Here is a 56,671-nt window from a genome sequence, read left to right as displayed (position 1 = left end):
AGCGCGACCATCGACCTGGTACGGCTCCGCGTGGGCAGCGGCCCCGCCCGGTACGCCAACGCCGTGCTGCGCAAGGTCGCCACCCGGACGCTGGAGGAGTGGCTGCCCATCGTCGCCCCGCCGCGCGAGGACGACCCCGTGGGGAATCTCGCGGTCACCTACAGCCACCCCGCCTGGATCGTCGCCGCCCTGCGGGACGCGCTCGGCGGCGACGTCGAGGAGACCGCCGCCCTGCTCGCCGCCGACAACGACCGGCCCAAGGTGGCGCTCGTGGCGCGGCCCGGCCGGTGCTCGCTGGACGAGCTCGTCGCCGCCGGGGCCGAGCCGGCCGCGTACTCGCCGTACGGGGCCTATCTGCGCGACGGCGACCCGGGCGCCATCCGGGCGATCGGCGAGGCGCGGGCGGCCGTGCAGGACGAGGCCAGCCAGCTCGTCGCCCTCGCCCTCACCCGGGTTCCCCTGGAGCAGGACGCGCGCTGGCTCGACATGTGCGCCGGGCCGGGCGGCAAGGCCGGGCTGCTCGACGCGGTGGCCACCCAGCGGGGCGCTCGCCTGCTGGGCGCGGACGTGCAGTATCACCGCGCCCGGCTGGCCTGGCAGGCCACCGCGGAGGCCAAGATCATCACGGCCGACGGCACCGAGCCGGCGTGGCGGCCGGGCGCGTTCGACCGGGTGATGCTGGACGCTCCCTGCACCGGGCTGGGCGCGCTGCGCCGTCGCCCGGAGGCGCGCTGGCGGCGCGACCCGCGCAGCATCCCCGAGCTGACCGCCCTGCAGCGGCGGCTGCTCGCCACCGCGCTCGACGCGGTACGGCCCGGCGGGGTGGTGGCGTACGTGACCTGCTCGCCGCACCTGGCCGAGACCCGGACGGTGGTCGGCGACCTCGTGGGGAACGGGCGGGCCGAGATCCTGGACGCCAGGGAGTACCTGCCGGAGGTCCCCGGCCTCGGCGACGGCCCGTACGCGCAGTTCTGGCCGCACCGCCACGGCACCGACGCGATGTTCCTCGCGCTGCTGCGCCGCAGGTGAGACGGGCCGCGGGCGTGGCCGGGACGGGGCCCGCCGCCGGGGGAACCCGCGGCGGGTCCGGGAGCCGACCCGGCTAAACTCGGGCATCATGGCCGTACAGATCTCGCCCAGCATCCTGTCCGCAGACTTCTCCAGGCTCGCCGACGAGGCGACCCGGGTGGAGGGCGTCGCCGACTGGTTGCACGTGGACGTCATGGACAACCACTTCGTGCCCAACCTCACGCTCGGCCTGCCCATCGTCGAGTCGCTGCTCAAGACGACGTCGCTCCCGATCGACTGCCATCTCATGATCGAGAGCCCGGACCGGTGGGCGCCGTCGTACGCGGAGGCGGGCGCGGGCAGCGTGACGATCCACGCCGAGGCGGCCAAGGCGCCGGTGCGGACGCTGCGCGCCATCCGCTCCGCGGGCGCGCGCTCCGGGTTCGCGCTCAACCCGGCGACCCCCGTGGACTACTACGAGGACCTGCTGCCCGAGATCGACATGCTTCTGGTGATGACGGTCGAGCCCGGCTTCGGCGGCCAGAAGTTCCTTGACGTGGTGCTGCCCAAGCTGTCGCGCGCCCGCGCGCTCATCGAGAAGTACGGCGGCGAGGTGTGGCTGCAGGTGGACGGCGGCGTCTCCGCCGAGACGATCGAGCGCTGCGCGGAGGCCGGGGCCGACGTTTTCGTGGCCGGCAGCGCGGTCTACGGCGCGGAGGACGCGGCCAAGGCCGTACGCGACCTGCGGGCGCTCGCCGCGGCCGCCCAGCAGGCCTAGTGCCACGGCACTAGGGAGTGTCAGACACGACCTGGCGTTGGCCGGGTCGGTCACTTCGCCGGAAGGAACCTCCGGTCATCGTGAAGCGAGCTTCGCCGGGCCTTCCAGTCCTCGCTCCCTTCCGCTCCGCTCCCTCGATCCAGGTGAACGCTTGCCGACAGCGCGTCCGTATACACCCCATTAGGTCCGGAGCCTCGGTCTGGAAATCCTCCAGCAGGAAGGACTTGATCGACATAGGGTGCGGATGTGGCAAATGGTGCATATCTGAGATACCCCCACTTGCATGACGACCTCCTCACCTTCGTAGCGGACGACGACGTCTGGCTGGCGCCCGTGGGCGGCGGCAGGGCCTGGCGGTTCACGGCTGACCAGGTCGCGGTCTCCCACCCCCGGTTCTCTTCCGACGGCACGCACATCGCGTGGACGAGCACCCGCGAGGGCGAGCCCGAGGTGTTCGCCGCCGATCTGGAGGGCGCCGAGAGCGAGCGGCTCACGCACTGGGGCAACGCCATGACGGGCGTGCGGGGCTGGACCGAGGACGGGAACGTGCTGGCCGTCACCGCCGCGGGCCACGGCTCACGCACCCGGCTGTGGGCCTACGCGGTTCCGCTGGACGGCGGCCAGGCGAAGGCTCTGCCGTACGGCAGGGTCAGCGAGGCCGCGGTCAGCGGCCCCAAGGTGGCGGCCGTCTCGGCGGTGTGGCGCGAACCGTCGCAGTGGAAGCGTTACCGCGGCGGTACCGCGGCCAAGATCTGGGTGGACGCCACGGGTGACGGCGAGTTCACCCGCCTGTTCGCCGACAACTCTGCGCAGCATTGGTCGGTCATGTGGGTGGGGGAGCGCCTGGCCTTCCTCGCCGACACGGACGGCGACGGCAACCTGTACTCCTGCCTGCCCGACGGCTCGGACCTGCGCCAGCACACCACGCACCGCGGCTTCTACGCGCGCCATGCCGCATCCGACGGCTCCCGCGTCGTCTACAGCCTCGGCGCCGAGCTGTGGCTGCTGGAGAGCCTGGAAGCAGAGCCGTACAAGCTGGACCTCACCCTGAGCGGGCCGCGCCCGGCCCGGGCCAAGCGGCCGGCGCCGAGCAAGGTCGACAGTTTCGCGCCGGACCGTACCGGGCGGGCCAGCGTGATCGAGATCCGCGGCACCGCCCACTGGCTGACCCACCGCGACGGCCCAGCGGGCGTGCTGCGCGCCGAGCCCGGCGTCCGGGTACGGCTGCCGCGGCCTCTCGACGACGCCGGCCGGGTCGTCTGGGTGTCGGACGCCTCCGGCGAGGACGCGCTGGAGATCGGCGCACCCGGCGGTGAGATTCGCACGCTGGCCGCCGGTCAGCTCGGCCGGGTGCTCGACCTGGCCGCCGCGCCGGACGGCAAGCACGCCGCGGTCGCCACTCACGACGGGCGGCTCCTGGTGGTGGACGTCGACTTCGGGAACGTCCGCGAGCTGGACCGCACCACTCACGGCGACGTGAGGCAGCTGACATTCTCGCCGGACTCGGCCTGGCTCGCGTGGGCGCATGCCTACCAAGCCGAGCGCTGCCACCTCAAGCTGGCCCGCGTGGACGGCGGCACCGCGATCGAGGTGACGCCGCCGCGCTTCAACGACTACAGCCCGTCCTTCACCGAGGACGGCAAGTACCTGGCCTTCCTGTCTGACCGCACGTTCAACCCGGTCTACGACGCCCACGTCTTTGACCTGTCCTTCCCCAGCAGCGGCCGGCCGTACCTGGTGCCGCTCAAGGCGACCACGCCCTCGCCGTTCGACCCCTCGCTGGCGGGCCGCGGTTTCAACGGGGAGGCCGACGCCAGTCCGGACGCCGGGAACGATGGCACGTCCGACACGCCGCCCGTGACCGAGGTGGATGCCGACGGGCTGGCGGCGCGGATCGTGCCTGTGCCGGTACCCGCCGGCACCTACTCCAACCTGCGTGCCGCCAAGGACGGCCTGCTGTGGCTGCGCCATCCGCTCAACGGCCAGCTCGGCGACGGCACCGAGCCCGGCGCGCCGATCCTGGAACGCTACGACCTGACCAAGCGCAAGGTCAGCGAGCTGGGCAGGGAGTTCCGGGCCTTCGAGGTCAGCGGCGACAGCACGCGCCTGGTGGCCACCGGCAAGAACGGCCTGCAGACCCGCGCCACCGGAGAGGACGGCGAGGTCGTCACCATCGACCTGGACCGTGTGGCCGTGACCATCGACCCGGTCGCCGAATGGCGGCAGGCCTACAACGAGGCCGGGCGGCTCATGCGCGACCACTTCTGGCGCGCGGACATGAACGGCGTCGACTGGCAGGCCACGCTCGACCGCTACGCCCCGCTCGTGGAGCGGATCGGCACCTACTCCGAGCTGATCGACCTGCTCTGGGAGGTCCAGGGTGAGCTGGCCACCTCCCACGCCTACGCGCGACCCAACGGCGCCGCCCGCGATCCCAAGCGCCGCCAGGGCCAGCTCGGCGCCGACCTCGCCCGGGACGAGAACGGAGTGTGGCGGATCAGCCGCATCCTGCCCGGGGAGTCCTCCGACCACGAGGCCCGCTCGCCGCTGCTCGCGCCCGGCGTCGCCGTCCGGGAGGGCGACGCGATCGTCGCCGTGGGCGGGCGCCGGGTCGACCCGGTCCGCGGGCCGCTGGCCCTGCTGTCCGGCGCGGCGGAGCGGCCCGTGGAGCTGACCGTCCAGCCCGGCTCCGGCGGCGAGACCCGCCGGGTCGTCGTCACGCCCGTCGCCGACGAGACGCCGCTGCGGTACCACGACTGGGTGGCCGGACGGCGGGCGTTCGTGCGTGAGGCGTCGGGCGGGCGGCTCGGCTACCTGCACGTGCCGGACATGGTGGCCAACGGTTGGGCGCAGTTCCACCGGGATCTGCGTGCCGAGATGGGTTTCGACGGGCTCATCGTGGACGTCCGCGACAACGGCGGCGGTCATGTCTCCGAGCTGGTGCTGGAGAAGCTGCAGCGCCGGGTGACCGGGTGGTCGCTGGCCCGGGGGTACGAGCCGATGCGGTACCCGGACGACTCGCCTCGCGGGCCTATTGTGGCCGTCACCGACGAGTTCGCCGGGTCGGACGGGGACATCGTCAGCGCCGGGATCAAGCATCGCGGCATCGGGCCGCTCGTGGGCACGCGGACCTGGGGCGGCGTGATCGGCATCGACATGCGGTACTCGCTTGTGGACGGGACCGTCGTCACTCAGCCGCGGTACTCGTTCTGGCTGGAGGGCGAGGGGTGGGGCGTGGAGAACCACGGCGTCGTCCCGGACGTCGAGGTCATCGTGACGCCGCAGGACCTGGTCGCCGGGCGGGATCCGCAGCTGGCGCGGGCGGTGGAGCTCGCCTTGGCGGCGCTGGAGGAGAGGGGTCCGGCGACCCCGCCGGAGTTGCCGCCGCTGCGGTGACGAGTGGTGAGAGTACGGGAGGCCGCGGACAGTCCGCGGTTCATCCCGTGCTCAAGAAAACACGGGCCCGGCAGGTCCGTGGACGCAGTCAGGCGAGGGCGGGGTCGAGCACCACGTCCTCGCCGTGCGTCGTGGGCGCCTCGGGGAAGTGGCAGGCGGTGAGGTGGCCCTCGCGGTTCCCGACGAGCTGGAGCAGCGGCGGCGCCTCCGCGGCGCACCGCTCCTGGGCCTTCCAGCAGCGCGTGCGGAACCGGCAGCCGGTGGGCGGGTTGATCGGGGACGGCACGTCGCCCGCGAGCCGGATGCGCTGGCGCGGCACCTCGTCCACCGTGGCCTCGGGGACGGCCGACAGCAGCGCGTGCGTGTACGGGTGCCGGGGCCGCGTGTAGATCGACTCGCGGTCGCCGATCTCCACGATCTTGCCGAGGTACATGACCGCCACGCGCTGGGAGAAGTGCCGGACCACGGCCAGGTCGTGCGCGATGAAGAGGAACGCGATCCCGAGGTCGCGCTGGAGCTCCTGGAGCAGGTTGATGACCTGGGCCTGGATGGAGACGTCCAGCGCGGAGACCGGCTCGTCCGCGATGATCAGCTTGGGGTTCAGCGAGAGCGCCCGGGCGATGCCGATGCGCTGCCGCTGGCCGCCGGAGAACTCGTGCGGGAACCGGTTGTAGTGCTCGGGGTTGAGCCCGACGGTCTCCAGCAGCTCCCGGACCCGCTTCTCGCGGCCGCCGGGCGGGTTGAGGCCGTTGATCTGCATCGGGCCGCTGATGATCGTGCCCACCGTCTGGCGCGGGTTCAGCGAGCTGTACGGGTCCTGGAAGATCATCTGGATCTCGGGCCGGATCGGCTTCAGCGCCCGCCGGGAGGCGTGGCTGATGTCAGCGCCCCGGTAGAGCACCTTTCCGAAGGTCGGCTCGTACAGCCGGGAGGCCAGCCGGCCCAGGGTGGACTTGCCGCAGCCCGACTCGCCGACCAGGCCGACCGCCTCGCCCTCGCCGACCTTGAGGTCGACGCCGTCCACGGCGTGCACGTTGCCCACCTGGCGCTTGACGATGAAGCCGCCCATCACCGGGAAGTACTTGGTGAGCCCCTTGAGTTCCAGCAGCGGTTGCATCAGCGGCCTTCCATGAGCTGGGTGAAGATCTCCTGCTTCTGCGTCAGGGTGAGATAGCACGCGTCGCCGTGCCCGCGCTCCGGCGACAGCTCCGGCAGCTCCGTGGAGCACAGGTCGGGGCCGACCTGGTTGCGGTAGTCGCAGCGAGGGTGGAAGCGGCAGCCGGAGGGCGGGTTGAGCAGGCTCGGCGGCGTCCCCCGCACCGGCTTGAGCGGCACGTCCACGGACGAGCCGAGCCGCGGGGCCGAGGACAGCAGCCCCCAGGTGTACGGGTGCCGGGGCGCGCCGAGGACCTCGCGCACCGTGCCGCGCTCGGCGGCCCGGCCGGCGTACATGACGAGGACGTTGTGCGCCGTCTGGGCGACCACGCCGAGGTCGTGCGTGATCAGGATGATGGAGGTGCCCATCTGGTCCTGGAGGTCCTTGAGCAGGTCGAGGATCTGCGCCTGGACGGTCACGTCGAGCGCGGTGGTCGGCTCGTCGGCGATGACCAGCGCGGGGTCGCAGACCAGCGCCATCGCGATCATCACGCGCTGCCGCATGCCGCCGGAGAAGTGGTGGGGGTAGTCGTCCACCCGGACCTTGGCGTTGGGGATGCCGACGCGTTCGAGCATCTCGACCGCCCGGTCGCGCGCCTCGCGCCTGCTCGCGCCCTTGTGCTTGCGGTACACCTCGCCGATCTGCCGGCCGACGGTGTGGAACGGCGAGAGCGCGGTCAGCGGGTCCTGGAAGATCATGGCGATGCGGTTGCCGCGCAGCCGCTCCAGGGCGCCGCGGCTCGCGCCGACCAGCTCCTGGTCCTCGAACCAGATCTCGCCGCGGATCTCGGCCTGCTCGCTGCTGTGCAGCCCGAGGATCGTCAGGTTGGTCACGGACTTGCCGGAGCCGGACTCGCCGACGATGCCGAGGGTGGTGCCCTTCTCGACCTCGAAGGAGAGCCCGTCCACCGCCTTGACGACCCCGTCCTCTGTCTGGAAGGAGACGTGCAGGTCCTGGACGGACAGGAACGAGTCGCTCCGGCGGCCCCGGCCGGTCTCGGTGATCGTGACGGCGGTCAAGCGATGGCTCCTAGCTGAGGCGGACGCGCGGGTCGATGACGGCGTAGAGCGCGTCGACGATGACGTTGAAGACGACGATCGCGGCGGCGGCGAGCAGGACGGTGGCCATCAGCATCGGCAGGTCGTCGTTGTTGACCGACTGGATCGACAGGCGGCCGATGCCCTGGAGGCTGAAGGTCGTCTCGGTGATGATCGCGCCGCCGATGAGGGTGGCGAGGTCGATGCCGAAGATCGTCGCGATGGGGGTGAGCGTGCCGCGCAGCGCGAACCGCAGCACGACCGTCCGCGCGGACATGCCCTTCGCGCGTGCCGTGCGGACGTAGTCCTCGCTGAGCTGTTCCACCATGGTCGAGCGGGTCATGCGGGTGTAGTTGGCGGTGAAGATGATCGCCAGGACGATCCACGGCAGCAGCAGGCCGTACGCCCAGCCGATCGGGTCCTCGGTGATCGGCACGTAGCGGGGCCGTTCGATGATCTGCCACTGGAAGACGAGGAAGTACATGGCGAGGGTGCCGACGAAGTAGATCTGCACCGAGGCGCCGATCAGGGACGACACGCTGGCGACCTTGTCGAGCGCCTTGCCCTGGTTCAGCGCGGCGATGATGCCGGTGCCGACGCCGAAGAGCAGGAAGATGATCGCCGCGCCGACGGTCAGCGAGAGCGTCACCGGCAGCCGGTCGACGATCGTGCCGAAGACCGGCTCCCGGTTCACGAACGAATAGCCCAGGCAGGGAGCCGGGCAGTGCCCCAGCTCTTCGTAGTCGCGGCCGACGAAGATCCCGGAGACCCACTCGACGAACTGGACGAAGATCGGCTGGTCCAGGCCGAGGTTGTGCCTCGCCTGGACGAGCGTCTCGGGCGGGCAGACCTTGCCGCAGGCGAGCCGGGCGGGGTCGCCGGGTACGGCGAAGAAGAGGAAGAACGTCACGGCGGCGACGATCAGAAGGATGAACGCCGCGCCGAGACCTCTGCGAGTCAGGAAACGAAGCACTGGAGCTCCTGTGCGGGGCTCCGGGGCGCCTCGCGCGAGGCGCCCCGGAGGCGTGGCCTACTGCTGCTTCACGAAGATGGTGTTCGGGGAGACGACCCAGCTGATCGGGTCGATCTCGGCGCCGCCGATCAGCGAGCCGTTCAGCTGGTTGGAGATGCTGTTCACGTCGGGGATCAGCGGCGTCACCTTCTCCATGATGGTCTTGTCGAGGGCGCCCCACGCCTTGTTCGCCTCGTTGGCGTCGCTCATGCCCTGGATGCGCTTGATCTCCGCCTCGATCTCCGGGTCCTTCAAGTGGGAGACGTTCTGCCCGCCCTCGACGACCGGTCCGAAGATCACCGGGAAGACCGTGGCCGCGTTGGGCCAGTCGGCGCCCCAGCCGCCCCAGTAGATGTCGAACCCGTTGTCGATCTTGGTAACCGAGTCGTACCAGGTCTTGGGGTTGAGCGGCTTGGCGACGACGTTGATGCCGGCCTTCTCCAGCGCCGTCTTGATCGCGACGGTGACGCGCTCCTGGGTCGGCGTCTGGTTGTAGGCGTAGACGATCGTCGGGTGCGGGTTGCTCGACTGGGCGAGCAGCTCCTTCGCCTTCTCGACGTCACCCTCGGGCTTGGCCCTCTTGTTGAAGAGGTCGTATTCCTGGTAGCCCGCCAGGGTGGGGTTGAGGATCGTGGTGGAGATCACCGAGGAGGCCGGTCCGCCTCCGATCTGCTGGATCTGCTTGGCCGGCCACGCGTAGTTGATCGCCTGGCGGATCTTGATGTCCTTCACCCGGTCGAGGTTGAAGTAGTAGTAGTCCGCGTACGGTGACGGCTGGCTCAACAGGCGCGGCTTGAGGGCGGGGTCGGACAACACCTGCTGGAGCCGCTCCGGTGCGACGTGCGTGTAGAAACTGAACGTCTTCTTGTCGTCACCCGCGTCGGCGATGAACCGGTCGGTGACCTGGAGGGCCTGGTAGCCGAACTCCAGATGCCACTTGTCCGGGTACGCGCCGCGGATCGGGTCGGTGGCCGGGTCCCAGTTCGGGTTGCGCTCCAGATCCATCGACTTGTCCGTGACGTGGTTGGCGATGATGTACGGACCGCTGGAGAAGGGCTCCTTGTCGTACTTCTCCTTGGTGTCCTTCGCCTTGGGCACGATGCCGTAGGTCGTCATCGCCAGCGCGAAGTTCGCGTCGGCGTGCGGCTCCTTGAACTTGAAGACGATGGTCTTGTCGTCGGGAGTCTCGACGTTGTCGAGGTGCTTGCCGTCGTAGGGGCCCTTGTAGGCCTTCTTGTAGTTCTCCTGCGTCAGCCACTGCTGGACGTAGGGGGCGCCCTCGGTGCTGTAGGAGGCGAAGAGGCGCTCGATGGACCACTTCACGTCACCGGAGGTGATCGGGGTGCCGTCCTGCCACTTCACGCCGTCCTTCAGCGTGAACTTCCAGGTCTTGCCGCCGTCGGACACCTGGCCGGTGTCGGTGGCGAGGTCGCCGACCAGCTTGTAGTCGTTCTTCGCGATCCGCTTGTAACCCGTGAGCTGGCGGGCGTATACCAGGGCGAAGTTGCCCTCGGTGTTGGAGTAGATGCGGCCCGGGTCGAGGTGGGCGTAGTCGTCGCGGTCGATCATGGTGATCGTGCCGCCCTTGACGACGCCCTCCGGCGCGATCGCGGGCCCCTTGGAGTCGTCGGCCGTGCCGATGGTGATCTTCGGCGCGGTGTTGGCGGACGGCCCCCGGTCCGACGCGGCGCCGGACGGGTTGCCGGCGTCGGCGGGCGTCCCGCCTCCGCCGCCCTTGGCACAGGCGCCGGTGAGAGCCAGGACGCCGACGGCGAGAACGGCCACCGTCGAACGCTTGCGGATGGACATGTCGCTCCTAATCTGGGGGATCTGCGGGAGACGCGGTCAGCGTCTGATCTTGGGGTCGAAGGCGTCGCGCACGGAGTCTCCGAGCAGGTTGAACGCGATGACGAAGATCAGCAGGGCGATGCCGGGGAACATCAGGTAGGTGATGTCGTCGGTGTAGACCTCGGTGCCGCGCAGGAACATGCGGCCCCAGTCCGGGGTCGGCTCGATCATGCCGACGCCCAGGAAGGACAGTGCGGCCTCGGAGGTGACGAGGGCGGGCAGCAGCAGCGTCGACTGGATCAGGATCGGGGTCCACAGGTTGGGCAGCAGTTCCCGGAAGACGATCCGGGCCGGCGAGGCGCCGGTGACCTTGGCCGCCTCGACGAACTCCCGTTCGCGCAGGGAGAGCACGTTGCCGCGCAGCAGACGCGCCAGCCCGGCCCAGCCGAAGACCGTCAGGAAGGTGATCAGCGCCGCCGCGCGCAGCCAGACCGGCGTCTCCTCCTCCGGCTTGACCATGATGTTCTCCAGCACCGGCATGAACGCGATGATGAAGAGCGTCGAGGGGAACGACAGCAGGACGTCGATCACGCGGCCGATGAGGTAGTCGGTCCTGCCGCCCACGTAGCCGGCGACGATGCCGATCACGATGCCGATCAGCGTGGTGGCGACCGTGGCCGCCAGCGCGATCAGTAGCGAGGTGCGGATGCCGTACACGAGCTGCATGAAGACGTCGCGGCCGAGGCCGGGCTCGATGCCGAACCAGAACTCCGAGCTGATGCCGCCGTTGGGCAGGAGCGGGAAGCCGAAGTCGTTCAGCAGGCCGGGCCGGTCCTGGCCGTAGGTCGTGTAGGGGTCCTTGCCGTACAGCAGGGAGATCAGCGGGGCGGCGACGGCGACCAGGATGAAGAGCAGGACGATGACCGCCGAGATCATGCCTGTCGGGTCCCGGCGGAAGCGCCGCCACATGAGCTGGCCGGGTGATCGTCCGACCAGGTCTCCGCCGGACGCGGCGGGTGCGATCGCCGCCGTCGGCTCTGCGGTGGTCTCTGAAGGGATCGTCATCGCGATGGAGCTCCCGAGAGGGACATCAAAGGTCGGTAGAAATCCCGACTTGAGGGAACTTTGGCAAGTTATTTTCCGTGGGTCAATGAGAGGGCGGACGTCATTTATTTCTTGCCTGGTTCGTGCTCCAAAGTAAATCACCTTGTGTCGAGGTGAGGCGTTGACCTGGGTGGATGTTGCGAGAGACCATGTCGACTATACGTATGAGCGTATGTCACGATTTCGTGACGCAATCCGGATGATGTTGCGGTGCAATTCGCCGGAATCGCGGCTTTCGGGGAATTGCCGCAGTCGAATCGGAGTGATTTAACCGCGTGTTTCGGACAGTCCTTTTCGGGGCTCGGCGTCGCGGGGGGCCGGCCGGCCCGGGTTCCCGGGTGCGCTGTCCGCGAGCGTTCGCCGGGATTGAGGGGGCGGCGCGGAAGGAAGCGAGGACCGGACGTCCGGCGAAGCGGGCTTCGCGAGGACCGGGGGTTCCCTCCGGCGAAGTGGCCCCTCGGCCAAGGTTCATGGACGCCGCGCGAGGGGCGGGGCGTCGATGCCAAAGAAGTGTTTGACACCTTGAAGCGTCAAAGATAGCTTTGGCATATGCGAGTCACCGACCCTCGCGCCATGCGGGCAGTGGCGCACCCTCTGAGACTGGATCTGCTCGACTTGCTGGCCCGTATCGGACCCGCCACGGCGGCGACCTGCGCGCGACATCTGGGCACCAGCCAGGCGTCCTGTTCCTTCCACCTGCGCCAGCTCGCCAAGTACGGCTTCGTGGCCGAGGCCCCTTCGTCGACCGACCAGCGGGAGCGGCCATGGAAGATCGTCGACGTCGAGCAGCAGTGGTCTCCGGGCACCCCGGCGGCGGCCGAGTTCGAGCGGGTCTACATCGAACGCGAGGCCGTCCGCATGCTGGAGTGGATCGAAGGCCGCAAGCACGCGCCGGAGGAGTGGCGAAAGGCCGGATTCACCTCCACCGTCACGGCTCCTATGACGGCCGAGGAGCTCGACGAACTGGGCGAAGCATTCAGGAAACTCATGGAGCCGTACGCCGATCGGATCGCCGGGCGCGCCCCGGCGCCGGAGGGCGCGCGTTTCGTCCGCATCCTGACGAACGCGTCCCCGCTTCCCTCCACCGGCGACACCGAAAAGGACGGTCCCGAGAAGGACGGTCCCGAGAAGGACGGTCCCGAGAAGGACGGTCCCGAGAAGGACGCCGGGACGGAGTGACCCGCCGGCACAGCCACGCGGGCGAGGCGAGACGCGCCGCGGTCGCCCTTATCCACCCCCTGAACGAAAGCAGATGAGCACGATGGACGACATGCGGAAGGCCGCCGAGATGGGGCTGGCCGACATCAACCGGGCCCACGCCGAACTCGTCGCGGAGACCGGCCTGCGCCGTCGCCTCCGCGCGGCGCGACGCGTCCGCGCGGGCGACGCCGAAGACCGGATGGCGGCGAGCATCCTCGGGGGTGTGCGCCATCGGCTGGCCGCCGCCATGCGCGGCCTGGCCGACGGTATCGACCCCCTGCCGCGCCCGATGTGCGAGCCCTGATGCTCAGGGCAGCCGTACGCCTCCTCCTGCGGGCCGGGAAGCGTCGGCCCCAGGCCGCCGGGCGTCGGCTTCGGGCCGGAAATCGCCCACTCCCAGCAGGGAACCTGGTGCGGAAGTACCTGCTCCGAACGGAGAACCGCCGGTTTCGGGGGGAAGCACCGACCAGGCCGCGCTCGGCCCCGAGCGTCGGGGGTGGATCGAGAGTCCCGGAGTCGTGGGAGGCGCCGGAGTGCGCCCGACTACCTCGGGGGACCGTCCGCCCGCCCGTGTTGGGCGGAGATGGGACGGGCCCCCGGCCGGGGAGGGGGCGGCCGGGGGCCCGGGTTCGGCGGATGCCTAGCTGACGGCCGTGTTGATCTCGGCGAAGTGGCAGGCCACATGGTGGCCGTCGCCGCGGTCGGTCAGCGGAGGCTCCTCGCTGATGCAGATGCTCTGCGCCTTCCAGCAGCGGGTGCGGAAGCGGCAGCCGCTCGGCGGGTCGATCGGGCTCGGCACGTCACCGGTGAGGATGATCCGCTCCCTGCGCCGCTCCACCGCCGGATCGGCCGTCGGGGCCGCCGAGAGGAGAGCCTGGGCGTACGGATGCATCGGCCGGTCGTAGAGGTCGTCGCGGTCGGCCATCTCCACGATCTTGCCCAGGTACATCACCGCGACCCGGTCCGAGATGTGCCGGACCACCGACAGGTCGTGCGCGATGAACACGTACGCGAGGCCGAGCCTGTCCTGCAGGTCCTCCAGCAGGTTCACCACGCCGGCCTGGACCGACACGTCCAGCGCGGAGACGGGCTCGTCGAGGATCAGCAGCTTCGGCTCCAGCGCCAGCGCCCGGGCGATGCCGACGCGCTGACGCTGCCCGCCGGAGAACTCGTGCGGGTAGCGGTTGCCGTGCTCGGGGCTGAGCCCGACCATGCGGAGCAGCTCGGCGACCTTCTCCGGCCCCGTGGACTTCCACAGGCCGTGGACCTTGAGCGGCTCGGCGATGATGTCGTTGACCGGCATCGTCGGGTTGAGTGACGCGTAGGGGTCCTGGAAGACGATCTGGATGTCCCGCCGTACGGCCTGCATCTGCTTGGCCGTCATCGTGGTCAGTTCCTTGCCCTCGAACCGGACGGAGCCGGAGGTGGGCCGATGGAGCTGCAGGATCGCGCGTCCCGTCGTGGACTTGCCGCAGCCGGACTCGCCGACGACTCCGAGCGTCTCGCCCCTGTCCACCTGCAGGGAGACGCCGCTGACGGCCTGGACGTGGCCGACGACCCGGCGGATGAGGCCGGTCCCCCTGACGGGGAAGCGCATCACCAGGTCCTCGACCTCCAACAGAGGCGTGTTCTCGGTCATGAGGTCTCGCTGTTCGTGCGGAAGAACGCGGTCGGGTCCGTGGCCTCGGCCAGCCGGGGCCAGTGGTGGCAGGCGGCCAACTGCGTGCCGGTGTCGGTCTCCTCCATGGGCGGCTCCGCCGTACGGCACTTGTCGTCGGCGAGCGGGCAGCGCGGGGAGAACGGGCAGCCCACCGGCAGGTTGATCAGCGAGGGCGGCGTGCCCTTGATCGGCTGCAGCCGATCGCCGGAGACGGACGCCGACGGGATCGACCCGAGCAGGCCCACCGTGTACGGCATGCGGGGCTGGGCGAAGACCTGGTCGACCTCGCCGATCTCCACCGGCTTGCCGGCGTACATGACGAGGACGCGGTGGGCCATGCCGGCGATGACGCCGAGGTCGTGCGTGATGAGCACGATCGCGGCGTCCACCGCGTCCTTGACCTCCAGCAGCTTCTCCAGGATCTGCGCCTGGACGGTCACGTCGAGCGCCGTGGTCGGCTCATCGGCGATGATCACGTCCGGGTTGTTGATGATCGCCATGGCGATCATCGCGCGCTGCCGCATGCCGCCGGAGAACTCGTGCGGATAGCTGCGCAGCCGGGCCTCGGCCTGGGGGATGCCCACCAGGTCGAGCATCTCCTTGGCGCGGGCCATCGCCTCCTTGCGCGGGATCAGCTCGTGGGCCAGCACCGCCTCGGCGAGCTGGTCGCCGATGGTGTGCACCGGGTTGAGCGCGGTCATCGGGTCCTGGAAGACCATGGCGATCTTGCGTCCACGCAGCCCGCGGCGCTTGCGCTCGCTCATGGCCAGGACGTCCTCGCCCCTGTAGCGGATGCTGCCGGTGATCCTGGCGCTCTTGGGCAGCAGGCCCATGACCGCCATCGACGAGACCGACTTGCCGGAGCCGGACTCGCCGACGATGCCGAGCACCTCGCGCTCGCGCACCGTGTAGGACACCCCGCGTACGGCCTGCACGAGGCCGTCGTCGGTGGGGAAGCTGACCTGGAGGTTCTCGACCTTCAGGATCTCGGTCTCGCCGGGGCGCTTGGAGTCCGACAGGCGCCGACCGATGTGGACACCCTGTGTGTTGGTCGTCATCAGTTGCGCACCCGGTTCTGTCGAGGATCGAAGGCGTCGCGCAGGCCGTCGCCGATGAAGTTGACCGACAGCGCGATCGCGATGATGAAGATGCCCGGCCACCAGAAGAGCCACGGCCGGGTCACCATGGCGCTGCGGTAGGTCTCGATGAGCTGTCCGAGCGAGGTGTCCGGGAGCTTGACGCCGAATCCGAGGAACGACAGCGCCGTCTCCAGCAGGATGCCGGAGGAGACCGCGAGCGTGGCGCTCACGATGATCACGCCGAGCGTGTTGGGCAGGATGTGCTTGAAGATGATCCGGTTGGCGGACGTGCCCACGGCGCGCGCGGCCTCCACGAACTCCTTCTCGCGCAGCGACAGGAACTGGCCGCGGACCAGGCGGGCGACGCTGGTCCAGGTGATGATGCCGAGCATCAGGGCCAGAAAGTACGGGCCCAGGTTGCCCGCCATCCGGCCGACGACGGCGCCGATGACGATGACCGGGATAGTGATCATCACGTCGGTGAACCGCATCAGCACCGACTCGGCCCAGCCGCGGAAGTAACCGGCCAGGGCGCCGATCACGGTGCCCACGACCGTGGAGACCAGGCCGATGGCCAGCGCCACGATGATCGAGATCTGCGCGCCGCGCATGGTGAGCGCGAAGTAGTCCTTGCCGAGGTTGTCCTGGCCGAACGGGTGCTCGCCGAGGTGGATGCCCGTGCCGCCGAGGAACTCGGGGAGCAGGCTGAGCGTGGGACGCCCACGGTCCAGGACGGTGCCGGTGCCTGTCCATGACTTGTCCCACCAGCCCGGGATCGGCCCGAAACCGATCGAGGAGAAGGCCAGGATGAAGACCAGGGCGAACAGGGCCAGGCCGAACAGCGCGCCCTTGTGCCGGAAGAACCTGCGGGTGACGAGCTGGCGCTGGGTGCGGGCGGCGATGGTCATACCCTGCGTGTCGACGCCGGGCTCGACCTGCTCTGTGTTCAGTGTCATCGAAAGTGTCTCCGCTCCGTCACGACAGCCGGATGCGCGGGTCGAGGTAGGCGTAGGCGATGTCCGCGATCATGTTCCAGATCACGATGGCAGCACCCGCGACCAGGAAGAAGCCCATGATCGGCATGGGGTCCACTGCCTTGAGCGCCTTGTTGAACATCTCTCCCAGCCCCCGCCAGCCGAAGACGTGCTCGGTGACGACCGCTCCACTGAAGACCCCGGCGAAGTCGAGCGCGAGGATCGTGGTGATCGGAATCATTCCGTTGCGGAACGCGTGCTTGATGATCACGGTGCGCTCGGGCAGGCCCTTGGCCCGTGCCGTACGGACGTAGTCGTGGTTCATCACCTCCAGCATGCTGGCCCTGCTGTAGCGCGAGTGACCGGCCAGGCCGATCAGGATGAGCGCCAGCGTGGGCAGCAGCAGGTGCATGGAGGCGTCCAGCGAGACGTTCCAGAAGTCACCGGTGTAGTTGGGGGTCTCGGACCCGATCGTGGCGACCGGACGGCCACGCACCGAGGTCACGTAGCCTCCCCATGCCTGGAGGAGCCGGTCGAAGAAGATCAGACCGCCGGTGAGCAGCCCGCTGAAGATGGCCACGGGGATGGCCTGGCGGCGCAGCAGCCCGCCCAGCATGTGACCGAGCACCCAGCTCACCACGATCGTGAGGAGGCCGAGCCCCAGGATGGAGAGCATGTTCGCGTCGGACAGCACCTGCTGCAGCGGGTAGTACAGCAGCGCGCCCACGCCCGCGGCGGCCAGCGCCGCGTACATCGGCTGGAGGTTTTCCCAGCCGGAGACCAGCACCGCGACGCCCGCCGCAGCCGCGAGCGACACCACGAGGACGAAGGGGAAGCCGAGGCCGGGGTCGGCGAACCAGCGGCTCGCGGACAGGGCGTAGAGGATGACGGCCGTGACGACGAGTCCGATGCCGAAGGCGATCAGTTTCCCGCGCCGCCCCCCGTTGTAGATCGAGGCCCAGACCAGCCCGGCGAACACGGCGGCCGCCAGGATGACCCAGGTGGGTATGACGGGGTCGCGCAGCCAGTCGTTGAACTCGATCGCCACGTACTGCTTGAGCATCGTCGCCACCCAGAAAACCGGTAGCGAGAAGCACACGAACGCTGCGAAGGTGATCCCGTGGTCGAAGCTGCTGTACTGGCGCAGCGCGGAGATGATACCGATCGTGACGCCGATGAACGCGCCCAGCAGGGTCGCCACGATGACGAGCTGGAGGGTGGCCGCGGTCGCCTGGGCGAGCTGGGCGCTGACCGGGTTGCCGCTCTTGTCGACGCCCAGGTTTCCGTGAAGGAGGTCGCCGAGCCAGCCGAGGTAGCGGACGGGGACCGGGACGTCGAGTCTCATGGCCGCGGTACGGGCCGCCATCTGCGCCTGCGCCTGCGGGGTCGACTGCTCGCGCAGATCGGCGAGCGGATCCCCTGACAGGGCCACCAGGACGAACATGATGAATGTCGCGGCGAGCAAGACGAGGCACGATATGGCCAGCCGCCGCGCGATGAATGCAAGCATTTCCCCGACCTCCTGCGGGTGACGGGCCGGCCGTGGCGGGGTGGCGGGGCGCGACCCGGTGATCCGGACCCGCCGGACCGCCTGGTGAGGCGGAGCGCCGGCGGACCGGTGGTTCATGAGATGTGGCGACGCCCTCAGGCGCCACGCGAGGCCGGGCTCGCGCCCGGCCTCGCGGCCGTCAGGAAGTCACCTGACCTGCTGTGTCGTCAGGTTGCCACCCGACTTACTGCATGGCCCACTGGTGCATGTTCCAGGTGATGGAGGCCTGGGAGGGGTTGGGCTGGACGTTCGCCAGGTTCTCGCTCCACGCGGCGAGCGCCGGCTGGGAGTAGAGCGGGATGGTGGCCAGGTCGTCCCAGAGGATCTTCTCGATCTGCTTGATGATCTCCTGCGTCTTGGCCGGGTCGGTCTCGCCGAGCATCTCGTCGGTGAGCTTGTCGACCTCCTTGTTGGAGTAGCAGCCCTTGTTGTTGCCCTTGCCCTCGGGGGTGCACTTCTTGACGGTGCTGTAGGTGGAGGTCCAGCCGCTGTTCAGGGCCGAGCCGGACCAGCCGAAGAGCGCGACGTCGAAGTTGCCGGTGGCGAGGTCGCCGCTCTCGTCGAAGAACTTCTCGCTGCCGGTGTCCTCGATGTCGAAGCCGGCCTGGTCACAGGAGGCCTTGATCAGCTCGACGACCTGGGTGCGGCGCGGGTTCGGCTGGTTGTAGCCGATCCGGACCTTCACCTTCTTGCCGCCGAGCAGCTTCTTGGCGCCCTCGATGTCGACGGTGTTCCACTTGTCGCCGCCGCTGAAGGAGACCGCCTCGGCGTAGCCCGGCTGGAACGGGGCGATGTTGCGCACGTCCATCGGGGCGGCCTGCGGGTTCTGCGGCTTGATCAGGTTGTCGACGATCTGCTGGCGCGGCACGCAGAGCGCGAACGCCTTGCGGAGGTTGATGTCGTCCTTGAACGGGCCCTTATTGAAGTTGAAGTCCAGGTGGTCGAAGAGGAACTGGTCACCCGTCTTCACCGTGACACCGCTCAGCCCGTTGAGCTGGGCCAGGACGTCGGGGTTCGACTGCGGCTCGATGATGTTGGTCTCACCGTTCTGCAGCGCCTGGACCTGCTCGTCCTGCGGGATGAAGCGGATGACGACCTTGGCGGCCTTGGCCTTCTCGCCCCAGTAGTTCTCGTTCCTGGCCAGCGTGATGGACTGACCCGGCGAGTAGGAGTCGATCAGGAACTGGCCGGAGGAGGGCATGAGCTTCTTGTCCGGCAGCTTGCCGTTGAAGAGCCAGCCCTTGTTGTAGAACTGGGCGGCCTTCTTCAGCTTGGCCTTGTCACCCGACTTGATGGCGTCGACCAGCTGCTCGACCGTGAGCCCGCCCTGCTCGGCGACGATGTGCGCCGGCTGGGTGACCATCGTCATGGCTTCCCAGTCGACGAAGGACTTCTTGTACTTGAGCGTGACCTCCTTGTCGCCGACCTTGCAGTCGGGCATCTCGACCCGGGGCCACTGCTCGGTGTCGATGAAGGAGAAATCGGGGAACTTGCCCGAGCCCGTGGCGTAGGTCAGCAGCACGTCGGCGCAGCCGATCGGCTGGCCGTCGGACCAGGACGCGTTCGGGTTGAAGGTGTACTTGACCGTCAGCGGGCTGTCGGAGACCTTCTCGTAGGTCGCCATGTCCGTGTTGCGCTGGACCGATCCGTCCGCGCCGAAGTACCAGACGTCCGGCAGCACCCGGTTGAGAACGATCGCGTCCTTGGAGGAGTACTCCTCGGACGTGTTGTTGTTGTAGGAGCCGATCTCCTGCTCGTGGGCGTGGGTGATGGTCTGGGTGTCGGCGGCGGGGGCGTTGCTCGCCGGAGCGGTGCCCTCAGCGGCGGGCGTCTTCTCGCCGGAGCCACAGGCGGTCAGCAGGATCGCCGCTCCTGTGGCAACCGCGAGGAACTTTCCGGTCCTCCGTGCGTATGACACGAATTTTCTCCTCAAAGGCATGAGCTGTCACAACTCTCCCGGATAACTAGCACCATTTCGTTTCTTGACGGAAGAGGGTAGGAACGGAACGTTGTGAATCTGATGCCTGGTTCACACGGTCTGCTGAGCTTTGTCCCGATCTATAACGACCCGATCGTCCCAGCTCACGGGATCGTGACGCGATCTTCACACAATCAAGACATTTTGACTTCTGGTGTTAGATTTTCGGATTTAGTGTGGTGTCGTGAACCGAGCGGGGACCTATCGGAGGCCGATCACGACGGCCGTCCGGGGCGGCTTCGCCTTCGGCGCCCTCGGCGTTCTCGGCACGACGGCAGGAGGCCGACATGAGCGGCAGCGGCGGCACGGGCGTCCGCGCGGGCGGGACGGAACGCGGCACGGGCGTCCGCGCGGGAGCCCGCGGGCGCGAGGACCACGGCATCTTCGGCCCCGGCTCGGTGACCTGGCGGGTGATGGGCGAGCCGATCCTCATGGTCGGCGGCTTCCGGGCGCTGCTCATGCAGGGCCTGCACCCGCGCGCCATGCGCGGCGTCCTGCAGAACTCCGCGCTCCTCGACCCGGCCGAGGCCTGGGCCCGGTTCCAGCGCACGACCGACTTCGTCCGCGTGCGGACCTTCGGGACCACGGCCGAGGTGGCCGCCGCCGGAGCCCGGGTGCGCCGCATCCACGCCGCGTTGACGGCGTTCGACCCGGACCGGGACGAGCGGTTCCGGCTCGACGACCCCGACGCGCTGCGCTGGGTCCACGTCGGCGAGGTCGACTCCTATCTGTCGGTCGCCCGCCGGGCGGGCGTCTCGCTGAGCGACGCCGACGCCGACCGGTTCGTGGCCGAGTGGCGGCGCGCCGCCGAGGTCGTCGGGCTGCGGCCGGACGACGTCCCCGGGACGGTCGCCGAGCTGCACGACTACATGGAGGAGCGGCGGCCGGGCCTCTACTTCGTTCCCGAGGCGTCGCATCCGCTGCTGCTGGCGCTCAACGCGCCGCTGCCGCTGCGTCTCGCCCCGCTCAGGGCCGTTCTTCCGATGATCATGACCCTCGCGTTCGCGTCGCTGCCCCGCTGGGCGCGCCGCCTGTACGGCCTGCCCGCCACGCCGCTGGGCGACCTGTGGGCGAGCGCCACGCTCAGGACGCTGCACCGGGGGCTCGGCCTGGTGCCCGCCCAGATGCGCTACTCGCCCGTCGCGCTCCGGGCCAGGGAGGCCGTCGCCGCGTACGAGGCGCTCCACGCCTGACTCGACGCCCCCTTGGGGGTGGGTTGGGAGCGGTTTGCCAGGCCATGGCAGACTGATAAGCGGGAGCGAACCCGGCACTCGGGTACGCGACCACGCATAAGACAGAGAGCAAGCGTGCTCCGGGGTCGGTGAAATTCCGAACCGGCGGTGACATCCGTCCCCTCTCGGGGACGCGGTGAAGTCCGCGACCCGGCCGAAGCCATCGGCCGGTGGACCTGGTGCGATTCCAGGACCGACGGTCATAGTCCGGATGGGAGGAAGCGCGCGAACGGGTGACCGGCCGTTTCACGGCGGGTCCGGCGTAGCCGGGCCGGCCGGCGGCGACGCCACCCGTGCGACGCGGCCCGCGTGGCCGCGTCCTTTCCACACCCCGGGGCCCGCCTGGCGACACAGGCGAGGAGGAGTGACCGGGGTGAGCGAGCAGATCCCCGCGACCCGCGAGGGCGCGGTCCCCGTCGACACAGCCGTGGGCGGCGCCGACCCCAGGGACGTGCCGCACATGCGGCGCGCCGTCGCGCTCGCGGCCCGCGGCCTCGGCACCACCAGCCCCAACCCCGTGGTCGGCTGCGTCGTGCTCGACGCCGCCTCCGCCGTCGTGGGCGAGGGCTTCCACGCCTACGCCGGAGGGCCCCACGCCGAGGTCGTCGCGCTGCGCGAGGCGGGGGAGCGGGCCAGGGGCGGCACCGCCTACGTGACCCTGGAGCCGTGCAACCACACCGGCAGGACCGGCCCCTGCGTGCAGGCGCTGCTCGACGCGGGCGTCGCCCGGGTCGTGGTCGCCGTCGCCGACCCCAACCCCGTGGCCGCCGGAGGCGTCGAACGGCTCAGGGAGCGCGGCGTCCGGGTCGACGTCGGCGTGCTGACCGAGGAGGCCGAGCGGGTCAACACCGCGTGGCTCACCTCCGTCCGGGCCCGCCGGCCGCACGTGACCTGGAAGTTCGCGGCCACGCTCGACGGCAGGTCCGCGGCGCGGGACGGCACCAGCAAGTGGATCACCTCCGGCGAGGCCCGCGCCGACGTCCACCGGCTGCGCGGCGAGTGCGACGCGATCGTGGCGGGGATCGGCACGGTCCTCGCCGACGACCCCCTGCTCACCGTCAGGACGTCCGAGGGAGTCGACCCCGAGCGGCCGCCGCTGCGCGTCGTCGTCGACTCGGCCGCGCGCACGCCGGAGGCGGCCCGCGTCCTGTCGGGGACGGCGCCCACCCTGGTCGCGGTGGCCGCCGACGCCGTCGTTCCGCCGCACCTCGCCGACGTCGTACGGCTGCCGCGCACGCCGTACGGGCTGGACCTGCGCGTGCTCCTGGAGGAGCTGCGGCGGCGGCAGATCGTGAGCGTGCTCGTGGAGGGCGGGCCGCGGCTGGCCGGGTCCTTCGTCAGGGAGGGCCTGGTGGACCGGGTCGTCGGCTATCTCGCCCCGGCGCTGCTGGGGGCGGGGGCGGCGGCGCTCGGCCCGGCCGGTGTCGCCACGATCGCCGACATCCACCGCTTCGAAATCGAAGATGTCACCCCCATCGGGCCGGACCTGCGGGTCGTGCTCCGCCCCGGAGTCTCCCCGGGCTCCGGGGACGCCGCCGCGTCCCTCCGGCCGGCACCATCGAAGGAGAACTGAGATGTTCACCGGAATCGTCGAGGAACTGGGCGAGGTCGTCGCGATCGAGCCGCTCGCCGACTCGGCCCGCCTGTCGGTGCGCGGCGAGATCGTCACCGCCGACGCCGTCCACGGCGCGTCGATCGCGGTCAACGGCGTCTGCCTGACCGTCGTCGACGTCGCGGACGGCGTGTTCACCGCCGACGTGATGAAGGAGACCCTGGACCGCTCCTGCCTCGGCGTGCTGGTGCCGGGCTCGCGGGTCAACCTGGAGCGGGCCGTACGCGTCGACCAGCGGCTCGGCGGCCACATCGTGCAAGGCCACGTGGACGGCACCGGCGTGGTGCTCACCCGCGAGCCCGCCCAGCACTGGGACGTCGTGCGGATCTCCCTGCCGGCCGAGCTGGACCGCTACGTCGTCGAGAAGGGCTCGATCGCGGTGGACGGCGTCAGCCTGACCGTGGCCGGCGTGGACACGGGCGGCTTCGCCGTCAGCCTGATCCCGACCACGCTGGAGATGACCACCCTCGGCCGCAAGCAGCCGGGCGACCCGGTCAACCTGGAGGTCGACGTCCTCGCCAAGCACGTCGAGAAGCTCATCGGCGCGCACGGCCTCGGGGTCCGGCCGTGAACTGGGCGGAGGCGGGGTTCGAGGTCCTCGGCCGGCACGTCGCCTGGTCCGACCTGCTGGGCAACGCGTGCGCGCTGGCCACGCTGTGGCTCGCGATGAAGCGGACGATCTGGACCTGGCCGGTCCAGTTCGCCGGCTCGGTGCTGCTGTTCGCCGCGTCGATCAGCGCGCACATCACGGGAAACGCGCTCAAGCAGGTGCTGTTCGGCGCGCTCGCGATCTACGGCTGGGTCCGCTGGTCGCGCCGCAGCCGCGACGGCGCGCCGCTGGCCGTCCGCTCGGCCACCGCGCGCGAGCGCGTCGCGCTGGTCACCGCGCTGGCCGCAGGGACCGTCGCGGTCGCCCTGCTCTTCCAGTACCTCAACTCCCGCGGCCTGAACGTGTCGTGGGCGCCGTGGCCCGACGCGTACATCTTCGTCGGCAGCGCGGTGGCGACCTGGGCGCAGGGGCGGGCGCTGGTCGACTTCTGGCTGCTGTGGGTCGCCGTCGACCTGGTCGGCGTCCCGCTGGCGTTCCACTCGGGGCTGGTCGTCTCCGGCGCCGTCTACGCCGTCTTCTTCGTCCTGGTCCTGATCGGGTTCCGCGACTGGCTGCGCCAGTCCCGCACGCTGGAGGCAGTTACCACATGAGCATCCGTCTGGACCCGATCGAACGGGCCGTCGCCGACATCCGCGAGGGCCGGCCGGTCGTCGTGGTCGACAACGAGCACCGCGAGAACGAGGGCGACATCATCTTCGCCGCGGCCAGGGCCACGCCCGAGCTCGTCGCGTTCATGATCCGGCACACCAGCGGCGTGATCTGCGTGGCCATGGAGGGGGGCGAGCTGGACCGGCTCGGCCTGCCGCTGATGGTCCACGAGAACAAGGAGCGCATGCGCACCGCGTACACGATCAGCGTGGACGCCAGGGACGGGGTGACCACCGGCATCTCGGCCGCCGACCGGGCGCGGACGATCCGTACGCTCTGCGACTCGGCCACCGAGCCGTACGAGCTGGTCCGGCCGGGGCACATCTTCCCGCTGCGATACCGGGAGGGCGGCGTGCTGGTCCGCCCCGGCCACACCGAGGCGTCGGTGGACCTGGCCCGGCTGGCCGGCCTCGCCCCGGCGGGCGCCCTCGCCGAGGTCGTCAACGACGACGGCACCATGAAGCGGCTGCCCGCCCTGCGCGAGTTCGCTGACGAGCACGACCTCGCGCTCGTGACGATCGAGCAGCTCATCGACTACCGCAAGCGCACCGAGCGCATGGTGACCAGGGTCGCCGAGACCCGCATCCCCAACCGGTACGGCCTCTGGCGGGCCTACGGCTACTCCAGCGCGCTGGATGGCGGCGAGCACCTGGCGCTCGTCTACGGCGACCTGGCCGACGGCGAGAACGTGCTGGTGCGGGCCCATTCCGAGTGCCTCACCGGCGACGTGCTCGGCTCGCTGCGCTGCGACTGCGGCGTGCAGCTCGACCACGCCATGCGGGCCATCGCCGAGGACGGCCGGGGCGTCGTGGTCTACCTGCGCGGCCACGAGGGCCGCGGGATCGGCCTGCTCGCCAAGCTCCGCGCGTACGGGCTGCAGGACAACGGCAGCGACACCGTGGACGCCAACGTGGAGCTCGGGCTGCCGGTGGACGCGCGGGAGTTCTCCAACGCCGCCCAGATGCTCGCCGACCTCGGCGTGAAGTCCGTGCGGCTGCTGACCAACAACCCCGCGAAGGTGCGCGGCATGGACGGCTACGGCATCAAGGTGCTCGGCCGCGAGCCCATGCCCGTGGCGGTCAACCCGTACAACGAGAAGTACCTCACGGCCAAGCGCGACCGGCTCGGCCACGACATTCCCAATGAGGAGGAGACGGCATGAGCGAGCGGATCGACGGGCGCGGCCCGTCCGAGCACGGGGCCCGGGAGGCGGCATGAGCGGCGTCGGACGTCCCCAGGCGGCCCCGGTCGAGGCGGCCGGGCTGACCGTGGGCATCGTGGCGGCCCGCTGGCACGCCGAGATCACCGACCGGCTGGTGGACCGGGCCGTGCAGGCGGCGCGCGACTGCGGCGCCGAGCCGACCGTGCTGCGGGTGGCCGGGTCGCTGGAGATCCCGGTCGTGGCGCAGGCCCTCGCGCGCCGGTGCGACGCGGTGGTGGCGCTCGGCGCGGTCATCCGGGGCGAGACGGCCCACTTCGACTACGTCTGCGACTCGGTGACGGCCGGGCTGACCAGGGTCGCGCTGGACGAGTCCACCCCGGTCGGGAATGGGGTGCTCACCTGTGAGACCCTCGATCAGGCGCTCGACCGTTCCGGTGTGCCGGGCGGCCACGAGGACAAGGGGTACGAGGCGACGGTCGCCGCGCTGGAGACCGCGCTCCTGCTCCGCGACCCGGCGCTCGTGCCCGCGCGGTAGCGCGCACGCGACCCGTAGGACCAACGCATCTCGGTGATCATGCAGACGCTCAGAGGTACCCCACCCGCCGGCCGCCACATCGTACGTGGGGGCGCGCGATGACGGCCGACGCGCCGCCCCCGCTGCCGGTGGTCTGGCGTCCGCGCCGGGCGCGGCTCATCGCGTACGGCATGGCGGCGGTGATGGTGGCGGGCTCGGTGGTCCTCGCGGTGATCCTGCCCGAGCAGTTCCATCTGCCGGACCGGCTCGGCATGATCGCCTTCGGCATCGCGGTGGCGGCCGTGCTGCACCTTCTCGGGCGGCTCCGCGTGGAGGCGGACGAGCGGGGCATCAAGGTCGTCAACGCGCTGCGGACCCACCGCTTCGAGTGGGCCCAGGTGCTCGACGTGAACCTGTTCGAGGGCGACCCCTGGCCCAAGCTCGACCTGGCCGACGGCTTCAGCGTCGGCGCGATGGGCATCCAGGGCACGGAGAAGGCGCGCTCCCGGAAGGCGGTCTCCGAGCTGCGCGCCCTCATCCGCGCCCGCGGCGAGGCCCCCGACCACGACTGACGTCCACGTTACGATCGTCGAGCCCCCGTGAGGTCCAGAGTGAGCGTGCTGATCGACCGGCCCAACTGGCCCGGGCCCCGCGGGCTGCTCTGGTCGCACCTCGTCAGCGATCATTCGTACGAGGAGCTGCACGGCTTCGCCCGGCTCCTCGGCGTGCCGCCACGCGCCTTCGACCGCGATCACTACGACGTTCCGGAGACGGTCTACGACCACGCCGTCCTGCTCGGCGCCGAGCAGGTGTCGAGCCGGGAGCTCGTGTCGCGCCTGCGGGCCGCCGGGCTGCGCAGCCCCAAGCGGCGTCCCCTGGCCGGGCGCCCGTCAGCCGAGTGACGCCAGCTCTCTGCTGAGGTTCTCCCTGGCCCGCGCCTCCCACAGCGCCCGGCCGGCGGCCGTGCCGTACAGGCGGGGCCGGTCCAGGAGCCCCCGCAGGACCTGCGCGCGTCCCGCCCGGAACAGCTCATCCGGCACGTCCCGGTACTCTTCGCGGATCGCCCGCGCGTACGCCGCGTAGGCCGGCCACTCCCCGCCCAGAACGGACAGGTCGGCGTCGCACAGCACCGCCGCGTCCGCGTCGCCGGGCTCGTACGCGTGCGACGCGGTCACCCGCACCAGCCGCGCCACCTCGCGGACCAGGCCGTCCGGCGCCCCGCACGCGGCCAGGCGAGACTGCGCGAGCTGGGCGCTGCGCTCCTCGTCCCACCCCGCCCGCCCCTCGTAGACCACGTCGTGGAACCAGGCGGCGAGCCGTACGGCCCGGGGGTCGGCGGCGTGCCCGGCGAGCGGCTCGATCGCGGCGAGCACGGCGGCGAGGTGCGCGGTGGTGTGGTAGCGCCGGTGTGGCTCCGCCCAGCGCGCGATCAGTTCGGCGCGCAGCGCGTCCGCGCACGGGGAGGCGGCGAGGTCCAGGGACGCGGGAGGGCGGAGGGCGGGCGGCTCCATGCTCGTGACCATATCGCTCGGGGGACAGCCGGCCACGCCACGCGGACGCCGTGCCAGGCCGTCGCCGTCCTGCCGGATCGCATCCGGGGAGCCGCCCTCAGTGCTCTCGTCGTGCGGTCGCCTCGATCAGTCGCACGAGGTCGTCCACGTCGGCCTCGAACTCGGCGGTCAGGTCGAGGGGCAGGTCCAGCCACGGCGCGAGCTCGGCGTCCTGCCGCACCGGGTCGCGGCCGTGGCCCCGATCTCCCCTGGATACTGGGCCGTCCGCGGCCTGCACGCCGCCCTCGCGGGCGACATCCGCACGTCGGTCGCGGCCTGCGGCACGCTGCTCGCCGTGGCTCTCGCCTGTGGCGCCCTGGCTTCGGTACGCCTGCGGGGCCGCGGTGGACGGCTGGTGGCTCTTTAGCGCGCCACGGCCGGAAACGCAGAGCAACTCATACGAATCCATCGGCTGTTTGGCGAAAACGACCACAGTCAGGCGAGGGGCGGGGGACGTAGCCTGACTGTGTGTCGCAGAGGACGAACCCGGACCCGGCGGCGGCCGGCGAGGTGACCGGCGCGGCGGCGGGGATCGACTCGCCGGTCAAGCTGGCCGCGCTGCTGGAGGAGCACGACTACCTGGCCGACGAGGGCCTGGCCACGGCCGCGTTCCTGGCGCTGCGGATGGGGCGCCCGCTCTTTCTTGAGGGCGAGGCGGGGGTCGGCAAGACCGAGCTGGCCAAGACGCTCGCGGCGATCCTCGACGCCCCGCTCATCCGGCTGCAGTGCTACGAGGGGCTCGACGCCGCCCAGGCGCTCTACGACTGGGACTTCGCGCGCCAGTTGCTGCACCTCAAGGCCGCCGAGGCGGCCGGGGTCACCGACGTCCGGGCGTTGGAAGGCGAGATCTACGACCGCAGGTTCCTGGTCGCCCGGCCGCTGCTGCGCGCCCTGGAGACATGGCCCTGCGTGCTGCTCGTGGACGAGATCGACCGGGCCGACGACGAGTTCGAGGCGTTCCTCCTCGAGGTCCTGTCCGACTTCACGATCTCCGTGCCCGAGCTCGGCACGATCAGGGCGCAGACGCCGCCGGTCGTCGTCCTGACCTCCAACCGCACCCGCGAGGTGCACGAGGCGCTCAAGCGGCGCTGCCTGTACCACTGGATCGAGCATCCCTCCTTCGAGCGCGAGGTAGCGATCCTGCTGCGGCGGCTGCCCGCCTGTACGGAGGAGCTCGCGGCCGAGGTGGCCGGGGCGGCCGGGCGGTTGCGTGAGGCCGACCTGGTCAAGCCGCCCGGCGTGGCCGAGACGCTCGACTGGGCCGAGGCCCTGCTCACGCTCGGCGCCGTCCGTCTCGACCCCGGCCTGGCCGCGGTCACCCTGGGCGCGCTGCTCAAATACCGCGAAGACCAGGAGGCCGTACGGCGCGGCGGCCTGCTGGGCGACGGGCTCGCCACGCGCGCGGGAGGCGGGAGCGGCCGTGCCTGAGCCGCGCCGCGAGGCACGTGAGGGACGCGAGGCGGCGGGCGACGACCGGGCCGCCCTCGTCCGGGCGATGACGGGCTTCGCCCGCACACTGCGCGCGGCGGGGGTCGCCGCCGACCACCAGCGGACCCAGGGCTTCCTCGCCGCGCTGCGCGAGCTGGGCGCGTGCGAGCCGCGCGACGTCTACTGGGCCGGCCGGCTGACGCTCTGCTCCTGCCCCGACGACCTCGACCGGTACGACCGGTGCTTCGCGGCCTACTTCGGCGGCGAGCGGCCCGCCGCCCGCCGCGCGCCGCCCGCGGTGACCGTGACCCGGTTCGTCCTGCGCCCCGACGAGGGAGCCGGAGAGCGGGACGAAGGAGGCGAGGCGAGCGCGGCGGCCACGGCGAGCGAGATCGAGGTGCTGCGCCACCGGGACGTCGCCCGGATGACCGCGGCCGAGCGGCAGGAGGTGGCCCGGCTGCTCGGGATGCTCAGGAGCGCCCGCGAGCGGCGCAGGTCGCGTCGCCGCGCGCCGTCGCATCACGGCGCGCTCGACGGCCGCCGCACCGTGCGCGAGGCGGTCCGCCGCGGCGGCGAGCCGGCCCGGCTGCGGTTCCGCGACCGCACCGAGAAGCCGCGGCGGGTCGTCATGCTCGTGGACGTGAGCGGCTCGATGGCCCCCTACGCCGACACCCTGCTGCGCTTCGCGCACGCCCTGGTCCGCGCCGAGCCGCGCGCCACCGAGGTGTTCACCGTGGGCACCCGGCTCACCAGGGTGACCGCCGAGCTGCGCCACCGCGACCCCGCCGTCGCCATGGACGCCGTCTCGGCCGCGATCCCCGACTGGAGCGGCGGCACCCGGCTGGGGGAGGAGCTGAAGGAGCTGCTCCGGCTGTCCGACCCCCGGGGAGCGATCGTGGTGATCGCCTCGGACGGCTGGGAACGGGGCGACGCGAGCCTGCTCGGACGCCAGATGGAACGCCTGTCGCGGCTCGCCCACCGGGTGATCTGGGTCAACCCGCACAAGGGGGACCCGGCCTACCGGCCGCTGACCGCCGGGATGCGGGCGGCCCTGCCGTACGTCACCGAGTTCGTCGCCGGGCACAGCCTGGCCGCGTACGAGGAGCTCGCGCTCCGCCTGGCCGGCGACGCGGCCCGCAATGTGGTGGTTCACAGAGGGAGGCCGGATGCGTGACGTGCTGTCCCAGATCGTGCGCTGGTGGGAGGCGGGGGAGCGGTTCGGCCTGGCCACCGTGGTCGGCACGTTCCGCAGCGCGCCCCGGCCGCCCGGGGCCGCCATGGCGGTGCTCGGGGACGAGGCGGCCGGCAGCGTCTCCGGCGGCTGCGTCGAGGGCGCGGTCTACGACCTCGCCCAGCAGGTGGTCGCCGACGGCACGCCCGTGCTCCAGCGGTACGGCGTCAGTGACGACGACGCCTTCTCCGTCGGCCTGACCTGCGGCGGCGTCATCGACGTGTTCGTCGAGCCCGTCTCGCGCGCGACCTACCCCGAGCTGGGGGAGGTCGCCGCCTCCATCGAGCGGCGCGAGCCGGTGGCGGTGGCGACGATCGTCGCGGGGCCGGGGCCGATCGGGGCGCGCCGCGTCGTGCGGCCCGGCCGCGGCTCCGGCACGCTCGGCTCGTCCCGGCTCGACGACGCGGTGGACGACGACGCGCGCGGGATGCTCGCCCAGGGGCTCACCGGCATCCGCCGGTACGGTCCCGAGGGGGAGCGGCGGCTGGACGACCTGCAGATCTTCGTGCAGTCGTTCGCGCCGTCGCCGCGGATGCTGGTGTTCGGGGCCATCGACTTCGCCGCGGCCGTGGCGCGGATCGGCAAGTTCCTCGGCTACCACGTGGTGGTCTGCGACGCGCGTCCGGTGTTCGCCACCTCCCGCCGGTTCCCCGAGGCCGACGAGGTCGTGGTGAAGTGGCCGCACGACTACCTGTCCACGGCCGAGGTGGACGAGCGCACCGTGATCTGCGTTCTCACCCACGACCCCAAGTTCGACGTCCCGCTGCTGGAGGTCGCGCTGCGCACCCCGGCGGCGTACGTGGGGGCGATGGGGTCGCGGCGCACGCACGAGGACCGGCTGCGGCGGCTGCGCGAGGCGGGGCTCACGGACGCGGAGCTGTCCCGGCTGCGCTCGCCGATCGGGCTGGACCTCGGCGCGCGCACGCCCGAGGAGACGGCGGTGTCGATCGCGGCCGAGCTGATCCAGCTCCGGTGGGGCGGCTCCGGCCGCGCCCTGACCGAGACCACGGGCCGGATCCATCGCGACGCGGGGCTTCCGGGCGCGCCCGTCGCGGCGAGTCCGGGCAGGGAGGGTGCGGATGGCGACGGCTGATCCCGGCGACGTGGCGGGCGTCCTGCTCGCGGCCGGTTCGGGCCGCAGGATGGGCACGCCGAAGGCGCTGGTGGAGTTCGAGGGGGAGCGGCTCGCCGATCGCGGTGTGCGGCTGCTCGCCGAGGGCGGCTGCGACCCGGTGCTGATCGTGCTCGGCGCCGCCGAGGTGCGGGTCCCGGGCGCGGTGGCGGTGCGCAACCCCGAGTGGGCGACCGGCATGGGCTCGTCGCTGCGCGCGGGGCTCGCCGCGCTGCCCGCCTCCGCCGGCGCCGCGGTGATCGCCCTCGTGGACCAGCCGCTGGTCCGGCCGGAGGCGGTACGCCGCCTGATCGCGGCGTACCGCGCGGGCGCCGCGGTCGCGGTGGCCTGCTACGGCGGCGCGCCGCGCAACCCCGTGCTCATCGCCCGCGAGCACTTCGTGGAGGTGGCCGCGCTCGCCCGGGGCGACGTGGGGGCGCGGCCCTTCCTGCGGGCGCGTCCCGAGCTGGTCACCCGGGTGGACTGCGACGGGGCGGGCGACCCCGCTGACCTCGACACGCCGGACGATCTGCGCGTGCTCGGATCCCGCTGATCCTCCAGGTTGGCCGTCGCCGGTCCGGTCGTTAGCCTGGGAGCCCCAAAAGAAACGGAACATCATTCGGTTCCGGTGCTGCACGCGGAAGGACGTACGGGATGCGGATCGGGATGGCCCTGAACTACGCGGGCGGGTTCAAGGAGACCGTGGCCGAGCTGGCCGACTACGAGAAGGCCGGGCTGGACATCGTCTTCGTCGCCGAGGCGTACAGCTTCGACGCGGTCAGCCAGATGGGCTACATCGCGGCCAGGACCGAGCGGTTGCAGATCGCCTCGGGCATCCTGCCGATCTACTCCCGCACCCCGGCGCTGCTGGCGATGACGGCCGCCGGGATGGACTACGTGTCCGACGGCCGGTTCACGCTCGGGCTGGGCGCCTCCGGCCCGCAGGTCATCGAGGGCTTCCACGGCGTGCCGTACACCGCGCCGCTGGGCCGGACCCGCGAGGTCATCGAGATCTGCCGCAAGGTCTGGCGGCGCGAACGCCTGGAGTATGCCGGAAAGCACTACACCCTGCCCTTCCCGGGCGGCACCGGCCTGGGCAAGCCGCTGAAGCTGATCAATCACCCGGTGCGCGACCGCATCCCGATCGTCCTCGCCGCGATCGGACCGAAGAACGTCGAGCTGGCCGCCGAGCTGGCCGAGGGCTGGGAACCGATCTTCTTCATGCCGGAGAAGGCCGCCGACGTCTGGGGCGCCTCTCTGGCGGCGGGCAAGGCGAAGCGTGACCCGTCGCTCGGCGAGCTCGACGTCATCGCCCAGGCGTTCCTCGCGATCGGCGACGACGTGGACGGGCTGCGCGACCTGGGCCGTCCCATGGCCGCGCTGTACATCGGCGGCATGGGCGCCAAGGGCAAGAACTTCTACAACGACCTCGCCCGGCGCTACGGCTACGAGAAGGAGGCCGAGCGGATCCAGGACCTCTACCTGGAGGGGAAGAAGGACGAGGCCGCCGCGCTCGTCCCGGCCGAACTGATCGAGCGGATGTCGCTGATCGGCTCCGAGGGCTTCGTCCGCGACCGGGTGGCGGCGATGCGGGAGGCCGGGGTGACCACGATCAACGTCGCGCCGATCGCTCGTACTCACGAGGAGCGCCTCGCGCTGATCGAGAAGATCAGGGACATCGCCGGCTGACCCGGCCCGCCCCTCTCATGGCGCGCTCGCGGACCCTTGCCGCCGATGCGGGAGGTGCCGGTGAGACAGCCGGAGCAGGGGGCATGACTTATCCGTGCATACGGAACAAATCACCACTCAAGGACGGAGGCATGCGGCGAAGACGGCGGTCAGCCGGGCCTCCACCGCCGCCGGGTCGGAGTCGTGGAGCGGCTCCGGTCCGAGCAGGCGGCGCAGCGAGCTGACGCCGAGGATGAACGTCACCGCCAGCGCGGCCCGCTCCCTCGGACGCGGGCCGCTCAGCCGTGCCGCGATCGCGCCGATCATGGCGTCCTCGACCCGGGCCCGGAGCACCGCCCTGATCTCGGGGCTCGTCCCCGCGCGGTCGATCGTGCGGGTGAGCTGCTCCACCGTCCCGGTGTGCAGCCGCAGCGCCATGCGCGCCGCGAGCCGCGCGGGCAGGCCCTCGGGATCCCCCTCGATGACCGCCTCCAGAGTGGAGCCGGTCGCGACGACCTGGGCGAACAGTCCCGCCTTCGTGCCGAAGTAGCGGTTGATCAGGGAGACGTTGGCGTCGGCCGCGGCGGCGATCATGCGCATCGTGACCTGCTCGTAGCCGTGCTCGGCGAACAGCTCCCTGGCGGCCTCCAGGATCCGCCGGCTGGTCGCCGCACGATCTCTCATGGGGCGCAACCCTAACGCGTTTGACATGTAAACAAGCGACTACTAATTCTTAGAGAAACTAACTAATCTGGGGGATCCGTGACTGACGTCGTGAATCGGGCGGGAACCCGCCGGACGTATACGCACCGGGAGGTCATGGAGATCCTCTCGGGGCTGCTCCTCGCGCTCCTGACCTCGATGATCTCGACGTCCGTGGTCGGCACCGCGCTTCCCACCATCGTCGGCGACCTCGGCGGACAGGATCAGCTCTCCTGGGTCGCCAGCGCGACGCTGCTCACGATGACCGTCTCGACCCCGCTGTGGGGCAAGCTGTCCGACATCTTCGGGCGCAAGCTCATGTTCCAGACGTCCCTCGGGCTGTTCGTGGCCGCCTCGGTGGTCGCGGGGATGTCGCAGAACATCGGGATGCTGATCGCGGCCAGGGCGGTGCAGGGCCTCGGCACGGGCGGGCTCTCCGCGCTGACCCAGGTCATCCTCGGCGACGTGGTCGAGCCGAGGGAGCGGGGACGCTACTCCGGCTACGTCGGCGCGGTCTTCGGCGTCTCCACCGTCGCCGGCCCGCTGCTCGGCGGGTTCATCGTCGACGCGTCCTGGCTGGGCTGGCGGTGGTGCTTCTACGTCTGCGTCCCGCTCGCCGTCGTCGCCTTCGCCGTGATCCAGAAGGTGCTGCGCCTCGACCACGAGCACCGCGACGCCCGCCTCGACTGGTGGGGCGCCTTCACGATCACCGGCGCCGCCACCGCCTTCATGCTCGTGCTCTCCCTGGGCGGCCACGAGTTCGAGTGGAACTCCGGCTGGACATACGGCCTGTGCGCGCTGGGCGTGGCGTTCGGCCTGCTCGCGGTGGTCGCCGAGCGCCGGGCGGCCGGCCCGATCCTCCCGCCCCGGCTGTTCCGCGACCGGACCTTCCTGCTGGCCGGCCTGGCCTCCCTCCTCGTCGGCATCGCCATGTACGGCGCGATGATCTACCTGCCGCAGTACCTGCAGATCGTCAAGGGCATGAGCCCGACGGCCTCCGGACTGATGACGCTGCCCATGGTCGTGAGCCTCTTCCTCGGCTCCATCGTCTCCGGCCGGATCGTCACCAGGACCGGCCGCTGGAAGGCCTATCCCGTGGCCGGGATGCTGCTCGTCGCCGTCGGCCTCGGCCTGCTCTCCCGGCTGCACGTCGACTCCGGCGACCTCGTGATCGGCATCGACATGGCGGTCTTCGGCGTCGGCCTCGGCCTCACCATGCAGATGCTGATCCTCGCCGCCCAGAACGCCGCCCAGTTGCGCGACATGGCCGCCACCACCTCCGGCGTCTCGTTCTTCCGCAGCCTCGGCGGCGCGGTCGGCGTCGCCGCGTACGGCGCGATCCTCACGAACAAGGTCAAGAGCGAGCTGACGTCGATGATGGCGGCCGCGCACATCACCCCGTCGGGCGGCGGCTCCACCCTCAGCCTCGGCACGCCCGAGGCCATCGCGCAGCTGCCCGCCCCGATCCACGCGATGGTGCTGGAGGCGTACGCGCGCGGCATGCAGACGGTGTTCCTCGTCGGCGTGCCCGCCGCGCTCCTCGGGTTCGTCGCGGTGCTGCTCCTGCGCGAGGTGCCGCTGCGCTCCTCCCGCACCGCCCAGGCCCAGCGGCCCGCGCCCGCCGAGAGCGCCTGAGCCCGGGAGGCGGCGCGGCTCGGCGCGGCTCGGCGTAGAGTCCACCTCGTCGATCGGAGGACCCCCCATGCCATTCGCCTCGCGCCGCGCCAAGGTCGCCGCGGCACTGTCCGGGCACGACCTGACCGCGCTGCTCGTCACACGGCCGGTCAACGTCCGCTACCTCACCGGTCTGTCCAGCTCCAACGCCGCGGTGCTCGTCACCGCGGAAGGGGAGGCCGTGCTCGCCACCGACTCCCGCTACATCGGGACGGCCCGGCGCGAGTGCGCCGACGTCGAGACGGTGGAGGCGCGCGACGTCGCCGGCGCGCTGACCGGACGTCCGGAGGGCGCGGGACGGCTCGCCGTCGAGGCGCACGACATGTCGGTCGCCGAGTACCACAGGCTCCTGGCGGACCACCCGGACCTCGGCGCGGTCTCCGGGGTGGTCGAGGAGGTCCGGACCGTCAAGGACGAGGCCGAGATCGAGGCGCTCCGCCGCGCCTGCGCGATCACCGACGCGGCGTTCTCGCGGGTGGTCGAGCGGATCGCGCCCGGCGTCACTGAGATCGAGGTCGCCCGGTGGCTGGAGTCCGCCATGGTGGAGCTCGGCGCCGAGAAGCCCGCCTTCGACTCCATCGTGGCGAGCGGCCCGAACGGCGCCGTGCCGCACCACTCGCCGTCCGGGCGCGCGATCGAGTCCGGAGACCTGGTGACCATGGACTTCGGCGCCCGGGTGGACGGCTACCACGCCGACATGACCCGCACCGTCGCCGTCGGCCGCCCCGCCGACTGGCTCCGCGACCTCTACGAGCTCGTACGGCGGGCCCAGCGCGCGGGCCGCCACGCCGTACGGCCCGGGGCGTCGGCGCACGAGGTGGACGCGGCCGCGCGGACGGTGATCGAGGAGGCCGGGCACGCCGAGCACTTCGGCCACGGACTCGGCCACGGGGTCGGCCTGGAGATCCACGAGCAGCCGTTCCTCGGCCCCGGCAAGACCGGTAGAATAGACGATCGGGTTCCGCTCACCGTTGAGCCGGGGGTCTACCTACCCGGCAGGGGCGGGGTGCGCATCGAGGACACGCTTGTGGCTCGAGCCGACGGTCCGGAGCTCCTCACACTGACCACCAAGGAGCTGCTCGTCATCTAGGGCAGCCGCATTCAGGAGAACCACGTGGCGACGACGAACGACCTCAAGAACGGACTGGTGCTCAAGCTCGACGGCGGGGAACTCTGGACCGTCGTGGAGTTCCAGCACGTCAAGCCCGGCAAGGGCGGCGCGTTCGTCCGCACCAAGCTGAAGAACGTCAAGTCCGGCAAGGTCCTGGACAAGACCTTCAACGCGGGCGTCAAGGTCGAGGTGGCCAACGTCGACAAGCGCGAGATGCAGTACTCGTACATGGACGGCGAGGACTACGTCTTCATGGACACCGAGACGTACGACATGATGCACGTCTCCCGCGCCGCCGTCGGCGACACCGCCAACTACCTGCTGGAGAACATGCTCGCCACGGTGGCGATCAACGAGGGCAACGTGCTCTACGTCGAGCTTCCCGCCGCCGTCGAGCTGACCATCGCCGAGACCGAGCCCGGCCTGCAGGGTGACCGCTCCACCGGCGGCACCAAGCCCGCCAAGCTGGAGACCGGCGCCGAGATCAAGGTTCCGCTGTTCATCACGACCGGCGAGAAGGTCAAGGTCGACACCCGCAGCGGCGAATACCTCGGTCGGGCCTGACGTGTCAGCTCGGGGCAAGGCCCGGCGGCGCGCGCTCGACATCCTGTTCGAGGCCGAGGCGCGCGACGAGAGCCCGCTGAACGTCCTGGCCGAGCGCGTCCAGCGCGCCGAGCCGCCCGTCAACGAGTACACCTCCGTCCTGGTGGAGGGCGTGGCCAAGAACCTCGCCCGCATCGACGAGCTCCTGGCCACGTACGCCGAGGGCTGGACGCTGGAGCGCATGCCCGCCGTCGACCGCAACATCCTGCGCGGCGGCACGTACGAGATGCTCTGGTCGGACGAGGTGCCCGACGGCGTCGTCATCAGCGAGTGGGTGCATCTCGCCGCCGAGCTGTCCACCGACGAGTCGCCGCACTTCGTCAACGGCCTGCTCGCCCGCTTCAAGCAGCTCAAGCCGTCGCTGTCCCTCTGATCGGCCGGCCCGCTCCCGCCCCGCGCGGGGGTGTCCGGCCGGGCCGTTAGGCTGGCGGGAGCCGTACGAGGGAGGGGCGAAAGTGCGTGACGCCACGCGGCAGACCGTCGTCTGGGAGGCGCTCCGCGCGGTCCTGGCGGACCTGACCGCCGCGACCGGACGCGACAGGCTGGACATCGTGGACGCGGGAGGGGGCACCGGCGGTTTCGCGGTGCCGCTGGCCGGGCTGGGTCACGCCGTCACCGTGGTCGATCCGTCACCGGACTCGCTGGCCGCGCTCGAGCGCCGCGCCGCCGAGACCGGTGTTCCCGTACGGGGAGTGCAGGGCGACGCCGGGGATCTCGGCGACCTCCTGGAGCCCGAGGGCGCCGATCTGGTGCTCTGCCACAGCGTGCTCGAATACGTTGAGGACCCCGCCGCGGCGCTCGCCGCCGTCGCGGGCATCCTGCGCCGGGGCGGCGTGGTCAGCGTGCTGGCCGCGAACCCGGTGGCCACCGCCATCCACCGCGCCCTGTCCGGCAATTTCAGCGAGGCGCGCCAGGTGCTCGCCGACTCCGCCGGGCGCTGGGGCGACCGCGACCCCACCCCGCGCAGGTTCACCAGGGAGGACGTGACCGGCCTCCTGGTCAAGGCCGGGTTCACCGTCGCGGACGTGCACGGCGTCCGGGCCTTCGCCGATCTCGTGCCGAGCCGGCTCGCCGAGGCGGACCCGGCGGCCCTGGTCGAGCTGGAGCGGGCCGCCGCCGCCCATCCCGTGCTGCGCGACATCGCCACGCAGGTGCACGTCATCGCCTACCGATAGAACGCCTGTTCGGATAGGATCGGAGGCGTGTCCCGGAAGCAGATGCTCCCTCAAGGCGGCGGCGGGCTGGCCGACGACAGCGGCTGCCCGATCCTGCACGTGGACATGGACGCCTTCTTCGCCAGCGTCGAGCTGCTCGACCGGCCCGAGCTGCGCGGCCTGCCCGTCATCGTCGGCGCCACCGGGGCCCGCGGGGTGGTCCTCAGCGCCACCTACGAGGCCCGCCGGTTCGGCGTGCACTCGGCGATGCCGATGACCCGGGCGATGCGCCTCTGCCCCCGCGCCACGATCATCCCGCCGAGTCACCGCAAGTACGCCGCGGTCTCCCGGGGCGTCATGGAGATCTTCCGGTCGATCACCCCCGAGGTGGAGCCGGTCGCCTCCGACGAGGCGTTCCTCGACGTCGGCGGCGCCCGGCGCCGGCTCGGCAGTCCCTCCGCCATCGCCGCCATGATCCGCGAGCAGGTCGCCGAGCGGTTCGGCATCACCTGCTCGGTCGGCGTCGCGAGCAACAAGTTCGTGGCCAAGCTCGCCTCCCGCCAGTGCAAGCCCGACGGCCTGCTCGTCGTCCCGGCGGACGGCGTGGTCGAGTTCCTCCACCCGCTGCCCGTCGCCGCCCTGTGGGGGGTCGGCGAGCGCACGGAGCAGGTCCTGATCCGGCTCGGCATCCGCACCGTCGGCGATCTGGCCCAGGTGCCCGTGTCCACGCTGCAGCGCGAGCTCGGGGCCGTCGGCGCCCATCTGGCCGCCCTGGCCTGGGGCCGGGACGAGCGCCCGGTGGTGGCGCACACCCCGGACAAGAGCATCGGCAACGAGGAGACGTTCCCGTTCGACGTCGACGACCCGGAGGCGATCAGGCGTGAGCTGCTGCGGCTGTCCGAGCGGGTCGCCGCCCGGCTCAGGGCGAGCGGCCAGGTCGGCCGGACGGTCAGCGTCAAGCTACGCCGTTCCGACTTCACCACGATCACGAGATCGCGTACGCTGCGCGAGGCAACCGATGTCGCCAAGGAGATATTCGCCACATCCTGTGAACTTTTCGCGGCCGCCGGGCTGGATCGGGTTCGGCTGCGGCTGGTCGGGGTGCGCGTGGAAAACCTCCGCCCGGCCGGCACGGCCGCCCGCCAGCTCAGCCTCGGCGAGCGGGAGACCGGCTGGCGGGAGGCGGAACAGGCGATGGACAAGGCGATCCGGCGCTTCGGCCCCGATGCGGTCCGCCCGGCTTCGCTCGTGCGCCCTCCGTCTGGTCCAATGGATCTATGACGTCCCCACCGGTTTGGACCACGTTGGACGTTTTCTTTCGTCTACGTCTACAGCCTCGTATTCTGGGGATAACCGACCGCGAGGTCCGGACACCCCGTGTCGTCCGTTGCCGTCTTCCCCGAAATGGGGCCGTCCTTGGGAGGCGCCGTGCCGCTGTCTGAGCACGAGCAGCGCTTGCTCGACCAGATCGAGCAGGCCCTCTACGCCGAGGACCCGAAGTGGGCCAATGCCGTTCGGATCAGTGATCCGCGCAGTCACTACAAGCGGCGCCTGCTGAAGGCGTCGATCGGCTTCGCGCTCGGCGTCGTCCTGCTGATGGTCGGCGTCGTGGCGAACGAGATCTGGCTCGGCGTCGCCGGGTTCGTGGTGATGCTGGCGACCTGCCTCTGGGGCCTGTCCAGTTGGAAGCGCATGAACGGCTTCGGTGTCGAGAGCCCGGCCCCCCGGGCACGCGGCCGCCGCCCGCAGCGCCGGGGCTTCATGGACCGCATGGAGGAGCGCTGGCGCCGTCGCACCGACGAGCGCTGACCCCGCCTTCGGCGACCGTCACGGGGGAGAGCGTCGTGGCGGCCCGCCGCGAGTGAGCCGCCACCGACGTCCCCGTTCCCCTTACCTCGTGCCCGCCTCACCCCTGGACAGGGGCAGCCGGACGCCCTCCAGCCGGTCGAACGCGTCCAGCACCTTCGTCCCCGCGGACCGCACCCGCAGCAGGATCGACCGCGGCGCGAGCAGCGCCCCCATCCGCCGCCTCCTCGGCACCGCTCCCGTCAGGGCCCGCCGTACGCGTGACAGCTCGGCCGCCGCGGGTCCCGCCGACGGTGTGGACGCGGCGTAACGCATCCGCTCCTCGGCCGTCGCGACGGCCGTGACCGCCGCCGCGGCCTCCGCGTCGAACTCGTACATCTCCGTCAGTCTCCGGGCGAGCGCGCGGGGGCTCTCGCTCGGCTCCCGCGACTCGCCGAGATCGGTCAGCGTGTCGCACAGCTCCGCCCACGCGGCCCTGATCGCGGGCTCGGCCCCGCCGCGACCGGCGGCGCCGCGCCGGACCAGCGCGTGCCGGCGCCGGCGGACCAGCGTCCGGGCCGCCGCCGGGACCAGCGCGAGCAGCAGGACTCCCGCCGCCCACAGCGCGATCTTCACGGCCACCGGCGTCCCCGGGTCCACCGCGACCGGGACCGCCCCGAGATCGCGGTCGAAGTCCCGCAGATTGCGGCGGGTGGGGCTGTGGGTGGCGGTGTCGTCCTCCTCGGAGCTTGTCCCGGCGGAGGGGTCGGCCGACGGCGTGACCTCGGTCGGCCGCGGTAGCGAGTAGTCGGGCACGCGGGCCGTGCCCTGGCCCGCGGCGCCGGTCGGCGTCGGCTCGAAGGGCAGCCAGCCCGCGCCCTCGAAGTACAGCTCCGGCCAGGCGTGCGCGTCCTGGGTGCGCACCGACCACGACTTCCCGATCTTCGTGCCGCCCGTGTAGCCGATCGACACCCGCGCCGGGATGCCGATCACCCGGGCCATCACCGCCATCGCGCTGGCGAACTGCTCGCAGTACCCCGTGCGTCCGGTGAGGATGAACCGCGACAGCGCGCCGCCGCCGGACCCCTTCGTCTCCAGGCTGTAGCTGAAGCCGCCGGTACGGGTGAACCACTCCTGCAGCAGGACGGCCTTCGCGTACTGCGTGGCGCCCTCCGCGGTCACCCGCTCCGCCATGGCGACGACCTTGGGGTCCAGCTCTGGCAACACGAGGAACCGCGAGTCCGGCGTCGGCGTGTCCATGGTGTCCAGCTGGTCACGGGTGGGCCGCGGCTCGTTCACCACCACCCGGTAGTCCAGCCCGGCGGCCTGGTCACTGGTGGAGAACACCATCCGCGACGCCTGGTCCGCCCGCCAGTCGCCGTCGGCGTCGATCTCGACCGCCGGGTAGGGCAGGGGCAGGAAGCGCAGCGGGTCGATGTCCTCGCTCACGCTGATGCGGCTCTCCACCCGGTCCGTCGCGATCCCGGGCCCGAGGCCGGGCGGTGGCGGCAGCGGTCCCTCCGAGACCCGGTCCTCCGGGCGGCCGCGCAGCGGGCTCACCGTCCACTTCTTCCCGTCGAAGAGGTCGAGCGCGTAGATGCGCAGGTAGCGCGGCCGGTCGTCGGCGCTGGTGTAGGTCAGCACCGTCAGGTTCCGCTGCTGCGACAACTGGCCGCTCAGCTTGGCGATCGCGTCGGGGATGCCGATGCTGTTACCGCCCCTCCCGGACCCGTTGCCCACGCCGAAGCCGAACAGCGGATCGGGGCTCAGCGCCGGGAGCAGCGCCGGCAGGATGACCGCGAGGGCGATCGCGGTCGCGCCGATCCGCTTGCCGGAGAGCGCGAGCCGTCCCGAGTCCGCCTTGTCCGTCCCGACCGTACGGGCGCGCCGCACCAGTACGGCACGGCCCCACTGGGTGAGCCGCTCCCGCCCGTCCGACACCAGCAGCCCGACGTAGCCGATCGCCGCGATCACGAAGGCCGGCCAGGCGACCGGCTCGGTCAGCACCGCGGCGGGCACCGTGAACAGGCCGAGCAGGGGCAGCCCCGCCAGCGCCGCCCGGCGCAGCCGTACGGCCAGCAGGTCCACCAGGACGGCGATCAGGCCGACGCCGCTCGCGGTCAGCAGGCTCACGCCGGGCTCGGCCGGCACCGGCGCGGCGTACCGCTGGATGTCGGTGAACCCCTCGGCCAGCAGCTCGCCCAGCCGCAGCGCCGACGCCTTCGTCGGGATCACCCACGCCCACGTGTGCTCCTTGGCGAACGTGGCCGACAGGTACACCGCCGTCGCCAGCAGCAGCAGGGGCGGCACCGCCCACTTCGGCACCTCGAACCGCGACGCGAGGGCCGCCCCGCCGGTCGTGACCAGCAGCGTGCCCACGCAGGCCCAGAACCAGGCCCCGCCATCGAACAGCGAGTAGAGCGTCAGCGTGACCGCGCCGACGGCCAGCCCCGCGACGACCGACAGCCTCATCGCCCGATCACCGGCCCTCTCCGATCATCGCGACCCCGTCCCGTCGTCACGCCGCGCTCCTCTTGTACGCCGCCTCCGGCCAGACGTCGGCGAGGGACGTCCCGGAGGGAAGCCGCAGCACCCGCCAGCCGGCCCCCGAGAGCACGGACCGCGCCACCTCGAACGACTCGTCCGGCGCCGAATCCCAGGTCGTGACGTCGAGCATGACCGCGACCCCCGTCACGCCGCTGTGCCGCAGCCGGGCCAGCGCCTGGGCCTCCTCGGCGTCGATCGCCCCGAGGACCGCCACGATCAGCCCCTCCCCGCCGCCCTGACGCAGCGCCGCGACCCCGTGCTCCAGTGAGCGGGCCGAGCTCTGCCGTACGACGGAGAGGGTGTCGAGCAGCGACCACGCCAGGCCGCCCTCCGCGAGGTGCTGCGGGCCCTGGTCGGTGACCAGGCGCAGGCCGAGGCCCTCGTGCGCCAGGTGCACGCCGATCGACGCCGCGGCCGAGACCGCCACCTCGAACGACGAGCGCGGGCCGTCGCCCCGGTGGGCGTGCCTGCGGGTGTCCAGCAGGAGCGCGCCCTTGCTCTGCCACTGCTGCTCCTCGCGCCGCACCATCAGCTCGCCCCGGCGGGCGGTGGACCTCCAGTGCACCCGCCGCAGGTCGTCCCCCATGCGGTACTCGCGCGGGGCCACGTCGTCGTCGCCCGCCGCCGCCACCGACCGGGTACGGCTGTCGCCGCCGCCGCTCCACTCGCCGGAGAGGCGCACGTGGGGGAGCGCCACCACCTGGGGCACAACCACCAGGGTGTCCGTGATCGTGAACGACCGGGTGAGCTCGACCATCCCGAACGGGTCGGCGATCCGGACCGACAGCGGGCCGATGGGATAGCGGCCGCGCAGGTCGGAGTTGACCTTGTAGTCCACCTCGCGCACACCGTGCGGCTCCACCCGGTCCAGGACGAACCGGGGCCGCGTCCCCAGGGCGTACTGGAGGTTGTCCTCGACGAGCAGCAGCCCGGTGGGGAGGCGGGTCACGTTCTCCAGCCTGAGGGTGACCGTGCTGCCGGCGCCCGCCTCGACGCGGGCGGGGTCCAGGCGCCGGGCACAGGTCAGCCGGTAGCGGGTCCGCGCCACGACCATCGCGGAAACCAACGGCATCGCGATGACCAGCACGGCGATCCGCAGCAGGTCCTGTTCACCGAGGACGAGTGCGCACAGCAGCGCCGCCGCCCCCGACGCGAGGAAGGACCTGCCGCGCGAGGTCAGCGCCTTGAGCCCCGTCATCGAATCTCCTTGAACTCTCCTGGGGCGCCGCGCCCCTGGCCGCGGCGCGGGGAGGACGTCAGTGCGTGTCCGGAACGGGGACGCGGCGCACCAGCTCGGCCACCACCTGCTCCGGCTGGCGGCGCTGCCCCTGCGCCTCCAGGCTGGGCAGCAGCCGGTGCGCGAGCACCGGCACCGCCAGCTCCTGCAGGTCGTCCGGGATCACGTAGTCGCGGCCGGACAGCGCGGCGTGCGCCCTGGCTCCGCGCACCAGCTGGAGCGTCGCGCGCGGCGAGGCGCCCAGGCGCAGGTCCGGCGATCGCCTCGTCGCGGTCACCATGTCCACGGCGTACTTCTTCACCGCCTGGGAGACGTAGACCGCGCGGACCGCCTGGATGAGCGCGCGCACCTCGGCGGTCGTCGCCACGGGCTCCAGCTTGCCGAGCGGCTGGGACGCCCCGTGCACGTCGAGCATCTCCAGCTCGGCCGTCGGCTCGGGGTAGCCCATCGCGATCTTCGCGGTGAAGCGGTCCCGCTGCGCCTCCGGAAGCGGATAGGTGCCCTCCATCTCGATCGGGTTCTGGGTCGCGATCACCATGAAGGGCGACTCGAGCTCGTACGTGACCCCGTCGACGGTGACCTGGTGCTCCTCCATGCACTCCAGGAGCGCGGACTGCGTCTTGGGGGAGGCACGGTTGATCTCGTCGCCGACGACGATGTTGGCGAAGACGGGGCCCGGCTTGAATTCGAACTCCCGGGTCTGCTGGTTGTAGGCGCTGACGCCGGTGATGTCGCTCGGCAGCAGGTCCGGGGTGAACTGAACGCGCCTGACGGGGCAGTCGATGGACCGGGCCAGCGCCTTGGCCAGCATCGTCTTCCCGACACCTGGCACGTCCTCGATGAGGAGGTGGCCCTCCGCCAGGAGGACGGTGAGGGTGAGGCGGACCGCGTCGGCCTTGCCCTCGATCACCGACTCGATCGCCCGGCGGATCCGGTGCGCGGTGTCGACCAGGTCTTCCAGCCGATTTCCGGCGTCGGGGGCGACGTCGCTCGTTAGTGCCACCTGGCCTCCAAGAGGATGCGCCCGCATGAATGGGGCGTTTGACGTTCCTTATCCATTCTGTGCACCGACCTTATGACGCCTCAGGTTCTTGGGCGACTTTGTCCGGAAATCCGGGTGAACTGCCCATAGTGTTATGAGCTCGTTTCTCGTTGAGGTCGCGCGGCCGTCCGAATCCCGTGACATAACTCGCTCCACTTTCCTCCACACCGGCTCCAGGGGCCGCCGGAAACCTCGATGCGGCCGGGGTTCCCGCCCCGCGGAGGCGGGTTCCGACACGCCCGCACGGGGGTCGCGGGGCTCCCGGGCGCCCCACTCCGCACCACCTCAATTGACCTGCGGAAATGCGAACGAAATAGCCCGCGACGAGGGCCGGAATCGGTTGACGGTGGGGAGAAGTGGAGTATGGTGGTGCGCAGTGGAGGGCAGGGGCGAAAGCGCTGAGCGCTCCGCAAGGCACGGGAGGTGGAGCCGGTGTTCCTCGGCACCCACCAACCGCGTCTGGACGACAAAGGACGGCTGTTCCTGCCGGCGAAGTATCGCGAGGAGCTGGCGGAGGGTCTTGTGATCACCAAGGGCCAGGAGCGCTGCCTCTACGTCTTCCCCGTAGAGGAGTTCCAGCGCATCACCGAGGCTCTGCGCACCGCGCCGGTGACCGCCAAGGCGGTCCGGGACTACAGCCGAGTCTTCTTCGCGAGCGCGTCCGACGAGACGCCGGACAAGCAGGGACGGATCACGATTCCCCCGAGCCTGCGGCAATACGCAGGCCTGGAACGTGACTGCGCCGTCATCGGAGCAAACACTCGCCTGGAAATCTGGGACGCCGTGGCCTGGGAGGCCTATCTGGCGGAGCAGGAGCAGGCGTTCTCCGACCTTTCCGAGGAGGTGTTGCCCGGAGTTCTGTAATTCATGAGATCGGATCTCGCGTCGGCGAGATCAGGAAAGACCCGTCGGTGACGTTCGGCGAGGTCTCCACCCGCTCCCCGCGGCACCTGATGCACCTTCCCCGGTGTCAGGTTCCGCGGCCGGCAACGCGGATGGGGACCTGGCCGGGCGGGCCGCCTCCCCGTACGGGAGCGGCCCTTTGGGTGGGGGATCCATAGAAGATCGCCGACGGTGGCCGCATATCCGCGAGCTTTGCAGCGGCAGCATTTTGGGGGTTTACAGCGTTGTCGGAGTTCTCCGAGCAGCCGTCCGGTCACGTTCCGGTCATGCTCGATCGCGTACTGGATCTTCTCGCTCCGGCGTTGTCCGGGCCGGATCCCGTGGTCGTCGACGCCAATCTCGGCCTGGGCGGGCACGCTCAGGCGCTGCTCGCCGCCCACCCCTCCCTCCATCTCGTCGGCATCGACCGCGACCCGACCGCCATCGAGCGGTCCACCGCGCGCCTGGCGCCGTACGCCGGGCGCACCACGATCGTGCGCGCGGTCTCCGACGAGCTGACCGACGTTCTGGACCGCATCGGGCGGCCGAGGGTCAACGGCGTGCTGTTCGACCTCGGCGTCTCCTCACCCCAGCTCGACGAGGCGGAGCGCGGCTTCGCGTATTCGTACGACGCGCCCCTCGACATGAGGATGGACCCGGACCAGGAGCTCACCGCGGAACTGGTCGTCAACACGTACTCCGCCGCGGAACTGACCCGCATCCTGCGCGACTACGGCGAGGAACGCTTCGCCGCGCGCGTGGCCAGTTTGATCGTCAAGGAACGGTCCAAGCAGCCCATCACCTCCACCAAGCAGCTCGCCGACCTGGTCAGGTCGGCGATCCCCGCCGCGACCCGGCGGACGGGGGGCAACCCCGCGAAGAGGACTTTCCAGGCCTTGCGCATCGAGGTGAACGAGGAGCTCACCGCTCTGGAGCGGGCGCTGCCCGCCGCCCTCGACGCGCTCGCGCTCGGCGGGCGCGTGGTCGTGCTCGCCTACCACTCCTTGGAGGACCGGCTCACCAAGCAGGTCCTCGTGGCGCGAACCAGGGACACCAGCCCCCCCGGGCTCCCGGTCCCGCTCGAGGCTCACCAGCCCCGGTTCCGCCTTCTGACGAGGGGAGCGGAGCTCCCGGACGAAGACGAGTTGGCCCGCAACCCGCGGGCGGCGTCGGCCCGGTTGCGGGCGGCAGAGAGGATCCGCGAGGGATGAGGACTGAGCAGGAGAGCCGGCAGGCGGCGCGACGCGTTCCCGCGAGGGGGCGCACGGCGGTGCCCACCGCCGGCCGCGCCCAGAACGGACGCGACGGACGGCAGGTCCGCGAGGGTGAGACCGCGGATCCGCCCGCGCGCGGCGCCCGCGTCCCCGCCGAGCGGCGCGTCCCCCCGGCCGAGCCGCCGGTACGGCGCGGCGCCCGGAGCGCGACCGCCGACCCCGCGAAGAATCCCGCCGGGTCCAGGAGCGCGACGGTGCCGAGGAGCCGGACCGCGACCTCCGCCGCCTCGACGACGACGACCACGACGGCGCCGGCCGCCGCCGCCTCGCGGAGCGCGAGCACGCCGAAGGGAAGGACCGGCGCGAGCGGCCGCCCGGCGGCGAAGAACGCGCCGACGGCGGGCGCCGCCGCGAAGGGCGCGGCGGCGAAGGGAACCGCGGCGAAGAGCGCGGCTGCGAAGACGACGGCGACGCGGTCGGGCACGACCACCACCCGCCAGGCCCCCGCCCGTCCGGCCCCCGCGCGCCAGGCTCCGGCCCGTCCGGCACCCGTACGCGAGGCGCCCGCGGCGGGCCCGACCACCACGGCCGAGCCCGTCGCCCTCAGGCGGACCCGGCGTCCGGCACGGTCTGCCGCGCCGGCGACCGACGCCGCCGCCGCGAGGAGCGGCAGGCGGCCGCCGCGCGCGCCGTTCGTGCTGCTCGTCGTCGGGCTGCTCTGTGGCGGCCTGGTCAGCCTGCTGCTGCTGAACACCGTGCTCGCGCAGGATTCGTTCGAGCTGAGCGACCTGCGTTCGGGCACCGAGCGGCTGCGCCAGCAGGCGGACGAGCTCGACAACCAGGTCCGCATGCTGACCCAGCCGAACGCGCTCGACGAGCAGGCCCGCGGCGGCTCCAAGCTGGACACCAACCAGACGGCCCCCCCGCGCTTCATCTCCTCCGAGCACGAGTCCGGCACGCGTACCGGCGGTGAGACGGAGGGCGCAAACCGGTGAGAGAGGGCGGCGGCCGGAACCCGGGGCCCGGCCGCGGCGGCCCGGGCGGACGCGGCGGTCAGGGACCGGGCGGCGGTTCCGGCGGGCGTGGAGGCCAGGGCCCCGGGAGCGGTGCGGGCGGACGCGCTCAGGGACCGAGCGGCGGCTCGGGCCGGCGCGGCCCGCAGAACCCCGGGGGCGGCAGGTCCGTCCCCGGCTCGGGAAGACCGTCGTCCGGCTCCGGACGGCCCGCCTCCGGCTCGGGGAAGCCCGTTCCCGGCGCGGGGAAGCCCGCGTCCGGATCTTCCGGCAAACCGGCGTCCGGCTCCGGACGACCGGCCCCCGGTTCGGGCGGCAGACCCGCGACCGGCTCGGGACGGCCCGCCTCCGTCCCGGGGAAGCCCGCGAACGGCTCCGGCCGTCCCTCGTCCGGCTCCGGCCGTCCCTCGTCCGGCTCCGGCCGTCCCTCGTCCGGCTCCGGCCGTCCCTCGTCCGGCTCCGGGCGGCCCTCGTCCGGTGCCGGAGCCCGTTCCGTTTCCAGTGAAGGCCGCACCGACGGCCACGCCGGCGGCTCCCCGAAGGCCCCCCGTCCAGGCGGCCCGCGCCGTACGGGGGAGGACCCGGCCAGGGCGCGGCGGCCCGGTGAGCCGCGCCCCGGAGGGCCGCGCGGCCCGAGGGATGACGACCGGGAGGAGACCGTACGCACGCGCGGCCTGCGCGGCTCCGGCCGGCCCCCGGGCAACCAGCCGCCCGGGAACCCGCCGCCGCGGCCTCCCGCCGTGCTGCGCCTGGGCAACCCCGAGCGGCGGCTGCATGCGGGGCTGATCGCGATGGCGTTCGTGCTGTCGCTGTTCGCGGGGCGCCTCGTCCAGCTCCAGGGGCTCGACTCGAAGGTGCTCCAGGCCAAGGCGGAACGGCAGCGGGTCCAGCCGGAGAACCTCCCCGCCAAACGCGGCTCCATCACGGACGTGAACGGCCACGAGCTGGCCCTCACCAAGGACGCGGCCGAGATCTACGTCGACCCCCACGAGGTGGACCCCAAGAAGCGGGAACAGGTGAGCGGCACGCTCGCCAGGGAGCTGAACCTGCCCAAGGAGAAGGTGGACGCCGCGCTCGCGAAGACGCAGCAGCGGTACATCCCCCTCGACCGGGACGTCGACCCGCTGCGCGCCAAGAAGATCATGGGGATGAGGTTCAAGGGCGTCGGTTCCAAGCCGACCTACCGCCGCATGTACCCCGGAGGCAGGCTCGCCGGAGGCCTGATCGGCTTCGTCGGCTACGACGGGCACGGCCTCGAGGGCCTGGAGCGCACGTACGACAAGGTCCTCGCGGGGCAGGACGGCCAGCAGAGCATCGAGATCGGCCGCGGCGGCGAGCGCATCCCGATGACGCGCAGCACGCGCAAGGAGCCGGTCGCGGGCCGGGACGTGCGGCTGACCATCGACCGGGACATCCAGTGGGCGGCCGAGCAGGCGATCGACCGCCAGGTCCAGGCCAGCAAGGCGGTCAGCGGCAGCGTGATCGTGATAGACGTCAAGACCGGCCAGATCCTCGCCATGGCGAACTCGCCCGGCGTGGACCTGAACCACTGGGACACCGTTTCCGCGGAGGACCGGGGCAACCGGGCCGTCTCCGAGGTCTTCGAACCCGGCAGCACCAACAAGGTGATCACCGCCGCCGCGGCGATCGAGCACGCCGGGGTGACGCCGAACACGGTCTTCCGGGTGCCCGATCACATCCAGTGCGCCGACCGCTTGCTCAGGGACGCCCACCCGCACCCGCCGGAGAAGCTCACCTTCACCGGGGTCATCGCCGAGTCCAGCAACGTCGGCACGATCATGGCCGCGCACAAACTCAGCAACCAGCGGCTCTACGACACCATCCGGGCGTTCGGGTTCGGCTCCGTCAGCGGCGCGGGCCTTCCCGGCGAGGAGGCCGGCCTGCTGCCCGACTGGCGGGCCTGGTCCGGCAGCCAGCGCTGCACTGTCGCATACGGCCAGGGAGTCTCGGTCACCGCGCTGCAGATGGCGAGCGTCTACCAGACGATCGCCAACGGCGGCGTGCGCGTGACGCCGTCGCTGATCGCGGGCACCACCGACGGCCACGGGCGGCTGGTCCCGGCCCCCGCCCCGAAGCAGACCCGGGTGATCAGCGAGACGACCGCCAAGCAGATCTCCGCGATGCTCGAAGCCGCCGTCGGCAACGACGGCACGGGAACGGAGGCGGCGATCCCCGGATATCGTGTGGCGGGAAAGACCGGCACCGCCATGCGGTACGACCAGAAGTGCGGCGGGTACTGCGGTTACACGGCCACGTTCGTCGGCTTCACCCCGGCGGACGCGCCGCGCCTCATGGCGCTGGCCGTCATCCAGGATCCGAAGAAGGGCCATTACGGCGGGGCGGTGGCCGCGCCGGTGTTCAAGGAGGTCATGAGTTTCGCCTTGAAGACCAGGAAGATCCCACCGACCGGAACGAAGGCGCCCAAGGCCGTCCTTCGCGCCGGAGAGTGACGGGGGAAGGTACGCTCTCGCCGTGCGTCCCCCGTTCTCCATGCGTCCCGAGGCCGTCCCGGCCCGTCCGTTGTCCGGTCTGACGGCCCTTCTCGGCACGTCCTCAGCGGTGCCCGCGCCGGGCGCCAAGGCGGCGCGCGGCGCCGTCACCGGCATCGGCATCGACTCCCGCCGCATCCGCCGCGGCGATCTGTACGTCGCCCTGCCGGGCAAGAACGCCCACGGCGCCACCTTCTCCCGCGAGGCCATGGCGGCGGGTGCGGTGGCGATCCTCACGGACGAGGAGGGCCGCGACGCGGCCGTGGCGACCGGCCTGCCGGTGCTCGTCGTGCCCGACCCGCGGGCCGTGCTCGGTGAGGTCTCCGCCTGGGTGTACGGCCGGCCCGCCCGTGACCTCACGGTCATCGGCGTGACGGGCACCAGTGGCAAGTCGACCTCGACCTTCCTGCTGGAGGCGGGCCTGCGGGCCGCCGGGCACCGCACCGGCCTGGTCGGCGGCGTGGAGATCCGCGCGGGCGATCTGCGGTTCGCCCCGGAGCTCACCACCCCCGAGGCCAGCGACCTGCACGGGCTGTTCGGGTTGATGCGCGAGCAGGGCGTGACCGCCGCCGCGATGGAGGTCTCCAGCCACGCCCTCGCCCTCGGACGCGTCGACGGGGTCTTCTACGACGTCGCGATCTTCACGAACCTGTCCCAGGACCACCTGGACTTCCACAGCGACCTGGAGGACTACTTCTCCGCCAAGGCGAAGCTGTTCACCCCCGAGCTGTCCCGCGTCGGCGTGGTCAACATCGACGACCCGTACGGCCGCGAGCTCCTGGGCCGGGCCAAGGTGCCGACGACGACGTTCTCCGCCAAGGGCGCCCCGGAGGCCGACTGGCGGGCCGAGGACGTGCGCCTGGGCGCCGACGGCAGCGCATTCCGCGTGGTCGGTCCCGGGGGAGTCGAGGCCGAGGTCTCGGTGTCCCTGCCCGGCCCGTTCAACGTGGCCAACTCCCTCGGCGTGATCGTCGCGCTCGTCGAGGCCGGCGTCGGCCTCCAGGCGGCGGTCGACGGGATCTCCGCCTTCGGCGGGGTGCCCGGCCGGATGGAGCGGGTGCCGGGTGCGGTCGGCTTCCAGGCGATCGTGGACTACGCTCACAAGCCCGGTGCCGTAGAGTCGGTCCTCGGCTCGCTGCGCGAGGTGACCCAGGGTCGCCTCGTCGTCGTGCTGGGCTGCGGTGGCGACCGCGACCGCGGCAAGCGCCCGATCATGGGAGAGGCGGCCGCGAGGTTGGCCGACGTCGCGATCCTCACCAGCGACAACCCCAGGAGCGAGGATCCGCTCGCGATCCTGGCCGCGATGATGGAGGGAGCGCTCAGGGTGCCCAAGGGCGAACGAGCGCATGTGATCGTGGAGCCCGACCGGGCCGCCGCGATCGAACTCGCGATCGCGGGCGCGGCGCCGGGAGACGTCGTGGTCGTGGCCGGCAAGGGCCACGAGCAGGGGCAGTACGTCGAGGGACGGGTCATCCCCTTCGACGATCGCGAGGTGGTCGCCCAGGCCATCTCCAGAAGAGGAGGCCGAGCCGGGCACGAGGCGGGGCGGGACGCTCCGCCGCACCGTGCGTGAGGCGCGGCCGAACCGACCGATCAACGTGATAGAGAGCAGGAAAGACGCATGATCCCGTTGCCGCTGGCCCGGGTCGCCGAGATCACCTCGGGTGCGCTCACCGGCATGGCCGACGCTCGCGCCGTGATCCGCGGCCCCGTCGTGATCGACTCGCGGGCCGTCGAGCGGGGATCGCTGTTCGTCGCGATCAAAGGGGAGCGCGCGGACGGCCACGACTTCGCCGCCCGCGCCTGCGCGGACGGGGCGGTCGCCGTCCTCGCGACCCGGCCCGTCGAGGCGCCGGCCGTGATCGTGGAGGACGTTCAGGCCGCCCTGGCCGCGCTGGCGAACGCCGTGGTGTCCAAGCTTCCCGACACCACCGTCATCGGCGTGACCGGTTCGGCCGGCAAGACCACGACCAAGGACCTGCTGGCCAGGCTCGCCGCCCGGATGGGCCCCACCGTCGCCCCCGTCGGCTCGTACAACAACGAGATCGGCCACCCGCTGACCGTGCTGCGGGCGGACGAGGCGACGCGCTTCCTGGTCCTGGAGCTGAGCGCGCGCAACATCGGCCACATCGCCGACCTGGCCCGGATCGCGCCGCCGCGGATCGGCGTCGTGCTGAACGTCGGCACCGCCCACCTCGGTGTGTTCGGCGGCAAGGAGGCGATCGCGCGGGCCAAGGGCGAGCTGCCGGAGGCGCTGCCGGAGGACGGCGTGGCCGTGCTCAACGCCGACGACCCCCTGGTCGCCGCCATGGCCTCCCGCACCCGCGCCCGGGTGACCTTCTTCGGACGCTCCGCCGACGCCCATGTACGGGCCGAGGACGTGACGCTCGACGGCCGGGGCCGCGCGTCCTTCACGCTGCGCACGCCCTCCGGCGCCGCCCCCGTACGGCTGCGCCTGTACGGCGCGCACGCGGTGGAGAACGCGCTGGCGGCGGCAGCGGCGGCGCACGAGCTGGGGCTCCCCGTCGGGACGATCGCCGAGGAGCTGTCGGAGGCCGAGCCGCGCAGCCGCTGGCGCATGGAGGTCACCGAGCGGGCCGACGGCGTCACCGTCGTCAACGACGCCTACAACGCCAACCCCGACTCGATGCGGGCCGCGTTCGGCAGCCTCGCCGTGATCGGCGAGGGCCGGCGCAAGTTCGCGGTGATCGCCGCGCTGCGCGAGCTGGGAGAGGAAAGCGCGGCGCTGAACGAGGAGCTCGGACGGCTCGCCGCGGGCGCCGGGCTGGAGGGGCTGATCGTCGTCGGGGAGGACGCCGGGCCGGTCCTGGCGGGCGCGCCGGGCGCGCTGTACGTGCCCGACGTGGAGACGGCCGCCGCCGAGCTGTCGGCGCGGCTCGCCCCCGGAGACGTGGTGCTGGTGAAGGGGCCGCGGGCGGAGGCGCTGGAACGGGTCGCCGAGGCCCTGCTCGGAGGTGACGACCGGTGAGGAACATCCTCATCGCCGCCGCGGTGTCGCTGCTGCTGTCCATGGCCGGCACCCCGCTGGCCATCCGGCTCTTCGCCCGGCGCGGCTACGGCCAGAACATCCGCGAGGAAGGCCCGTCGGGGCACTACGACAAGCGGGGCACCCCCACCATGGGCGGCACCGTGATCGTGATCGCCGCGCTGATCGGATACTTCAGCGCGCACCTGATGACGTTCTTCTCCGCGACGGCGGAACCGCCGACGGTGTCGGCCCTGCTGGTGCTGTTCCTGATGACCGGCCTCGGCCTCGTCGGGTTCCTGGACGACTTCATCAAGATCTACAAGCAGCGCAGCCTGGGCCTGCGCAGCGGTGCCAAGGCGCTCGGCCAACTCGTCGTCGGCGCGGTCTTCGCGGTGCTCTGCGTGCAGTTCCCCAACGCGTACGACATCACCCCGGCGGAGACGCGGCTGTCGTTCCTGCGGGACTTCGGGCCCTCCATCGGGCTGGTGGCGTTCACGATCTGGGTGCTGTTCATCATCGTGGGCTTCTCCAACGCGGTGAACCTCACCGACGGCCTGGACGGGCTGGCCAGCGGCGCGACCGGCGTCGTGCTCGCGTCGTACGTGCTGATCGGCAACTGGCAGCTGCGCAACAGCTGCACGACGGCGTTCGGCCCGAACTGCTACTGGGTGCGCGACCCGCTCGACCTCGCCGTCGTCGCCGCCGCCGTGCTCGGCGCCCTGGTCGGCTTCCTGTGGTGGAACGCGCCGCCCGCCAAGATCTTCATGGGTGACACGGGCTCGCTCGCCCTGGGCGGCGTCATCGCCGGCCTGGCGTTCACCACCCGCACCCAGCTCCTGCTGGTCATCCTGGCGGGCCTGCCGGTGGTCATCACCGCGTCGGTCATGATCCAGGTCGGCTTCTTCAAGATGACCGGGAAACGGGTGTTCCGGATGGCCCCGCTCCAGCACCACTTCGAGCTGAAGGGCTGGGCCGAGACCACCATCGTGGTGCGGTTCTGGCTGATCGCCGCGCTCTGCGCCGCCGCCGCGCTCGGCCTCTTCTACCTCGAATGGATGCCCAAGCAGTGAGCGTGGTCGTGGTCGCCGGGCTGGGGGTCTCCGGCGCCGCCGCCGCCCGCGGCCTGGCCGCCATGGGGGAGCGGGTCGTCGTCCTGGAGGCGAACCCGGGCGAGCGCCAGCGGGCCGCCGCGGCCGAGCTGGCCCCCCTCGGCGTCGAGGTGCGGTTCGGCGAGCCGATCCTGCCCGACGGGGCCTCGCTCCTCGTCACCTCGCCGGGATGGCGCCCCAGCCACCCGCTGCTGGCCGCCGCCGCACGGGCCGGCGTCGAGGTGATCGGCGAGGTCGAGCTGGCGTGGCGGCTGCGGGCCACGGACGGCTCCGCCGCCCCGTGGCTCGCCCTGACCGGCACCAACGGCAAGACCACGGCCGTACGGATGCTGACCTCGATCCTGATCGAGGCCGGGCACCGCGCCGTCGCCGTCGGCAACGTCGGCGTCCCGATCGCGGCGGCCGTGCGCGAGCCGTACGACGTGCTGGCGGTCGAGCTGTCCAGCTTCCAGCTCCACTGGTCGTCGAGCCTCGCGCCGCAGGCCGCCGCGCTGCTCAACGTCGCCCCCGACCACATCGACTGGCACGGCTCCCTGGAGGAGTACGCCGCCGCCAAGGCGCGGATCTTCGAGAACTCGGATGTGGTCGTCTACAACGCCGACGACGAGTGGTGCGCGCGGCTGGCCGAGCCGTACCGTCCGGGCGAGGCACGCGCCGGGAACGCCCGGACCGTCGGGTTCACGCTCGGCACGCCGCGCCCCGGGCAGCTCGGCCTCGTCGAGGAGCTGCTGGTCGACCGGGCCTTCGTGGCCGACCCCGTGCGCGAGGCCGAGGAGCTCGCCGACCTCGGCGACATCACGCCTTTCGCACCGCACAACGTCGCCAACGCGCTCGCCGCCGCCGCGCTCGCCCGCGCGTACGGCGTGCCCGCCGACGCCGTACGGCGGGGCCTGCGCGCCTTCACCCCGGATCCGCACCGGATCCAGCACGTCGCCACGGTGGACGGCGTCGACTACGTGGACGATTCCAAGGCCACGAACCCGCACGCCGCGGCGGCGTCGCTCGCCGCCTACCCGTCCGTGGTGTGGATCGCCGGCGGCCAGTTGAAGGGCGCGGACGTCGACGACCTGGTCCGCGGGGCGGCGCCCCGGCTCAGGGGAGCGGTCCTGCTCGGCCAGGACCGCGCGCGGATCCGGGAGGCGCTGTCGCGACACGCCGCGAATGTTCCGGTCGTGGACGTTCCGGGGCAAGACACTGGAGTCATGGACCGCGTCGTCGGGGAGGCCCGGCGGCTCGCCTCACCCGGGGACACCGTGCTGCTCGCGCCCGCCGGGGCGTCGCTGGACATGTGGCCGGGGTACGGCGCGCGCGGGGACGCCTTCGCGCGGGCGGTCCGCCGGCTTTCCGGCTAAGCAGTCACGCCGGGGGATTCGAGGACGAAAGCACATATGACGAGTGAGGCGGCGGCGGAGAAGCCCGCGAACGCGCACGACACGCTCCGATGGCGGGCCAGGCTCCGGGAGCTCCTCGGGCGGCCGCTGGTCTCGTACTACCTGGTCCTCGGATGCAGCGCGCTGCTGCTCGCGCTCGGGCTGATGATGGTCCTGTCGGCGTCCAGCATCGAGTCGATGCAGATCAGCCCGGGGCGTTCGCCGTTCTACCTGTTCCTGCGGCAGGTCGGCGCGGCCGCCGTCGGCCTGCCGATCATGTACGCCTGCTCGCGGCTGCCCCGCCGCTTCTTCCAGCTCGCGGGCTATCCAATGCTGGCGCTCTCGATCATCGGCCTGGTCATGGTGATCTTCATCGGCGCCACGGAGTTGGGCGCGCAGCGGTGGATCTACGTCGGCGGCTTCACCTTCCAGCCTTCGGAGCCGGCCAAGCTCGCGCTCGTCCTCTGGGGCGCCGACATGCTGGCGCGCAAGGCGCGGGGCGGCCTGATCGAGTGGAGGCACCTGCTGGTCCCGCTCATGCCGGGCGTCGCCATCCTGGCCGTCCTGGTCATGCTGGGCCGCGACCTCGGCACGACGATCGTCCTCATGCTGATCTTCCTGACCCTGCTGTGGGTGGTCGGCGCTCCGGTGCGGCTGTTCGTCGCCGTGCTCGCGCTGCTCGTGCTCGCCACGGCGATCATGATCATGGTTGAGCCGTACCGGATGGCCCGGCTCACCGGGTTCCTGCACGTGTGGGACTCGGCGACGGGCGACGGCTACCAGGCGGCGCAGGGACAGATCGCGATGGGCACCGGCGGCTGGTTCGGCCTCGGCCTGGGCAGCAGCCGGGCGAAGTGGGACTGGGTGCCGCACGCGGAGAGCGACTTCATCTTCTCCATCCTGGGCGAGGAGCTCGGCCTGATGGGCACCCTCGTGGTGGTCGCGCTCTTCGGCCTGCTCGGCTACGCCGGGCTGCGGATCGCCTCCCGGGTCAGCGACCCGTTCATCCGGCTGGCCGCCGCCGCGGCGGTCGCGTGGATCGCCGGCCAGGCGATCGTCAACATCGGCGCGGTGATCGGCGTGCTGCCCGTCACCGGCATCCCGCTGCCACTCGTGTCCTACGGCGGATCGGCCCTGTTGCCGACCCTCGCCGCGCTTGGCATGTTGTTGTCGTTCGCCAAACAGGAGCCGGGAGCCGCCGAGGCCCTCGCCGCTCGTGGACCGGGACCGGCCGCTCGGGCTTT

51 protein-coding genes and 1 riboswitch (2 of these 52 only partly in view) are annotated in these 56,671 nt (G+C 71.7%); of the genes, 35 read left to right on the top strand and 16 right to left on the bottom strand.

Features of this window, described 5'->3' with window-relative positions:
- The 3 genes from AWQ68_RS05930 to AWQ68_RS05920 form a co-directional block, all read left to right on the top strand.
- On the top strand, positions 1-1,029 hold the 3' portion of the coding sequence (locus AWQ68_RS05930; protein ID WP_066935923.1) for an RsmB/NOP family class I SAM-dependent RNA methyltransferase. It extends 477 nt beyond the left edge of the window; only the last 1,029 of its 1,506 coding nucleotides appear in the window; the start codon falls outside the window, past its left edge; it ends in the stop codon at positions 1,027-1,029.
- Between the two features lie 88 nt (positions 1,030-1,117).
- A complete protein-coding gene (gene rpe / locus AWQ68_RS05925) occupies positions 1,118-1,786 on the top strand; it encodes a ribulose-phosphate 3-epimerase (RefSeq protein ID WP_066935921.1) in 669 nt (222 codons plus the stop codon).
- Between the two features lie 246 nt (positions 1,787-2,032).
- A complete protein-coding gene (locus AWQ68_RS05920; RefSeq protein WP_066935918.1) occupies positions 2,033-5,182 on the top strand; it encodes a S41 family peptidase in 3,150 nt (1,049 codons plus the stop codon).
- An 88-nt stretch (positions 5,183-5,270) separates the two neighbouring features.
- Here AWQ68_RS05920 and AWQ68_RS05915 read toward each other — a convergent pair whose 3' ends face one another.
- Genes AWQ68_RS05915 through AWQ68_RS05895 form a run of 5 tightly spaced genes read right to left on the bottom strand, consistent with a single transcriptional unit; the run spans position 5,271 to position 11,240 of the window.
- Positions 5,271-6,299, bottom strand: a complete 1,029-nt coding sequence (locus AWQ68_RS05915; RefSeq protein WP_066935915.1) for an ABC transporter ATP-binding protein — start codon at positions 6,297-6,299, stop codon at positions 5,271-5,273.
- Complete coding sequence (locus AWQ68_RS05910; protein WP_066935912.1) at positions 6,299-7,357, bottom strand: ABC transporter ATP-binding protein; 1,059 nt, start codon at positions 7,355-7,357, stop codon at positions 6,299-6,301. Before AWQ68_RS05910 ends, AWQ68_RS05915 begins: the two co-directional genes overlap by 1 nt.
- Positions 7,358-7,367: 10 nt before the next feature.
- Positions 7,368-8,348, bottom strand: a complete 981-nt coding sequence (locus tag AWQ68_RS05905; protein WP_066935909.1) for an ABC transporter permease — start codon at positions 8,346-8,348, stop codon at positions 7,368-7,370.
- A gap of 57 nt (positions 8,349-8,405) precedes the next feature.
- Complete coding sequence (locus AWQ68_RS05900) at positions 8,406-10,196, bottom strand: ABC transporter substrate-binding protein (protein ID WP_066935906.1); 1,791 nt, start codon at positions 10,194-10,196, stop codon at positions 8,406-8,408.
- Positions 10,197-10,232: 36 nt separating this feature from the next.
- Positions 10,233-11,240, bottom strand: coding sequence for an ABC transporter permease (locus AWQ68_RS05895; protein ID WP_084463689.1), 1,008 nt, complete (start codon positions 11,238-11,240; stop codon positions 10,233-10,235).
- Between the two features lie 588 nt (positions 11,241-11,828).
- Between AWQ68_RS05895 and AWQ68_RS05890 the strand changes: the two genes are divergently transcribed.
- Positions 11,829-12,458, top strand: a complete 630-nt coding sequence (locus AWQ68_RS05890) for a winged helix-turn-helix domain-containing protein (protein WP_084463688.1) — start codon at positions 11,829-11,831, stop codon at positions 12,456-12,458.
- 73 nt (positions 12,459-12,531) lie between these two features.
- Positions 12,532-12,783: a hypothetical protein gene (locus AWQ68_RS05885; RefSeq protein WP_066935901.1), complete on the top strand. Its 252-nt coding sequence runs from the start codon at positions 12,532-12,534 to the stop codon at positions 12,781-12,783.
- 336 nt (positions 12,784-13,119) lie between these two features.
- On the opposite strand, the gene AWQ68_RS45890 is transcribed toward AWQ68_RS05885, so the two are convergent.
- The 5 genes from AWQ68_RS45890 to AWQ68_RS05860 all read right to left on the bottom strand — a co-directional run bounded on the left by AWQ68_RS45890 (position 13,120) and on the right by AWQ68_RS05860 (position 19,659).
- Entirely contained in the window at positions 13,120-14,118 is a 999-nt protein-coding gene (locus AWQ68_RS45890) for an ABC transporter ATP-binding protein (RefSeq protein WP_066935898.1), read from the bottom strand.
- On the bottom strand, positions 14,115-15,197 hold the full coding sequence (locus AWQ68_RS45885) for an ABC transporter ATP-binding protein (RefSeq protein WP_084463687.1): 1,083 nt from the start codon (positions 15,195-15,197) through the stop codon (positions 14,115-14,117). The genes AWQ68_RS45890 and AWQ68_RS45885 overlap by 4 nt, the downstream gene beginning before the upstream one ends.
- Positions 15,197-16,174, bottom strand: coding sequence for an ABC transporter permease (locus AWQ68_RS05870; RefSeq protein WP_066935895.1), 978 nt, complete (start codon positions 16,172-16,174; stop codon positions 15,197-15,199). The genes AWQ68_RS45885 and AWQ68_RS05870 overlap by 1 nt, the downstream gene beginning before the upstream one ends.
- A 19-nt stretch (positions 16,175-16,193) precedes the next feature.
- Entirely contained in the window at positions 16,194-17,702 is a 1,509-nt protein-coding gene (locus tag AWQ68_RS05865; RefSeq protein WP_066935892.1) for an ABC transporter permease, read from the bottom strand.
- Between the two features lie 223 nt (positions 17,703-17,925).
- On the bottom strand, positions 17,926-19,659 hold the full coding sequence (locus tag AWQ68_RS05860; RefSeq protein WP_066935890.1) for an ABC transporter family substrate-binding protein: 1,734 nt from the start codon (positions 19,657-19,659) through the stop codon (positions 17,926-17,928).
- A 347-nt stretch (positions 19,660-20,006) separates the two neighbouring features.
- Here AWQ68_RS05860 and AWQ68_RS05855 point away from each other — a divergent pair, with 347 nt between their 5' ends.
- The 8 genes from AWQ68_RS05855 to AWQ68_RS05820 all read left to right on the top strand — a co-directional run bounded on the left by AWQ68_RS05855 (position 20,007) and on the right by AWQ68_RS05820 (position 26,399).
- The gene (locus AWQ68_RS05855; RefSeq protein ID WP_084463685.1) at positions 20,007-20,912 is read left to right on the top strand and encodes an oxygenase MpaB family protein; all 906 of its coding nucleotides are present in this window, start codon (positions 20,007-20,009) and stop codon (positions 20,910-20,912) included.
- Between the two features lie 110 nt (positions 20,913-21,022).
- Positions 21,023-21,180: riboswitch (FMN riboswitch) on the top strand.
- Between the two features lie 144 nt (positions 21,181-21,324).
- Positions 21,325-22,524, top strand: coding sequence for a bifunctional diaminohydroxyphosphoribosylaminopyrimidine deaminase/5-amino-6-(5-phosphoribosylamino)uracil reductase RibD (gene ribD, locus AWQ68_RS05850; protein ID WP_245655768.1), 1,200 nt, complete (start codon positions 21,325-21,327; stop codon positions 22,522-22,524).
- A gap of 1 nt (position 22,525) precedes the next feature.
- Positions 22,526-23,134, top strand: a complete 609-nt coding sequence (locus AWQ68_RS05845) for a riboflavin synthase (protein WP_066935887.1) — start codon at positions 22,526-22,528, stop codon at positions 23,132-23,134.
- Entirely contained in the window at positions 23,131-23,763 is a 633-nt protein-coding gene (locus tag AWQ68_RS05840) for a nicotinamide mononucleotide transporter family protein (RefSeq protein WP_066935884.1), read from the top strand. Before AWQ68_RS05845 ends, AWQ68_RS05840 begins: the two co-directional genes overlap by 4 nt.
- A complete protein-coding gene (locus AWQ68_RS05835; protein ID WP_066935881.1) occupies positions 23,760-24,983 on the top strand; it encodes a bifunctional 3,4-dihydroxy-2-butanone-4-phosphate synthase/GTP cyclohydrolase II in 1,224 nt (407 codons plus the stop codon). The genes AWQ68_RS05840 and AWQ68_RS05835 overlap by 4 nt, the downstream gene beginning before the upstream one ends.
- A 52-nt stretch (positions 24,984-25,035) precedes the next feature.
- Positions 25,036-25,518, top strand: coding sequence for a 6,7-dimethyl-8-ribityllumazine synthase (gene ribH / locus AWQ68_RS05830; protein ID WP_066935878.1), 483 nt, complete (start codon positions 25,036-25,038; stop codon positions 25,516-25,518).
- Positions 25,519-25,616: 98 nt separating this feature from the next.
- Positions 25,617-26,069, top strand: coding sequence for a PH domain-containing protein (locus tag AWQ68_RS05825; RefSeq protein ID WP_066935875.1), 453 nt, complete (start codon positions 25,617-25,619; stop codon positions 26,067-26,069).
- A gap of 39 nt (positions 26,070-26,108) precedes the next feature.
- On the top strand, positions 26,109-26,399 hold the full coding sequence (locus tag AWQ68_RS05820) for a DUF4031 domain-containing protein (RefSeq protein ID WP_066935872.1): 291 nt from the start codon (positions 26,109-26,111) through the stop codon (positions 26,397-26,399).
- On the opposite strand, the gene AWQ68_RS05815 is transcribed toward AWQ68_RS05820, so the two are convergent.
- Positions 26,388-27,008, bottom strand: a complete 621-nt coding sequence (locus AWQ68_RS05815) for an HD domain-containing protein (RefSeq protein ID WP_066936611.1) — start codon at positions 27,006-27,008, stop codon at positions 26,388-26,390. The two genes, AWQ68_RS05820 and AWQ68_RS05815, sit on opposite strands and share 12 nt — an antisense overlap.
- A 100-nt stretch (positions 27,009-27,108) precedes the next feature.
- Here AWQ68_RS05815 and AWQ68_RS43935 point away from each other — a divergent pair, with 100 nt between their 5' ends.
- The 6 genes from AWQ68_RS43935 (at position 27,109) to AWQ68_RS05785 (ending at position 32,506) form a co-directional block, all read left to right on the top strand.
- Complete coding sequence (locus AWQ68_RS43935) at positions 27,109-27,414, top strand: hypothetical protein (protein WP_066935869.1); 306 nt, start codon at positions 27,109-27,111, stop codon at positions 27,412-27,414.
- A gap of 164 nt (positions 27,415-27,578) precedes the next feature.
- Positions 27,579-28,475: an AAA family ATPase gene (locus tag AWQ68_RS05805; RefSeq protein WP_066936607.1), complete on the top strand. Its 897-nt coding sequence runs from the start codon at positions 27,579-27,581 to the stop codon at positions 28,473-28,475.
- Positions 28,468-29,649 (top strand): vWA domain-containing protein, encoded by a 1,182-nt coding sequence (locus AWQ68_RS05800; RefSeq protein WP_245655767.1) that lies wholly within the window; start codon positions 28,468-28,470, stop codon positions 29,647-29,649. Before AWQ68_RS05805 ends, AWQ68_RS05800 begins: the two co-directional genes overlap by 8 nt.
- The gene (locus tag AWQ68_RS05795; RefSeq protein ID WP_066935866.1) at positions 29,642-30,799 is read left to right on the top strand and encodes an XdhC family protein; all 1,158 of its coding nucleotides are present in this window, start codon (positions 29,642-29,644) and stop codon (positions 30,797-30,799) included. The genes AWQ68_RS05800 and AWQ68_RS05795 overlap by 8 nt, the downstream gene beginning before the upstream one ends.
- Positions 30,786-31,370, top strand: a complete 585-nt coding sequence (locus tag AWQ68_RS05790; protein WP_066935864.1) for a nucleotidyltransferase family protein — start codon at positions 30,786-30,788, stop codon at positions 31,368-31,370. Before AWQ68_RS05795 ends, AWQ68_RS05790 begins: the two co-directional genes overlap by 14 nt.
- A 101-nt stretch (positions 31,371-31,471) precedes the next feature.
- Complete coding sequence (locus tag AWQ68_RS05785; RefSeq protein WP_066935861.1) at positions 31,472-32,506, top strand: LLM class F420-dependent oxidoreductase; 1,035 nt, start codon at positions 31,472-31,474, stop codon at positions 32,504-32,506.
- 117 nt (positions 32,507-32,623) lie between these two features.
- Here AWQ68_RS05785 and AWQ68_RS05780 read toward each other — a convergent pair whose 3' ends face one another.
- A complete protein-coding gene (locus AWQ68_RS05780) occupies positions 32,624-33,169 on the bottom strand; it encodes a TetR/AcrR family transcriptional regulator (RefSeq protein WP_245655766.1) in 546 nt (181 codons plus the stop codon).
- A gap of 78 nt (positions 33,170-33,247) precedes the next feature.
- Between AWQ68_RS05780 and AWQ68_RS05775 the strand changes: the two genes are divergently transcribed.
- From AWQ68_RS05775 to AWQ68_RS05745, 7 genes are all read left to right on the top strand, one after another.
- Positions 33,248-34,822 carry an MDR family MFS transporter gene (locus tag AWQ68_RS05775; protein ID WP_066935856.1) on the top strand — a complete coding sequence of 525 codons (1,575 nt, stop codon included), beginning with the start codon at positions 33,248-33,250 and terminating at the stop codon, positions 34,820-34,822.
- A 67-nt stretch (positions 34,823-34,889) separates the two neighbouring features.
- Complete coding sequence (locus tag AWQ68_RS05770; RefSeq protein ID WP_066935853.1) at positions 34,890-35,951, top strand: M24 family metallopeptidase; 1,062 nt, start codon at positions 34,890-34,892, stop codon at positions 35,949-35,951.
- Positions 35,952-35,975: 24 nt separating this feature from the next.
- Positions 35,976-36,536, top strand: coding sequence for an elongation factor P (efp, locus tag AWQ68_RS05765; RefSeq protein WP_066935851.1), 561 nt, complete (start codon positions 35,976-35,978; stop codon positions 36,534-36,536).
- Position 36,537: 1 nt separating this feature from the next.
- The gene (nusB, locus tag AWQ68_RS05760; protein WP_066935848.1) at positions 36,538-36,948 is read left to right on the top strand and encodes a transcription antitermination factor NusB; all 411 of its coding nucleotides are present in this window, start codon (positions 36,538-36,540) and stop codon (positions 36,946-36,948) included.
- A gap of 82 nt (positions 36,949-37,030) precedes the next feature.
- The gene (locus AWQ68_RS05755; RefSeq protein WP_066935846.1) at positions 37,031-37,750 is read left to right on the top strand and encodes a methyltransferase domain-containing protein; all 720 of its coding nucleotides are present in this window, start codon (positions 37,031-37,033) and stop codon (positions 37,748-37,750) included.
- A gap of 42 nt (positions 37,751-37,792) precedes the next feature.
- On the top strand, positions 37,793-39,010 hold the full coding sequence (locus AWQ68_RS05750) for a DNA polymerase IV (protein WP_066936601.1): 1,218 nt from the start codon (positions 37,793-37,795) through the stop codon (positions 39,008-39,010).
- 147 nt (positions 39,011-39,157) lie between these two features.
- Positions 39,158-39,538 (top strand): SCO2097 family morphological protein, encoded by a 381-nt coding sequence (locus AWQ68_RS05745; RefSeq protein WP_066935843.1) that lies wholly within the window; start codon positions 39,158-39,160, stop codon positions 39,536-39,538.
- An 81-nt stretch (positions 39,539-39,619) separates the two neighbouring features.
- On the opposite strand, the gene AWQ68_RS05740 is transcribed toward AWQ68_RS05745, so the two are convergent.
- The 3 genes from AWQ68_RS05740 to AWQ68_RS05730 are packed head-to-tail and all read right to left on the bottom strand — an operon-like array spanning position 39,620 to position 44,328.
- On the bottom strand, positions 39,620-41,986 hold the full coding sequence (locus AWQ68_RS05740) for a transglutaminase TgpA family protein (RefSeq protein ID WP_066935840.1): 2,367 nt from the start codon (positions 41,984-41,986) through the stop codon (positions 39,620-39,622).
- A gap of 46 nt (positions 41,987-42,032) precedes the next feature.
- Positions 42,033-43,259: a DUF58 domain-containing protein gene (locus tag AWQ68_RS05735; protein ID WP_066935838.1), complete on the bottom strand. Its 1,227-nt coding sequence runs from the start codon at positions 43,257-43,259 to the stop codon at positions 42,033-42,035.
- 58 nt (positions 43,260-43,317) lie between these two features.
- The gene (locus tag AWQ68_RS05730) at positions 43,318-44,328 is read right to left on the bottom strand and encodes an AAA family ATPase (RefSeq protein WP_373281500.1); all 1,011 of its coding nucleotides are present in this window, start codon (positions 44,326-44,328) and stop codon (positions 43,318-43,320) included.
- Between the two features lie 444 nt (positions 44,329-44,772).
- On the opposite strand from AWQ68_RS05730, the gene mraZ reads away from it, so the two are divergent.
- The 3 genes from mraZ (at position 44,773) to ftsL (ending at position 47,431) form a co-directional block, all read left to right on the top strand.
- Positions 44,773-45,204 carry a division/cell wall cluster transcriptional repressor MraZ gene (gene mraZ / locus AWQ68_RS05725; RefSeq protein WP_066936595.1) on the top strand — a complete coding sequence of 144 codons (432 nt, stop codon included), beginning with the start codon at positions 44,773-44,775 and terminating at the stop codon, positions 45,202-45,204.
- Between the two features lie 263 nt (positions 45,205-45,467).
- Positions 45,468-46,433, top strand: a complete 966-nt coding sequence (gene rsmH / locus AWQ68_RS05720) for a 16S rRNA (cytosine(1402)-N(4))-methyltransferase RsmH (protein WP_066935835.1) — start codon at positions 45,468-45,470, stop codon at positions 46,431-46,433.
- Positions 46,430-47,431, top strand: coding sequence for a cell division protein FtsL (gene ftsL, locus AWQ68_RS05715; protein WP_066935832.1), 1,002 nt, complete (start codon positions 46,430-46,432; stop codon positions 47,429-47,431). Before rsmH ends, ftsL begins: the two co-directional genes overlap by 4 nt.
- 127 nt (positions 47,432-47,558) lie before the next feature.
- Here ftsL and AWQ68_RS44665 read toward each other — a convergent pair whose 3' ends face one another.
- Positions 47,559-47,963, bottom strand: a complete 405-nt coding sequence (locus AWQ68_RS44665) for a hypothetical protein (protein ID WP_066935829.1) — start codon at positions 47,961-47,963, stop codon at positions 47,559-47,561.
- 226 nt (positions 47,964-48,189) lie between these two features.
- Here AWQ68_RS44665 and AWQ68_RS05705 point away from each other — a divergent pair, with 226 nt between their 5' ends.
- The 6 genes in view from AWQ68_RS05705 to ftsW are tightly spaced (at most 48 nt apart) and all read left to right on the top strand, a layout consistent with a single transcriptional unit that may run on beyond the window.
- Positions 48,190-49,920, top strand: coding sequence for a peptidoglycan D,D-transpeptidase FtsI family protein (locus tag AWQ68_RS05705; RefSeq protein WP_066935826.1), 1,731 nt, complete (start codon positions 48,190-48,192; stop codon positions 49,918-49,920).
- Positions 49,921-49,960: 40 nt separating this feature from the next.
- Positions 49,961-51,532: a UDP-N-acetylmuramoyl-L-alanyl-D-glutamate--2,6-diaminopimelate ligase gene (locus tag AWQ68_RS05700; RefSeq protein ID WP_066935823.1), complete on the top strand. Its 1,572-nt coding sequence runs from the start codon at positions 49,961-49,963 to the stop codon at positions 51,530-51,532.
- Between the two features lie 48 nt (positions 51,533-51,580).
- Complete coding sequence (locus tag AWQ68_RS05695; protein WP_066935821.1) at positions 51,581-52,948, top strand: UDP-N-acetylmuramoyl-tripeptide--D-alanyl-D-alanine ligase; 1,368 nt, start codon at positions 51,581-51,583, stop codon at positions 52,946-52,948.
- Positions 52,945-54,018 carry a phospho-N-acetylmuramoyl-pentapeptide-transferase gene (gene mraY, locus AWQ68_RS05690; protein WP_084463681.1) on the top strand — a complete coding sequence of 358 codons (1,074 nt, stop codon included), beginning with the start codon at positions 52,945-52,947 and terminating at the stop codon, positions 54,016-54,018. The genes AWQ68_RS05695 and mraY overlap by 4 nt, the downstream gene beginning before the upstream one ends.
- On the top strand, positions 54,000-55,409 hold the full coding sequence (gene murD, locus AWQ68_RS05685) for a UDP-N-acetylmuramoyl-L-alanine--D-glutamate ligase (RefSeq protein WP_066935819.1): 1,410 nt from the start codon (positions 54,000-54,002) through the stop codon (positions 55,407-55,409). Before mraY ends, murD begins: the two co-directional genes overlap by 19 nt.
- 36 nt (positions 55,410-55,445) lie before the next feature.
- Positions 55,446-56,671, top strand: the 5' portion of a protein-coding gene (ftsW, locus tag AWQ68_RS05680) for a putative lipid II flippase FtsW (RefSeq protein WP_066935816.1). The gene runs 61 nt beyond the window's last position; the window shows 1,226 of its 1,287 coding nt (coding positions 1-1,226); its start codon is at positions 55,446-55,448; the stop codon falls past the right edge of the window.

This window comes from Microtetraspora fusca, from assembly GCF_001570365.1.
GTDB classification, from domain to species: domain Bacteria; phylum Actinomycetota; class Actinomycetes; order Streptosporangiales; family Streptosporangiaceae; genus Microtetraspora; species Microtetraspora fusca.
Note: the sequence above shows the minus strand (reverse complement) of the source record. Positions and strands in the feature narration are given on the sequence as shown.

Excerpts from the sequence above, each read along its gene's own strand:
- AWQ68_RS05845 (WP_066935887.1), top strand. The coding sequence starts at position 22,526 with ATGTTCACCGGAATCGTCGAGGAACTGGGCGAGGTCGTCGCGATCGAG.
- ftsL (WP_066935832.1), top strand. The coding sequence starts at position 46,430 with ATGAGGACTGAGCAGGAGAGCCGGCAGGCGGCGCGACGCGTTCCCGCG.
- AWQ68_RS05740 (WP_066935840.1), bottom strand. The coding sequence starts at position 41,986 with ATGAGGCTGTCGGTCGTCGCGGGGCTGGCCGTCGGCGCGGTCACGCTG.
- AWQ68_RS05825 (WP_066935875.1), top strand. The coding sequence starts at position 25,617 with ATGACGGCCGACGCGCCGCCCCCGCTGCCGGTGGTCTGGCGTCCGCGC.
- AWQ68_RS05870 (WP_066935895.1), bottom strand. The coding sequence starts at position 16,174 with ATGACACTGAACACAGAGCAGGTCGAGCCCGGCGTCGACACGCAGGGT.
- AWQ68_RS05890 (WP_084463688.1), top strand. The coding sequence starts at position 11,829 with ATGCGAGTCACCGACCCTCGCGCCATGCGGGCAGTGGCGCACCCTCTG.
- AWQ68_RS05785 (WP_066935861.1), top strand. The coding sequence starts at position 31,472 with ATGCGGATCGGGATGGCCCTGAACTACGCGGGCGGGTTCAAGGAGACC.
- ribH (WP_066935878.1), top strand. The coding sequence starts at position 25,036 with ATGAGCGGCGTCGGACGTCCCCAGGCGGCCCCGGTCGAGGCGGCCGGG.
- rpe (WP_066935921.1), top strand. The coding sequence starts at position 1,118 with ATGGCCGTACAGATCTCGCCCAGCATCCTGTCCGCAGACTTCTCCAGG.
- AWQ68_RS45885 (WP_084463687.1), bottom strand. The coding sequence starts at position 15,197 with ATGACGACCAACACACAGGGTGTCCACATCGGTCGGCGCCTGTCGGAC.
- AWQ68_RS05895 (WP_084463689.1), bottom strand. The coding sequence starts at position 11,240 with ATGACGATCCCTTCAGAGACCACCGCAGAGCCGACGGCGGCGATCGCA.
- AWQ68_RS05750 (WP_066936601.1), top strand. The coding sequence starts at position 37,793 with ATGCTCCCTCAAGGCGGCGGCGGGCTGGCCGACGACAGCGGCTGCCCG.
- AWQ68_RS05795 (WP_066935866.1), top strand. The coding sequence starts at position 29,642 with ATGCGTGACGTGCTGTCCCAGATCGTGCGCTGGTGGGAGGCGGGGGAG.
- AWQ68_RS05865 (WP_066935892.1), bottom strand. The coding sequence starts at position 17,702 with ATGCTTGCATTCATCGCGCGGCGGCTGGCCATATCGTGCCTCGTCTTG.
- AWQ68_RS05900 (WP_066935906.1), bottom strand. The coding sequence starts at position 10,196 with ATGTCCATCCGCAAGCGTTCGACGGTGGCCGTTCTCGCCGTCGGCGTC.
- AWQ68_RS45890 (WP_066935898.1), bottom strand. The coding sequence starts at position 14,118 with ATGACCGAGAACACGCCTCTGTTGGAGGTCGAGGACCTGGTGATGCGC.
- AWQ68_RS05695 (WP_066935821.1), top strand. The coding sequence starts at position 51,581 with ATGATCCCGTTGCCGCTGGCCCGGGTCGCCGAGATCACCTCGGGTGCG.
- AWQ68_RS05700 (WP_066935823.1), top strand. The coding sequence starts at position 49,961 with ATGCGTCCCGAGGCCGTCCCGGCCCGTCCGTTGTCCGGTCTGACGGCC.
- AWQ68_RS05835 (WP_066935881.1), top strand. The coding sequence starts at position 23,760 with ATGAGCATCCGTCTGGACCCGATCGAACGGGCCGTCGCCGACATCCGC.
- AWQ68_RS05885 (WP_066935901.1), top strand. The coding sequence starts at position 12,532 with ATGAGCACGATGGACGACATGCGGAAGGCCGCCGAGATGGGGCTGGCC.
- AWQ68_RS05915 (WP_066935915.1), bottom strand. The coding sequence starts at position 6,299 with ATGCAACCGCTGCTGGAACTCAAGGGGCTCACCAAGTACTTCCCGGTG.
- AWQ68_RS05815 (WP_066936611.1), bottom strand. The coding sequence starts at position 27,008 with ATGGAGCCGCCCGCCCTCCGCCCTCCCGCGTCCCTGGACCTCGCCGCC.
- AWQ68_RS05730 (WP_373281500.1), bottom strand. The coding sequence starts at position 44,328 with ATGCGGGCGCATCCTCTTGGAGGCCAGGTGGCACTAACGAGCGACGTC.
- AWQ68_RS05770 (WP_066935853.1), top strand. The coding sequence starts at position 34,890 with ATGCCATTCGCCTCGCGCCGCGCCAAGGTCGCCGCGGCACTGTCCGGG.
- AWQ68_RS05735 (WP_066935838.1), bottom strand. The coding sequence starts at position 43,259 with ATGACGGGGCTCAAGGCGCTGACCTCGCGCGGCAGGTCCTTCCTCGCG.
- AWQ68_RS05855 (WP_084463685.1), top strand. The coding sequence starts at position 20,007 with ATGAGCGGCAGCGGCGGCACGGGCGTCCGCGCGGGCGGGACGGAACGC.
- AWQ68_RS05780 (WP_245655766.1), bottom strand. The coding sequence starts at position 33,169 with ATGAGAGATCGTGCGGCGACCAGCCGGCGGATCCTGGAGGCCGCCAGG.
- AWQ68_RS05790 (WP_066935864.1), top strand. The coding sequence starts at position 30,786 with ATGGCGACGGCTGATCCCGGCGACGTGGCGGGCGTCCTGCTCGCGGCC.
- murD (WP_066935819.1), top strand. The coding sequence starts at position 54,000 with ATGGATGCCCAAGCAGTGAGCGTGGTCGTGGTCGCCGGGCTGGGGGTC.